Below are 57671 nucleotides of genomic sequence, written 5' to 3'. Positions count from 1 at the left end.
CTGGACGCCCTCGAAGCAGATTTGAAGCCGGGAGAACCGGCGAAGATACTCCAGAAACATCTTGATCAGACCCGGGAACTGTTCGTTTACCTCGTTTACATGGTTACTGAGATCGCGCGTTACGCCGAAACCGACAGCAGGCTCCGCTCCTCCAAACACCTCCCCTCGCAAGAAGACCTGAACGTGAACATCAAGCTCGCGGGCAACGAATTGCTATGGAAAATCATGGAAGATCCCGCCTGGGCCATCGCCCTGGGTTCCGTAAAACCACAACACGTGGAAGGTTCCGCCGAACTGGTGCGTAAACTCTACCTCGAACTGGTGGAATCCGACATTTATAAATTGTACATCCTCCAGGATGGCAGGGAAAAGAAAACGGAAAAGCAGATCATCGAATACATCTTCACCCAACTGATGATGGGCAGCGACGATTTTCTGGGACACGTTGAAGAGCATTTCTCCAACTGGGACGATGATGCCGAAATGGTGCACCAGCTCACCCTTCAATACATTCTAAAACCCGGCAACGGCGCTTTCCAGGAAATGGTGAGCAAAGAAAAACGTGAATTCGCCTTCGGCCTGCTCCGCACCGTGCTGGAGAAAAAAGAGACCAATATGGAACTGATCCGCCCCAGACTCAAAAACTGGGACGCGGAACGGATCGCCGTACTCGACCTGATCCTGCTCCAGATGGGGATTTCAGAATTTCTTTACTTTGAAACCATTCCCCCGAAAGTAACCATCAACGAGTACATCGACCTCGCCAAGGAATACAGCACCCCGCAAAGCGGACAGTTCGTGAACGGATTGCTGGATAATATTCACAAAGACCTTTCCTCAGCGGGCAAGTTGCACAAAGTGAACTTCCGGTAAACCGATATAAAGCAATTAATTACCTTTGCCTCTCAAATAAATTCTATGAAGCGATTTATATTGGCATCCTTACTGCTCGCCGGCTTCCTTGCAGCCTGCAACAACGCGGATACGCAGGGTAAAAACGCGACCCTGCAACCCGACCCGCAACTTGGTCCCGAGCAGGTAGACAGCAGTACCTTCACCACCATTCAGTGGATCGATTCGGTGAAGCAGGTCGGTAAGATCAACGAAGGACAAAAGCTGGTGCTCAGTTTCAGGTTTAAAAACACCGGCGATAAACCCCTTATCATTCAAACCGTCTCTCCCGGTTGTGGCTGTACGGTGGCCGATAAGCCCGAAAGGCCCATCGCTCCCGGCAACGAAGCCGAGATCAAAGGCGAATTCGACAGCAATGGGCGCGTGGGTATGCTGCACAAGACCATCGTAGTAACCGCCAACACCAAAGGCACACAAAGCCATACCCTCGTTTTCGAAGGCGAAGTGGTGGCCATGAAAAAATAACCTCAGGGTTCAATCCAAATCATATAAATAAGTAGCAATGACACAAGCATTTTTTTTCCTGGCGGCCAACCCCGGTGGCGCACAAGGCGGTTCAGGATTTCAGTTCATTTTCCTGGGACTCATGATCGTGGTTTTCTGGTTGTTCATGATCCGCCCGCAGGCTAAAAAAGCGAAAGAACAAAAGAAGTTCATCGAAAACATGGAAAAAGGTTCTAAAGTAGTGACCATCGCAGGCATCCACGGCACCGTTTTCAAAATAAACGAAGATGGTACGATCCAGTTGGAAGTGAGCCCCGGCAGCTACCTGAAGATCGAAAAATCCGCCATCTCCATGGAATGGACAGCGCAACTGAATAAAAAAGCAGAAGCCGCCAAATAACTGAAAGCCGGATTCATTTCCGGCTTTTTCTTTTCATTTTTTCCTGCTCACATGACGTTCAAAGTAGGCATTACCGGTGGCATTGGCTCGGGAAAATCAACCGTGGCACAGGTGTTCTCCACACTGGGTGTACCCGTTTATTATGCGGATGATGCCGCCAAACACATTATGAACGTGAATCCCGAAGTGAAGCAAGCAATTGTAGGCATATTCGGGGAAGATGTTTACGAAGGCGGCACCTTACAACGCAAGGTGCTTTCTTCCAAAGTGTTCAACGACAAAAACAAACTGGCGCAGCTCAACGCTATTGTACATCCCGCCACCATCCGCTTCGGAAACGAATGGCTCGCACGACAAACCTATCCATACGCCATCAAAGAAGCCGCGCTGCTTTTTGAAACAGGCACCGCCGCCCAGCTCAATTTCATTATAGGTGTTTACGCACCAGATGCTTTACGCATCCACCGTGTGATGGAGCGGGATAACGTTTCAAGGGAACTGGTGAAACAACGGATGGAAAAACAAATCCAGGAACAGATCAAAATGCGTTTGTGCGACGCCGTGATCGTCAACAACGACCAGGAAATGGTGATTCCGCAGGTTTTAGCCTTGCACGAACAACTGCTGGAACGCGCCAAAGCAAAAGACCAAACCACCTGATATGGGAAACCTGTACATCAAAGCGCTGCACATCATATTTGTGGTGACCTGGTTCGCCGGGCTGTTCTATATGGTGCGCTTGCTGATCTACCATACAGAAGCGCAGGTACGTCCGGACGCTGAACGGAAAGTATTACAGGAACAGTACCGTATCATGCTCACACGCCTTTGGTACGGCATTACCTGGCCCTCAGCCGTATTGACCCTGGTGTTCGGGCTCTCCACGCTCTTCAGCGGAAACTGGCATCTGATTGTGTTCCGCCCGGAAGGGAGGTGGCTGCTGATTAAACTGGTATTGGTGCTGCTTTTATATGGATACCACTTTTCGCTGCAATATCTCTATAAAACACAGCTTAGGGGTAAATTTCAGTATTCTTCGCAGCAATTGCGCGTTTGGAACGAGGTCGCCACCATCTTCCTCGTGGCTATCGTCATGCTCGTGGTGGTAAAAACGGGACTCAGCCTGGTTTGGGCACTTGGTGGATTGCTAGTATTCGTGATCGTTTTGATGAGCGCGATCAGAATCTATAAAAATATCCGTTCGGGAAAATAAAGTCCTCAGGATTCGAGGAACCGCTCCAGGTCGCCGATAGCGCCAAACAGCACCAATATATCCCCTTCGCGCATCGTGGTGTCCGAGGAAAGAACGCCCAGTACCTTTGGCTTTCGTCCTTTCAAACCAAAGATATTTTTCTCCTCAACATTACGGATAATGGTTACAAGCTGCACTTTGTACTTCTCCGTCCATTCAATTTCGGACACTTTCCTGTCAAAAAAACGGACAGGAATTTCGGCTTCCAGCAATTGGTATTCATCGGATACCTTAAACGAATCGATAGCGCCTTTTACATCCAGTTTGTAAGCCAGTCGTTCAGCGGAATCTTCTTCAGGATAGGTGAACTCGTTGATGTTCATGGCTTCGAGTACCGTCTTTTGCAAAGGAGAAGTAACCCGGCAGATGATGCGCTTTACTTTCAGTTCCTTCAGCAAAGCGGTGGCCATAATGTTTACGCCTTCATTCTCTCCTATCGCCACAATGGCGGCTTCTACATCGGCCAGTGGCAACACCTGCATCGCGCTTCGGTTGGTCGCGTCAAGCGTAATGGTATGCGTGATCCTGTTTTTCAGTTTATCGGCCAGTTCAGGCTTTACATCCGTGCCAATCACTTCATGCCCCAAACCCACCAGCTTCTGCGAAAGAGAGGCGCCAAAATTGCCCAAACCAAATACTACGAATTTCATCATTCAAATTTTAAACCGCATCAGAAACTGATCTCTTCCTGCGGGTACCTGTAATAAAGTTGCTGCTGTTGTTTCACCAGTGCCACGCACAAAGTGAGCGCCCCCACCCTTCCGATGAACATGGTGGCGACAAGTACCACCTTACTGAAATCAGTAAGCGAAGGCGTCAAACCAAGTGTGAGTCCTACTGTTGAAAATGCCGAAAACACTTCGAAAGAAAGTTTAATCAAACCAAAATGCCCGTCGTTTACCGAGAGCAGGAATACCGCCACCCCGATCACGATCAGCGAGAGCATCATGATGGCAAACGCCCTGTTGATGGAGTGTTTGGATATTTCTACCTTTGCATACTCAGTCCTGTCCTTTCCCCGAATGATGCTGGCCATATTCAGCAAGGCCACCGCGGCCGTGGTTGTTTTGATACCGCCACCAGTTGAACCTGGCGACGCACCAATCCACATCAGCAACAGGTAGATCATAATGGTGGGCAACCGCATGACGTTCGTGTCAACTGTATTGAATCCCGCGGTTCTGGCCGTAACGGAGCCGAAAAAACTGCTGATAATCTTGCCTTTCATCGTGGGATGCACGATAAGTCCGGCATTTTGTTCAAAAATGAAAAAACTTATGGTGCCCGCCACCAATAGTATTGTAGTGGTAACCAGTGCCAACCGGGTATTGATGTTCATGAGCCGGGGCGTATACCTTCTATTGTCCCTTCCCAGTATCTTTTGTTTCAGGTTGAATGCTTTGGAGAGTCCGTAATTGTAGATATTGAACACGATGGGAAAGCCCATTCCACCCAAAATGATCAGCCCGGCAATTACAATGTGCAGGAAATAATTGAACCGGAAATGAAAGTTGAAAAGACCGTCGGGCAAGGTGGAGAAACCGGCATTGCAAAAAGCGGAAACGGAATGAAATACGCTGAAGAATACCTTGTGCAATTTTCTTTCAAACAAAACATCTTCGAGGGAGAAATACAATATGAATGCACCCACGGCTTCGAAACAAAGCGTAACCAGGATGATCTGGTTCACGGTCCGGATCACCGTGCCGATCTTATCTCCGCTCATCATGTCCTTCAACGCGAGTTGGCTCTGGAAGGAAGCGCCACCCGACATGGCATATCCCAATAAACCGGCGAAAGTCATGATGCCCAATCCGCCGATCTGTATCAGCAACAACAGGATCACATGGCCGAAAGTGGTGAAATGCGTGGCCGTGTCCACAACGGTAAGGCCGGTAACACAAACCGCGCTGGTGGCCGTGAAAAGCGCGTCGGTAATACTGATGCCCTCCACAGTGGCCCTTGGCAGGGATAACAATCCTGTTCCTACCAGGATGATCAGGAGAAAGCTCAGCACGAAAAGCAATGCGGGGTTGAAACTTTTCTTATAAATAAAACCCAGCAAATGCGAGGCTTCGGTAATCAATAAGAACAGAATCCCGCCGTACAGCACCAGTTTATTGATGAAATAAGTATTGGTCCGTTCTCCGGCCAGGATGATATTGTCCCAGGAAGGTCCGTTGTACAGGTAAAAGAAGAGTACCAGCAACACAAGATGGAACACACGCGCCGACCGTTTTTTCGGCACAAAACATTCCCCGGTAAAACGGAGCGCCATGGCGATTACCAGCAGCAGCAGCAGAAAGCGCAGTACCAGTGAAAGCTGAACCTGGTTGTTGTAGAAAGTATTGAATCCAAGATCGTACACCACTATCGCGCCGCATAAAAAACTGAGCAGCGGGATAAACCAGGTAAGCATGCGCAGCAACAGGTTCCTTACGGCAATGCCTGCAATGGTAAGCTGGTGGAGGAATCTTTTGAATCGTAGAAAATTGCGCGCCCTTCTGAACATACTACAAGTTACGGCTTAATCATAAACCGGGTGGGGAAATGTGATTGTAAGTATGCTGCAAAAAGAATACCCTTACCTGCCGGTATGCCAACAAGTAAGGGTATGGTATGTAAATGGAATCACTTCAGTTTCGAAAGCGCGTCTTTCACGCGGGCCCATGCTCTTTCGATATTCTCCATGCTGTTGGCGAAGGAGAAACGAACGCAGTTAGGTTCACCGAAGGCATCACCCATTACGGAAGACACGTGTGCCGTATTCAGCACATACATACAGAAATCAGCGGAATTCTGTATGGTGGTGGTGCCATCGGACTTTCCATAATAAGAAGATACATCGGGGAAGATGTAGAAGGCGCCCTGTGGCTCGAAGCAGGTCACGCCCGGCACTTCTTTGATCAGTTCCAGCACGCGCTGACGGCGGCGGGTGAATTCTTTGGTCATTTCCATGGAAGGCGCAATATCGCCTGTAAGCGCCGTTACCGCTGCTTTCTGGGTGATGGAACAGGTACCGCTGGTGATTTGGCCCTGCAGTTTTTCCATCGCTTTCGCCACCGTTACGTTGGAAGCGGTGTAACCGAGGCGCCAGCCGGTCATGGCGAAACCTTTACTCAGTCCGTTGATGATCACGATGCGGTCTTTCAGTTCATCGAACTGGGCGATGCTCTCGTGTTGACCTTCGAAGTTGATGTATTCGTAAATTTCATCGGAGATGATGAATACATTAGGATGTTTTTTGAACACTTCCGCGAGGGCGGTCAGTTCACTCTTCGTATATACCGCACCGGAAGGATTGCAGGGAGAAGAGAACATGAAGAGTTTAGTCTTCGGTGTAATGGCGGCTTCCAGTTGCGCGGGAGATATTTTGAATTCCGCGGCGGGGCTGGTGCGCACTTCCACTACTTTTCCGCGGGCGATCTTCACCAGTTCGGAATAAGTTACCCAGTATGGGGTGGGAATGATCACCTCATCACCTTCATCTACCAGTGCAAGAATGGCATTGGCCAGACTTTGTTTGGCACCTGTGGAAGTAACGATTTGTTCAGGTTTATAATCGAGGTTGTTGTCGCGTTTCAGTTTGGTGCAAACCGCTTCTTTCAGGTCGAGAAAACCGGCAACGGGTGTGTAGTGGCTCCAGTTGTCGTTGATGGCTTTAATAGCGGCATCCTTAATGTGCTGGGGCGTATCGAAATCGGGTTCACCAAGACTGAGGTCGATCACGTCGATGCCCTGCGCCCTTAATTCGCGGCCCAGTTTGGCCATTTTAAGGGTTTCCGGTTCTGCGAACCGGTCGAGTAATGAAGATAGTTCCATAATTAGTTGATTCTTGACAAAAGTGAGCAAAGGTAACCGATTTTTTAATGATGCGTTACCTATGTTGGATAAAATTCAAAGAAAATGGTACAGGCGCGGAAGAATTGTAAGCGCCGGAAGTATAGAAGGTGGTATAAGTACCTTTTGCCACAGTGAACCCGGGTTGGGTTTGCAGAATAGCACCGGTATTATCGATAAGTTCCACTTTGAAATCACCCTCTTTCAGAAAATGGCTGAAAGTCGCCAACGACGTAGTATTCGCATTGTTCAGTGGCAGTGATTTCAGTCCGCCAACCACCAGCGTATCGGTAGTGGTTGCACGAACCAGACGCAGCGCCACTTCGTTTTTGCCTGTAGCAAGGTGAAGGAATCGGAAATGCGTGCTGTCGTTTAAAGCGAATAACTGGTCCGTTAACTGCAACACGTTGGGGGATCTTTTTCCGTTTGCCTGCAGCGTATCGTATAACCAGCAACTGAAAAGCCGATTTTCGGAGAGCAAAGTATTGTAGGGCGCCACTACATTCTTTTCTTCAGAACTAATCAAAACATTCCTGATGCCTGAAGCTGTAAAAATATAGGGTTGATCCGTTGTTGCCGTGCTTTCTCCATAGTTCAGCCCCGACCGCACCACTTCTTCCCCGCTCAAGGTAACCAGCGCGCTTCCCGTGGTGTCCGAAGCGTGAACAAATACAAAACCGGCGCTTTTCCCGGGAAGGAGTTCCTCCTTTTCACAGGAAACCAGCGCCAGGCTGAACAAAGCCAACAGCAGCAACATTTGTTTCATACACGCAAGTTACTGCCTGCCAACGTATAAATCATCGTTAAAATACTATATAGACATGATTTTTAACAATATATGGCGCTATGTACTTTTTTTTACCGTAAATACTATCTTTGCCATCTTTGAAAAATAAAAGTAAACACTAATACGTATGCAACTGAAAGGATTGGTAAGGTTTTTTACGATTGCACTGATCGTGATTTCTTTATACCAGCTTTCTTTTACCTGGTTTGTGAACAGCCATGAAAGTAAGATGGAAGAGAAGGCACGAAAAGCCATTTCCTCGCTCCCGACCCCTGAACAAAAATATCCCGGAAACAAAGACCTCCAAGCGCTTTACAAGGATACATTGGATCAGCTCTATGAAGCACGGCTCGCAAGATTGCTCGACAGCACCAAGGACCAGACCCTCACCTATGGTATTGGCGGCGCCATCAGCTACCAGAAAGCCAAGGAAAGTGAACTGAACCTGGGACTTGACCTCCAGGGTGGTATGAACGTTACAATGGAAGTGGAACTGGAAGGATTGATCCGCTCCATGGCCAACAACTCCAAGGACCCCAACTTCCTGAAAGCACTGGAGAACGCGACCAAACGTAAGTCTACCAGCGATGCTGATTACATCACGCTTTTCGCTGATGAATATAAAAAAGCGGCCCCCGGTGCAAGGCTCGCTTCCCTGTTCGCCAACGCCAACAACAAAAACATCAAGATCGGTTCTTCCGATGAGGAAGTGCTGCGCGAAGTAAGGAAAGAAGCTACTGAAGCCGTAAAACGTACTTACCGCGTATTGCAGACACGTATCGATAAATTCGGTGTGGCCCAGCCCAACGTGAACCTGGATGAAGCCAAAGGTATCATCACCGTTGAACTCGCCGGAGTGAACGATGCTGAACGTGTTCGTAAATACCTGCAGTCTTCCGCCAACCTCCAGTTCTGGGAGCTTTACAACATCCAGGAACTCGACAACTCACTTTCAGAAGGCGAAAAAGCACTGGTCGCTTACCTGAAAGGAGGCGCAGCAGCTACTGCTACCTCCGACGATACTACGGCAGCAGCAACTACTTCAACCGACACCACGAAAGCGGCGAGTGAGAACCTCTCCGAAATGCTGGCCGGAAATAAAGGAAAAGATACGGGCGCAGCCGCCGCGAAAGACAGCGCAGCGCTTTCCATGGAACAACAACGTGCCGAGCACCCCCTGCTCTCCATGGTGCAATTCATTCCTCCTTCTGACCAGAACCAGGACGGAAGACCTGAATTCTCCCCAGCCCTGGGTTATGTTGCCGTTGCCGACACTTTCGCATTGCGCGCTTACTTGGACAACCCCGTTTTCCTGAGTAAGTTCCCTCAGAATGTACGTTTCCTCTTTGGCATAGCCGAAAAAGACAAGAATGGTAAAGCACAGAATTTTGTGCCCCTTTACGCTATAAAGACCCTTCCCGGTACGGCTAGTGCCCGCCTGGAAGGTGAGCGCATCATTGATGCGGGACAGGATTTCGACCCCATCACCAACCAGGTGAACGTAAACATGGTAATGGATAAGGCAGGTGCCAAAATATGGGCGCAGATGACCGAAAAGAACGTTGGCCGTGCGATCGCCATCGTACTGGACGACCTCGTTTATTCCGCTCCTAATGTGAACGAACCAATTCCCAACGGAAGTTCCCGTATCTCCGGAAGTTATACCATTGAAGATGCGCAGGATCTCGCGAATATCCTCAAAGCGGGTAAATTGCCTACACCTGCCAAGATCGTGCAGGAGCAGCAAGTAGGACCAACACTTGGTCAGGAAGCGATTGAAGGTGGTTCCCTCGCATTCATCCTCTCTTTCGCTGTAATCTTCATCCTGATGCTGGTGTACTTCAACACCGCCGGATGGGTAGCGAATATCGCCTTGATCCTGAACCTGCTCTTTACCGTTGGTATCCTGAGCGCACTCGGCGCAACATTAACCGCGCCTGGTATCGCCGGTCTGGTACTTACCATTGGTATGGCGGTGGACACTAACGTACTGATCTTTGAACGTATAAAGGAAGAACTGGGCAGAGGGAAGACCTATCAACTGGCCGTTGCCGATGGTTACAGAAGGTCTATGGCTCCGGTGCTGGATGGTCACATCACCACACTCCTTACCGCAATCATCCTCTTCTACTTTGGTTTGGGTCCCGTACTCGGATTCGCGACCACACAAATACTCGGTATCCTGCTCTCCCTGTTCTGCGGTATCCTTGTTTCAAGGCTGATCACAGATGTTTGGACCAAGAAGGACCGTCACTTTAAATATTTCACCAAACTGGCCAGCAACCTACTGAAGAATGCGAACTACAACTTCACCGGTATGCGTAAAGCCGCTTACGTGGTGTTCTTTGTTGTAATCGCATTGGGAATCGCTTCCTTCTTCCACGGATTCGACTACGGTGTTGAGTTCGCCGGAGGACGCAGTTACACTGTGCGCTTCCCGCAGGCCGTGAAAGTGGAGCAGGTTCGTGACGCACTCGAGAAAACACTCACCGAAGCGCCTATTCTGAAAACAGTGGGCGGCGCTAACCAACTGGAGATCACAACAGCTTACATGATCTCCGAAACCGGTGCATCCGTTGATTCCGTGGTTCAAACCAAAGTGTATGAAGGCGTAAAATCCTTCCTGCCTGAAGGAACAACTTATGAGCAATTCTCCACAACCTACAAACAAGGCAGCAAAACAGTGTTGCCCACGATATCCGATGACTTGAAAGCCGGTGCTAAATGGGCCACCTTCTGGTCGCTCGTACTGATCAGCATCTATATCGTGCTTCGTTTCCGTGACTGGAGATTCGCCGCCGGTACCATTGTAGCCTTGCTGCACGACGTACTGGTTGTGGTGATCATCTTCTCTTTCCTGAAAGATGTAGTGCCCTTCCCGCTGGAAGTTGACCAACACTTCATCGCGGCCATCCTTACGGTGATCGGTTTCTCAATGAACGATACCGTGGTGGTGTTCGACAGGATCCGCGAAAACAGCGGCCTGATGAAAGGTGCTTCTTACAGTGCCATCATCAACCGTTCCATCAACGAAACACTGAGCCGTACCATCATCACTTCACTCACCGTGTTCCTCACCATTCTGATCCTGTTCCTGGTAGGTGGTGAAGTAACCAAAGGTTTCGCGTTCGCGATGCTGATCGGTGTGTTCACCGGTGTGTACTCTTCCGTATTCGTTGCCGCCCCTGTCCTGCTTGATCTCGGTAAGAGTAAGAAGCTGGACGCAGCTGCCAACGCCCCCGCGGAAAATGAAGCGGCCAAAGCTTAATCCGATTTAATACAGATAATGAAAAGTCCCGCAAAACGCGGGACTTTTTTTATGCTTTTAAAGAAGACCAATTATTTACGGGAAAATATTTCTGATCAGGAAAAGCTGTAATGCTAAGGTTGCGGCAAAAAAAATGCGCTGCTTAGACAAGCAGCGCCAAGTTAACCCTTGCTAAACCTTACTAGCTAGTTTATAATGACTTTGATTTGTTAATGTTTTGTGATATTGCTCAGTAAAGATAGAAAACATATTAAATATTTAGAAAAAAATATTAGTGGTTAACGGGGCGTTAACCAAATCATTTTCAGGGAGAAGTACCGGTTAACATCTGATTAACCAGGATCAAGTACCATAATCCAATTGAGGTTCGGAAATTTACCGGATTATCAATTTGCGTTCCATGCGGGCATCCTCCCTCAGGTATATTTTACTGGTAACCGGCTCACTGGTTCTGGTGGCGCTGGTGTGCCAGGTGTTCTGGCTGGGAAAATTGTACCTTTTCATTAGTAATGCTGAAAAAGTTCCGGAAGGCTATCCCGGAGAACAGGTCAGTTTCTCAATATGGAGCGCCGCGTTAGTCTTACTTGCGCTGGTGGCCATAGCGGCCTGTTTTTATTGTTTCTCCCGTAGAAGATCGATGGATGTTTTGCAGAAAGATTTCGTCAACAACATTACGCACGAATTCAAAACCCCTTTGGCGGTAATGAAAATCGCAAGTGATGTGCTTACCGACGAGCAGATCCTGAAACAACCGGAAAAGCTTAAAAAATACGGTTCCATCATACAGCAGCAAACGGATCACTTGCAGGGACAGGTAGATAAATTATTAAAAATTTCGCTTACCGATCAACGGTTGATGGCGCCGGAAAAAAAACAAGTAGTGGTTCGGTCCATATTTGAACACGCCGTATCGCTGCTCGAACCACTTATTCATAAGAAGAATGCGGACATCCGTTTCAGTATTGATCCGGCCTGTAGTATAGTGGAGGCGGATGAACAACAACTACAGATGGTGGTGATAGATTTATTGGAAAACGCCCTGAAATATTCCGCCCATCCCCAAATAATATTGTCCACTTTCAGGAAAAAAAACATGAGCGCCATCAGTTGCCGGGACAATGGCCCGGGACTGGACAAAGCCCACCAGGAACGGGTGTTCCAGAAGTTCTACAGGGTGCCCACGGGCAATATCCACAATGTAAAAGGCTTCGGCCTGGGCCTCTATTTCGTAAAGAAAATAGTGGACCGGCACAAAGGAAAAATTGAACTTCGTTCCGAAGATGGTAAAGGCAGTGAATTTATTGTGTATCTTCCACAATAAATTCAAACCTATGCCTTTGAGCGGCGAAAAAAAGATCAAAGTCCTGCTTGCCGAAGATGATACAGCCCTCGGTTTTGTGATCAAAGATAACCTGGAAGAAAGAGGGTATGAAGTGGCCCTGTGCACCGATGGACAAACAGCTATTGAAAGTTTTGACAAGAACCTGCATGATATCGTGTTGCTGGATATCATGATGCCCGCGCGAGATGGGTTCAGTGTGGCATCGAGGATCAGGCAGCAGTCGGACGTGATCCCCATCCTCTTTCTCACTTCCCGATCCATGGAAGAAGACCGCATCAAAGGTTTCGAGACCGGCGCGGATGATTATATTACCAAGCCTTTCAGCATGAAGGAACTGTTGCTGCGTATGGAAGTGTTTCTGCGCCGCAGTAAGAAAATACAGAGTTCCAACGTGGTGGAATACCAGATTGGTTCCCTCCTTTTCAAGTTTAACGAACTCAAAATATACAACGGCGAACAGTCCAGTTCTTTAACACAAAAAGAAGCAGAATTGCTCCGCTTCTTTTGTGAAAATAAAAATGTGATCCTTAAACGGGAAGAAGTATTGCTGAACGTTTGGGGAAAAGATGATTATTTCCTGGGCAGAAGTATGGATGTTTTCGTGACCAAACTCCGGAAACACATCAAACCCGATAACACCCTTCAACTGGAGACCATTCACGGGATAGGTTACCGCTTCAACGTGAGTGGCTAAACGGAGAATGATGTTCCGCAACCACAGGTTTTGCTCGCATTGGGGTTGGTAAACGTGAACCCTCTGGCGTTCAGGCCATCCTGCCAATCCACCTGCATACCGAAAAGGTACATCTGGTGCGATTTGTTCATGATGCACGGGATGCCTTCTATTTCGAAACTTTCATCACCATCCATGGATTGGTCGAAGCCGAGTACATAGGTCATGCCCGAACAACCACCTCCTTTTACACCGATCCTCAATTGCTGTGAAGCGTCAAATCCAGGTTCGTTCATCAGTCTTTTTATTTCTTCCACCGCATTGGCCGTAAGGCTTATGGGTATTGATACCATCGTTTCCATTCTGATATTTGTTTGTACAAATATACAACAAAAATAAAGCGTGCTTACTTTCCCTTATTTTTGAAAAAAGAACGGACATTAACATGACAGTTACATTGCTGTATATCTCAGATCAGGCCATGCTTTGGGCGGTTGCTGTGGCGGCCCTTCTCAGTGGAATACTCGCTTATCTTTTCTGGAAAGAACGCAGAAAAGCGGCACAGCCCCCGGCTCCGCAACAGGAACCTTACCAGGTACTCCCGCTCCGCCTTCAGGCTTATGAAAGATTGATTTTACTGGCGGAACGTATTGCGCTTCCGAACCTGATTCAACGTGTGGGCAGAGCCGATATTTCGGCGGCTGAAATGCAGCAGATACTTGTACATACCATTCGCCAGGAGTACGACCATAACATTACCCAGCAGATTTATGTGAGTCCTGAAGCATGGCATGCGCTCTCCAGTTTTAAAGAGCAGAACATCATGATCATCAACAAAGTGGCGGGCTTTATGCCGCCAGAGGCTTCCGCACAGGAACTCAACCGCCATTTGCTGGAACTGCTGGCGAATACGCCTGGCGCGTCCCTGCACAATGTTGTTGCCGAAGCACTCAGTTTCGAAGCCAAGAAACTGATGTAATCTATTTACCTAAACTGCCTGCCAAATGAAAAATAAGCCACTTGAAACCTCTTCAGGGATCGAGGTAAGAACCATTTATACCCCCAATGATCTGCCTGCCACGGCTGCCCCTTCTCCCGGCGAGTTCCCATACACCAGGGGCATCCAACCCGATATGTACCGTGGGCGCCTCTGGACCATGCGGCAATACGCCGGCTTTTCAACCGCGGAAGAAAGCAACAAACGGTACCACTACCTGCTTTCACAAGGTGTAATGGGCCTGAGCGTGGCGTTCGACCTGCCAACACAAATCGGTTACGACAGCGATCACCCGCTTTCGGAAGGAGAAGTGGGGAAAGTAGGTGTGGCCATCGATTCGCTGGAAGATATGGAGCGGTTGTTTCACAACATTAAATTGGAAGACGTTTCCACTTCCATGACCATCAACGCCACGGGCTTTATCCTGCTGGCCATGTATGTGGCGCTGGCCAAGAAGCAGGGCGCAGATCTTTCCAAACTCACCGGCACGATACAGAACGATATCCTGAAAGAATACGCTGCGAGAGGAACTTACATCTACCCTCCACGCCCGTCCATGCGCATCATCACCGATATTTTTGAATGGTGCAGTAAGGAACTGCCGAAATGGAACACTATTTCCATTTCAGGATATCATATCCGGGAAGCAGGCAGTACGGCAGTACAGGAGATCGCTTTCACCTTAAGTAACGGTAAGGCCTACGTGCAATCGGCGCTTGAAAAAGGACTTGACATCAATGTTTTCGGGAAAAGACTTTCGTTCTTTTTCAACGCGCACAACAATATGCTGGAAGAAGTGGCCAAATTCAGGGCCGCCAGGAAGATCTGGGCCAATATGATGAAATCGTTGGGCGCTACCGACGAAAAGGCCATGATGCTGCGTTTCCATACACAAACCGGCGGAAGTACGCTCACGGCGCAGCAGCCCCTGAACAACATCAGCAGGGTCACCATTCAAACGCTTGCGGCCGTATTGGGCGGAACTCAAAGTTTACATACGAACGGATATGATGAAGCGTTGAGTCTGCCCACCGAAGAAGCGGCGCGCATCGCGCTCCGCACCCAGCAGATCGTTGCGTACGAAAGCGGGGCCGCCGATACCGCCGATCCGCTGGCGGGTAGTTATTATGTGGAAGCCATGACTGCCGCGATTGAACAAAAGGCGCTGGAACTGATGGCCACCATTGATGAAATGGGCGGAAGTGTGAAAGCCATCGAAGATGGGTTCATGCAACAGGAAATAGCTGCCAGCGCTTACGAATACCAGAAAAGAATTGAAAGCGGCGAGCAGGTGATTGTGGGCATGAACAAGTTCCGTGTAGAAGATGAAGCCGCCATCCCCGTGATGAAGATCGATGAAACGATCAGAACCGTTCAATCGGAAAGAATAACCCTGTTAAAGGAGAAAAGAGACAACCAAACAGCTTCTGACTGCCTTGATGCGATACGTTCCGCCGCCACCAACGGCAACAACCTGATGCCGCTCGTTATCGATGCCGTAGAGGCGCATTGCACCCTGGGCGAAATAGCGGGCGTGTTAAGAGAAGTTTTCGGGGAATACCGCTAAATCAGTTTCGTGCGCCAAACAACATACTGCCGATGCGTATCATATTGCTTCCGCAGGAAATGGCCAGCTCATAATCGTTGCTCATCCCCATAGAAAGGTGACGGAACGAGATGTTTGCGGTTTGCACAGGCTTGTATTTTTCGAAAAGTTCTGCCAATATATCAAACTCCGCTTTCACCTGGCTGGCATCTTCCGTAAAAGAGGCCATGCCCATCAAGCCGGAGAGCCGAATGCCCGTCCATATTTCAGGTTGCCCCTGTATTTCCTGTATCAGTTGATCCAGTTCCGCTGCGTCCAGTCCGAACTTGGTTTCTTCCTTCGCGATATGCACCTGTAACAATACCGGGATGGTCTTTTTATTTTTAATCGCCTGTTTGTTCACTTCAGCCAGCAATTTCAAGCTGTCCACACCGTGGATCAGACTTACAAATGGCGCTATGTATTTTACTTTATTGGATTGCAGATGTCCTATAAAATGCCAGTTGATATCTTTAGGTAACTGGCCCTGTTTATCCGTCAGTTCCTGTACATAATTTTCCCCGAAATCGCGGTGGCCTTCATTGTAAAGCGCAAGAATATCGGAAGCGGGTTTCAGCTTGGAAACCGCCACCAGCGTAACATCCTGAGGAAGCGTTTGAAGAAGATGCCTGTATTGAACGAGATTGATGCCCATTAACAATGTTGATTTTAGGTTTTAAGTGGTGCAGTACAGGTTGGCGTTGCAATTTAATCTTACACAACAACATTGTAAAGATAAATCATCCGGGTTTTCAACCCTATCCGTTCATCCCAACATTTACCGTACCACTTAAAACCTTCCTCAACATTACTGGAGAATTCCCCTGGAGATCACGATGCGTTGTACTTCAGAAGTACCTTCATAAATCTGTGTGATCTTGGCATCGCGCATCAGGCGTTCCACATGGTATTCTTTCACATAACCATAGCCACCGTGCACCTGAACGGCTTCCGTGCTTGCCCACATGGCGGTTTCAGATGCGTAAACCTTGGCCATGGAACTGCTGAGCGTGTAGTCCAGACCGTTATCTTTTTCCCAGGCGGCTTTCAGGCACAGCAACCGGGCCGCTTCTACCCTTGTAGCCATATCCGCCAGTTTGAACTGGATGGCCTGGTGCTGCATGATCTCTTTCCCGAAGGCTTTTCTTTCTTTTGAATATTTAAGGGCCAGTTCATAGGAACCGCTTGCAATGCCGAGCGCCTGTGCCGCGATCCCGATCCTTCCTCCCGCCAGTGTTTTCATGGCGAATTTGAAACCGAAACCATCTTCACCGATCCTGTTCTCTTTGGGAACCCGCACATCCTGGAACATGATACTGTGCGTATCACTTCCACGGATGCCCATTTTGTTTTCTTTAGGCCCCACGGTTACTCCGGGCCATGATTTTTCCACGATGAACGCGTTGATGCCCTTTGAACCTTTTGCTACATCGGTTTGTGCCATCACAAGATATATTTCCGCGGAAGATCCGTTGGTGATCCAGTTCTTTGTGCCGTTCAGCAGGTAATGATCGCCTTTGTCTTCTGCGATGGTACGCTGTGAGGTGGCATCACTGCCGGCTTCCGGTTCGCTCAACAGGAAAGCGCCGATCTTCTCCCCTTTCGCCAACGGCACAAGGTATTGCTGCTTCTGTTCTTCACTCCCAAACTTTTCAAGTCCCCAGCACACCAGGCTGTTGTTTACGCTCATACATACGCTCACACTCGCGTCCACTTTACTGATTTCCTCCATAGCGAGTACATAGCTGATGGTATCCATTCCGGCCCCGCCGTATTTCGGATCCACCATCATACCCATAAAACCGAGTTCACCCAGTTTTTTGATCTGTTCTTTGGGAAACTGTTGTTTTTCGTCCCTTTCAATCACTCCGGGCAGGCAATCGTTCTGTGCAAAATCCCTGGCTGCCTGGCGTATCATCAAATGTTCTTCAGACAAATGAAATTGCATACATAGTTGTTTATGCAACAAATATAGGAGAAAAAACTAACGGTCGTTAATATAAAAATGAAAGTGTATATAGGAATAACATCAAATTGATCGGAGAGAGATCAATTTTTCTTTCGGTACTTCAGTCTCGGATTTCTACTTGTATGAAAAATAGAGAAAATAAACACACTTCGTGTCTGTTTACTGATCTTATATACAATTACAAAAGGAAATTTATTAACGCTCGCTTCCCTGTAAGGCTTCTTTACAGCACTGTAATGTTCCGGATGTTGTGCAATTTGAAGTAATCTTTCTTCCAATGCTTCCTCAAATTCATGTCCAAGTCCTGCTTGCTGTTTTTCATACCATATGAATGCTTCTGTATATTCCATCTGTGAAGCGGGATGAAATACAAGTGCATACTTCATTACTTGGATGATTTTACCGACTTACGGGCTTTACGTTTCACTTCTTCCCAGCTAACACCTTTAACCTCATTGTTTTCCAATTCAGCCATGCGCCGATCCATTTCAGCAACAAACGCCGAATCCTCTAAAGGGCTCGAATGATGCGTTTCCTGTTGTTTCACAAAAGTTTTTACTACGGTTAATACCGCTTTCTGCTGTTCCGCACTCAGCCTGGGTAAATATTGCGTTATCTGTTGCTGAACTGGATTTGCAAGTCCCATTTTCAAACTATTTGTTTCAAATTTACTCTTTTAAACTTCAGGCACCAAACACCACATTTGTTATCAGGAATGAATAACAACTGACCAAGTTAACTAAGGATAAAAACAAAAGCTGCTCCTAAATTCAGAAGCAGCTTTAATAAAATTTTTAAACTCCAATAATTATGCTGCCTGTCCCACCATCTTCAGGTAGGAAATATGCGAAGCCAGCGCCTGTCTTACCCTGGCATATTCAATATACACCACACCATATTCGGCACAAGCCTGCTTAATAATTTTATTGATCGCAGGATAATGTACGTGGGAAATCTTCGGGAAAAGATGGTGCTCTACCTGGAAATTCAAGCCGCCTACCAGCCAGCAAACAACCTTGTTCTGGGTAGCGAAATTCGCGGTGGTGCGCAATTGGTGAACCGCCCACTCGTCTTCCAGTTTACCGGTTACTTCATCAGGCATGGGGAACGCGGTATGTTCAACAGTATGCGCCAGTTGGAACACTACACTCAGTACCAGACCAGCCACTACCGTAAACACGAGGAAGCCGATGAGCCAGTGTTGAAAACCGACAACATATATTGGTAAACCGATGAACAGGAAAAGGTTCAGCGCTTTGAATCCCCAGAAGAAAAGATGATCTTTCAACGCCATCTTTTTAAGGGGCATATCGCCGATCTTTTTGGTGAAATACTTTTTATAATCGGAAACAAAAATCCAGAAAATATAGAGCAGGCAATAAAGGAACCAGAAATAGATGTGCTGGAATTTATGCAGTTTATACTTCTTTTGCGAAACGCTCATGCGCATGAAAGGCTTGATATCGATATCATCATCCATACCATCGATATTGGTGTAGGCATGGTGAATGATATTGTGTTTTACGTTCCACATGAAGCTGCTTCCGCCCAACACATTAAGGGAGAAAGCGGCGATATTGTTCATCCATTTGTGCTGACTGAAACTGCCATGTGCGCCGTCGTGCATTACATTGAAGCCGATCGCGGATACCACGCCGCCCAACACAACGCATTCCAGCAGCGCTACCCAAACCGGAGATTCAAAAAAGACCAGGTGAACATACACTGCCACCAAAGAAAGTAAAAGAATGATTGCCTTGGAAAAAAGCCTGAAGTCACCTGTGGGAGAGATTTTTTTCTGATCGAAATACTCCTGAACCCTCTTTTTAAGTTCGGAGTGAAAGGACATTGGAACTGATGCGAATTTCGGTGTTGCCATGAGATAAATACTATAAACCGGCAAATATAATGCAGGTTACTGATAAATTGATGAAGCGGAAAGGTAAATTAAAAAGGGGGTAATCAGGTGGTTTGTTGAACGAACGCATCAAATGATTGAACACCAATCATTTTTTCTGTAGTAAATCCCTCGGCGTGGGCCACTCCCACCATTTTGCCGAGCATTTTATCTCTTCCCGCCACAAACTCCAGGAAACCCGGGTTTGAAATATAGGTTTGTGGTTCATCCGCTTTGTAGGTTTCGGAGAAGAATTGGGATGAATAGGCTTTGATCGCCTCCAGTTTCCTTGCCGCCACCGGGGTGATATCGTACACAAAATCCGGTTCGTGGTAAGTATCCTGGATAGTATGGAAAACATACTTTGGCCGCCAGTGTTCCTGTGGCTTTCCATCTGCGCCCGTTGTTTCAATTTTCCGCAATCCACTTAGGAAAGCGGCGGTGGCAATCAGTTTTCCGGCACGTCCATGATCGGGATGCCGGTCGGAAAGTGGGTTGGTGAGTACAATTTCGGGCCTGTATTTACGGATCACCTCGATGATCTTCCGCTGGTGCGCTTCATCGTCCCGGAAAAAACCATCGGCCATGCCCAGGTTCTCTCGTACGTCCACTTCCATGATGGCCGCCGCTTTTTGGGCTTCTTCGAGGCGCAGTTCGGGCGTTCCCCGTGTGCCCAGTTCTCCGCGTGTCAGGTCCACGATACCTGTTTTTTTCCCTTTCAGTTTTTCCATCATCAACGTACCCGCGCAACACAGTTCCACATCATCGGGGTGCACGGCTATAGCCAGTATATCAAGTTTCATTATGAACGGTTTATGCTTTTTTGCGGCACAAAGGTAGGCATTTCCTCTTTTTGCTTTTTGCCCCAATTGGCTTACTTTCGCCTGTCATTTTAAACGAAATCAATAACTATGGCATACGACGTAATTGTTCTTGGGAGTGGCCCCGGCGGCTATGTAGCGGCTATCAGGGCATCTCAGCTTGGTTTTAAAACCGCCATCGTGGAAAAGGAAAGTCTGGGTGGGGTTTGTTTGAACTGGGGCTGTATTCCTACCAAAGCTTTGTTAAAAAGCGCGCAGGTATTTGAATACATTAAGCATGCGAAAGATTTTGGTCTGGAAGCGAACGGTAGCGCAGATTTTGGTGCCGTGGTGAAGAGAAGCCGCGGTGTGGCCGATAAAATGAGCAAGGGCGTTCAGTTCCTGATGCGTAAGAATAAGATTGATGTACACATGGGCTATGGTAAAATCAAGGCCAAAGGCCAGCTCGAAGTTACCGGGACCGATGGTAAGGTACAGGTGCTGGAAGCCAAACATATTATTGTGGCCACCGGCGGAAGAAGCCGTGAACTGCCTTCCATGAAACAGGATGGCAAAAAAGTGATCGGATACCGTGAGGCGATGGTGCTGCCTGAAATGCCCAAATCCATGATCGTGGTGGGCAGTGGCGCGATCGGCGTGGAATTCGCCTACTTCTACAACAGCATGGGCACCAAAGTGACCATCGTGGAATTTATGCCGAAAGTAGTTCCGGTAGAAGACGACGATATCTCAAAAGAACTCGAAAAGAGCTATAAGAAAATTGGCATCGACATCATGACCAGCAGCGAAGTACTCAGTGTAGATACTTCAGGTGCCGGCGTGAAAGCCAAAGTAAAAACACCAACCGGAGAAGTGACGCTGGAAGCCGATATTCTGCTGAGCGCAGCAGGTGTGGTGGCCAATATTGAGAACATCGGCCTGGAAACTGTTGGTGTGAAAACCGATAAAGGCAAGATCGTGGTGGATAAATTCTACCAGACCAATGTGCCCGGCATCTACGCCATCGGCGACTGTGTTCCCGGTCAGGCGCTCGCGCACGTGGCTTCCAAAGAAGCCATCATTTGTGTAGAGGCACTCGGTTACAACGAGAAAAAATACCACCACAAACCAGAAGCCCTCGATTACGGCAATGTGCCCGGTTGTACCTATTGCACACCAGAGATCGCTTCCGTGGGCTTCACCGAAAAAGCGGCGAAAGAAGCCGGCTACGAAATCAAAGTGGGCAAGTTCCCCCTGAGCGCTTCCGGAAAAGCTTCCGCTGCCGGACATACAGAAGGTTTCGTAAAAGTGATCTTCGACGCGAAATATGGAGAATGGCTCGGTACACATATGATCGGTTACAACGTAACTGAGATCATCGCTCAAACCGTGACCGCGCGCAAACTGGAAACTACTTACCAGGAAGTGCTGAACAGTATTCACCCCCACCCCACTATTTCTGAAAGCGTGAAAGACGCGATCGAAGTGGCGTACGGTGAAGCGATCCACTTGTAAGCGTATCTGTTTAATACAAAAGAAATCAATAAGAAGCGGCCGTATCAGATGGATACGGCCGCTCTTTTTCCTGACACCCTGGAAAAATATATACAGCTTAATGCTGCATGTGCTTATAGTCCCGGAGAAACTGCCATAGCAGATACCTGGGTTCCGAAACTGCTCATCATAGTAGCTCTACCCGTAGTGAGGTTTATGGAATAGATGCCCGTAGCAGTACCACTGGTCAATACCGCATAAGCCATCCCGGTTCTTCCCCCGATATCAAATCCGTTGCTCCCGTTGAACATCCCGCCAAGTGTACCAATTTCAACCAATGTACCATTATTGGGAGGATCCTGTTTAAACAATTTGCCAGCTGCCGCATCCACCACGAAGAGCGTTGTGGTAGTTGCCCCCGCAAAATTATTCGTATACGCGGCCGCTGTAACGGCCGGCGTTCCCGGGTTGAGCATGCCATCCACCATTGCTACGGTGCCATCATTAGGGTTAAGGCGTAAGTTCTGTCCCATATTGCTCACTAACCTTATGCGGTCAACCGTAGGGTTGAAGTCGAAGCCAAATTCGGTTCCCATCAAGGCAGTCGCAAATACATTACCCACCTGCGTGAAAGCAGCGTTGGAAGTATTTACGGTATATATTCTGCCGGTGGAACCAAGCGCATACAGCTGACTGTTGGCCGGACGAAAATCCAGTCCAACAATTTTGTCTCCGGTTGCAATGCCGGTCGCTGGTTTGGACACCATATACGAAGGCATCATCGGGTTAAAGATGATCAGTCCGTTCGATGCATCAGTGGCATAAGCTACAGGTGCGCTCTGAATGGCCAGTCCTATTACGGCTTGTGCGATTTTTGTAACCATAGTCGCCTTTCCCGTGTTCACATCAATGAAATAAAGGCCGGTGCCACTGTTGGTGGTGAGCGCTGCGATACTTACTTTATTATCCGGGCTGATATCGAATGCCGCCACCCCGGAAAAATTGACTTTCAACGCACCAACTTCTTCGAGCTTACCATCGTTGGGCGGATTCTGCTTGTATAATTTTTGTGTCGTTGCATCAATATCGAACAATACCGTGGAAGTAGCACCTGCCTTACTATTCGTGTAGGCTGCACCTGTAATGGCCGCGTTCATAACGCCATTGATATTGCCATCGGTAGCCACCACAGTTCCTGTTTCAGGATTCATACGGAGGTTCTGGCCCTTATCTGTAATCACCCGCAGGCGATCAACTGTGGGGTTAAAATCGATGGAAACTTTTGTACTGTTTAAAGCGGGTGTAAACGGTTCCGCCCCCACCTGCTTCGCCATTCCATTATCAGGATTGATCACGAAGAGTTTGCTCATATTGCTGATCCCGTAAAGCTGACCTGTAGCCGGCCTGAAGTCGATGCTTACAATATTCTCCCCCGAAGCTATACCGGAAATGGGCGTTGTGGCCAGTGGCATTGATGGATTTTCTCCGTTATATTTGATCAGCGCATTAGAAGTGGTGAGCAAGTAAAAATCAACCGCTTCTATTGACTGTCCCATGTCATCTTTTTTATCTTTTTTGCAGGATGAAAGGCTGAGCAGCAAACCGGTTAAAGCCAGCATGCCTGCTTTTGAAAGTGTTAAGCTTGGTTTCATATCATTAATTTCCGCTATGAACGAAAAAAAGGATACCCTGGATTTGATTTTGAAGAACAAATTGCAGGAAGGGCACAACAAAGAAATTTGTGAGGAAGTACTTACTTACATAGGCGATGATAAAAAGAAAGTGGATGCACTGGTTAATATAGTGGGGAGCAGCGATAAAAAACTATCACAGCGGGCTTCCTGGGTATTGGGCTATGTGGGTGAAAGGAGCCACTATCACCTTGTTCCACACCTCGGTAAATTGCTGGAGTGGATGGTGGAACCTAACCGACATCCCGCCATCCGGAGAAATATCACACGTGCATTACAATATGTTCACCTGCCGGAAGACTTCCTCGGTGCGGTAATGGATACCTGCTTCCGTTTCCTGGAAGATCCGAAAGAAGCCGCTGCCGTAAAAGCTTTTTCTATTTCAATCCTGGAAAACCTCTGGTATGAATATCCTGAGATCGGGGATGAACTCAGGATAATACTGACAACATTAATGGAGGATGCCCTTCCTTCATTTAAAGTAAGGGCCAGGAGATTACTCTCCCTGCTTGGGTGAAGCGTTCCCGCCACCTCTTTGTCCGCCACCGGATCGTTGTCCCTTATGCTGTTCTTTGTTGTGCTGGTGCCTGGGCGGCTGCCTGCGGTTAAAATTGTTGCCCCCGCCCTTTCTGTTGCCGCCAAAATTTCGTCCGCCACCGCTGCCGCGACCTGCACCTGGATTGTATTCAGGAACCGGACCCAGTTCTTCCGGAACAGGTAACTTACTTACTTCCCTTTCCATCAATTGTTCCACCTGGTGGAACCTGCGCTGATCGCGTGGGGTAATGAAAGTGATGGCGGTTCCCGTGGTAGCTGCACGGGCGGTACGACCAATACGGTGAATATAATCTTCGGGATCAGGCGGCACGTCGTAGTTCACCACCAACCCTATTCCCTCCACATCGATACCACGGGAAAGCACATCGGTACCGATCAGTATCGGTAGCCTGCGGCTTTTAAATTGTTGTAGGATCGCCTCCCTTTCCGCCTGCTCCAGGTCGGAGTGGAAAGCTTCAATACCAAAGCCTTTGCGCTTTAAAGTGGTATGCAGCTTTTTCACCGTTTCCTTTGTGGAGGCGAAGATGATGATGCTTTGGTGCGGTGTATCTTTCAGGAGGGAACTAATGAGCGGTGTTTTCTGTTCATCGAAAACCATGTAAGCCTGTTGCAGAATACCTTCTGCGGGTTTGGAAACCGAGATGTTGATCTGTTCGGGTTCGTGCAGAATCTTATTGGCCAGCGTCCTGATCTTTGGTGGCATGGTGGCCGAGAACAACAGCGTCTGCCTTTTCTGCGGCAGGAACTGAATGATGCGGACGATATCGTCATAGAAACCCATGTCCAGCATCCTGTCGGCCTCATCCAGGATAAGGTGTTCCAGGTGGTGAAAATTGATGGCGCCGGAAGCAAGATGGCCGATCAACCTGCCTGGTGTGGCGATAATAATATCCGCGCCTTCCAGGATGGCTTTCTTCTGTTGGGTCCACAATGCGCCATCGCCACCGCCATAAATGGCCATGGAACTTACGCCGGTAAAATAACCGATGCCCTCCACCTGCTGGTCGATCTGCTGCGCAAGTTCCCTTGTGGGGGCGAGGATCAGGGTGTTCAGTTTACGGTCTTCTTTCTGCATCAGTTTGTGGATCACCGGCAGCAGATAGGCAGCGGTTTTCCCTGTTCCTGTTTGTGCGCAGGCCACGAGGTCCTTATCTTGTAAAATTATGGGGATCGCTTGTTGTTGGATGGGGGTGGGCGTATTAAAATTCATCGCTTCCAAACCTTCCATCAACTGTTCATCTAAATTAAAATCTGCAAAAGTCACCTTTCTGTTCTGTTTTATTTTTCGAAAAAGCAAAATGCCTTTCTTCTTACTGCATTCAATATACTGACGTGTAAATATAAGGGATTGTTGAGGTATGAAGGTATTTTGTATGGCGACCTTGATATTCAATTCAAAAAACACCTTCTGAAAATCTCTATAAAAAATTGAAAATCAATTCACAAAATCCATCAATTGATCTTTTATGAAAGAAGCCCGGCTAACTAAATCAGCCGGGCTTCATCATTTTATGCGGAAGGAGATTAATACAACATTCTCACTTTGATGGTTTCTTTCACTTCTTTCAGCAGTTGAAATGCCTGGGCGGAAAGTTTCTTATCCACATCCAGCACCACGTAACCAATCTCATCATTCGTTTTGAGGTATTGACTCAGAATGTTGATCTTATGGTTGGAAAGCTGGGTGTTGATTTCAGAAAGTACTCCGGGTACGTTGTTGTGAATGTGCAGAATCCGGTGCGTACCTTCCTGTGGTGGTAAACTGAGTGATGGTACGGTATGCGAGCCTGTGGTGCCGCCCATTTCCAGGTACTGGAACAACTTATTGCTCACATCTTCGCCAATGTTTTGCTGGGCTTCTTCTGTTGAACCTCCTATGTGCGGGGTGAGGATCACGTTGGAAAGGTTCTGCAGCGGTGTGGTGAATGTATCGCCATTCTTTTCCGGTTCCCAGGGATACACATCAATACCGGCACCGCCTACGGTACCGTCTTCCAGGGCTTTCGCGAGCGCATCCAGGTCTACCACTTCCCCACGGGCATAGTTCAGCAAAATGGCTCCTTTCTTAAAATGTTTTAATACTGATTTATTAATAAGATTCTTTGTTTGTGCGGTTTCAGGAACATGCAACGTAATTACATCGGCCTGAGACACCACATCTTTCAGCGTCTTTTTAGCAACTGCGTTACCAAGAGGTAACTTTGTTACCACATCGTAAAAGATCACTTTCATGCCGAAAGCTTCCGCCAGCACGCTCACCTGCGAACCGATATTTCCGTAGCCGATGATGCCCAGTGTTTTGCCCCTCAGCTCATAACTTCCTTTGGCATCCTTCATCCAGGTGCCTTCATGCGCGGCTTTATTCTTATCAACAATTTTACGGATCAGCATTACGGAGGCGCCCATTACCAGTTCGGCCACGGAACGGGTGTTGGAGTAAGGGGCATTGAATACGGCCACCCCGTGTTTGCGGGCGCTTTTCAGGTCGACCTGGTTCACACCGATGCAGAAACAGCCGATGGCCTGTAATTTGGTGGCGGCTTTTAATACGTTTTCGGTGATCTGTGTTTTGGAACGGATACCCAGCAAATGAACATCTTTCACCGCTTTAATGAGTTCTTCTTCCGAAAGCGCTCCCCCGAGTTTCTTCACATTGCTGTAGCCGGATTCCTTGAAATGATTAACGGCTTTATCGCTGATGTTCTCGAGGAAAAGAATATTGATCTTCTCCTTGGGGTAGCTCGTTGTTTTCTTTTCTGCCATGTTGAGTGCTATGTTTGTTTTGAGGTGGGCTAAGTTACAGGATAAAAAAGAAAAAACTGTCCTTACCTTTGTCCCAGTTTGTATCACTCCGAAAAGAATATCCGTTGAAATTCACTTTCGTTATTTTCAGCTTGAGCATCTTATTAGCAACAGGTTGTTTCCAGACAGAACCCGGGCGGGTGGCCGAAGTAACGGCAGACAGCACAACGAGCCGTCTTTCCCCGGCAGAACATGCGAGGTACGCCAACGCCGCCAGGCATTTTTACGATTCGGCGCTTGCGCCCATCGGTTTCAATGGTGCGATGCTGGTCGCTAAAAATGGCGAGATCGTGTTCGAACAGTATTCGGGTACCCGTCACCTCAAAGGAACAGATACCATTGATGCGAATACCTCATTCCATCTGGCTTCCGTTTCAAAGACTTTTACCGCCATGGCGATCCTGAAACTGTGGGAGGAAAAGAAACTCTCCCTGAGCGATTCCCTGGGCAAATATTTCCCGGCCTTCCCCTATCCCGGTATTGATATCCGGATGCTACTGAACCACCGCAGCGGCCTGGCCAACTATACGCATTATCTCGACCATTACAAATGGGACAAGAAAATCAGGGCCACCAATAAGGATGTGCTTCAATCGCTTTATACCTACAGGCCCCCGCTGCAGTTCGCCACCGGCAGACACTTCAGCTACTGCAATACGAACTATGCGCTGCTGGCGCTGATTATAGAACAGGTGAGCGGAAAATGGTACGGTGAATACCTTGCGGAAACATTTTTCCGCCCTTTGAAAATGGACAACAGTTTCGTTTTCCAATGGTCCGATTCCGCACGTGTAACCCCTTCCTACGAATACAATACCCGCCTCTACCCTTTCGATTTCCTGGACCTGGTTTATGGCGACAAAAACATTTACAGTACACCCCGTGATCTTCTCAAATGGGACCAGGCGCTGTATGCAGGAAAATTGTTTTCAGCGGCAACCATGGATTCCGCCTTTACGCCTTACAGCCTTGAAAAACCCGGCGTGCGTAACTACGGACTGGGTTGGCGCATGCAGGTGCCGGCTTCAGGGCCAAAAGTAATCTACCACAATGGATGGTGGCACGGCAACAATACCGTGTTCACCAGGCTGATCGCCGATACCGCTACGATAATTGTGTTGGGCAACAAGCGCAATGGCGCGATTTACAGGGTCAAGCCACTGTTCAGGTACTTCCCGCATTATGGGGGAAGCCAGGAAGAACTGGAAGAATAACCACCCGTTTGCCTTAATTGAACGAACTTCAGGGCATGAAACTGCTTACAGTTGAAGCGACAAGAGCATGGGACGAATGGACCATTCAACAGGAACCCATATCCTCCACCGACCTGATGGAACGGGCCGCAAAAGCGTGTACCCATTGGATCACGGAAAAATTCAATACGTCTTCCCCATTCGTTATATTGGCGGGAACCGGTAATAATGGGGGTGACGGACTTGCGATCGCAAGGTTATTATCGGAGAAAAACTACACCGTTTCAGTTTACGTGATCGCAACAGATAAAGCCCAAAAAAGCGCGGATTTTACGGTGAACCTGGAACGACTTGAACACGCGGGCGTTCCTGTAATCACCATTCAAGATGAAAAAACTATTCCTGCCATTCCGGGTGACGCAATTGTTATTGATGCGCTTTTCGGCAGCGGCCTGAACCGCGCGCTGGAAGGCATATATGCCGCGACGGTGCGCCATATCAACATTTCTAAAGCAGTAGTGGTATCCATCGATATACCCTCGGGCATGTTCATGGACCGGTACGATGAAGATGCTCCTTGCGTTAAAGCTGATTTCACCCTGAGTTTCCAGCTCACCAAATTGCCGTTCCTGCTCCCGGAGTATGGTGCGCTTTCCGGGGAAGTACATGTTTTGGATATTGGTCTCAGCCCCGATTTTCCGGGATTGGAAGAAGCCCGGTTTGAAACGATTGAATCCTCGCTGATCACTTCTATCCTTCCGCACCGCACCTCATTTGCACACAAGGGTACTTATGGCCATGCTTTGTTGGTGGCCGGAAAACCCGGCATGATGGGCGCGGCGGTATTGGCAGCAGCTTCCTGCACCCGGAGTGGAGCGGGTAAACTTACCGTAATGACCACCTGGGAGGAGCGCCACATCTTACAAACCGCGGTGCCGGAAGCAATGGTCATTGAACTTTCCCAGGAAAATATCTCCGGCTGGATATCAGATAAAAATATCCAGTCCATTGGTATCGGACCGGGCTGGGGTACCGCTTCGGATCAGGTGGCATATCTTGAAAAAATATTTAAGCACTTTTCACAACCTATTGTAATTGATGCAGATGCATTGAATATTCTTTCGCAAAACAAATACCTTTGGTACCATATTCCGGCAGGATCATTGCTTACGCCACATCCGGGCGAGTTTGCACGCCTCACCGGAAAACCCTCCGACGGGTTCTCCTCCCTTGAACAGGCGCTTCACCTGGCGGCATTGCACAATATATATGTGGTATTGAAAGGAAGGTTCACCTTTATCGCGACGCCTGAAGGAAGAGGATACTTCAATACGACAGGGAATCCCGGAATGGCCACCGGCGGCAGTGGTGATGTATTAGCAGGATTGCTCACCGGTTTGCTGGCACAGAAACTTTCGCCGCTTCACGCCTGCCTGGCAGGCGTTTGGCTGCACGGAAAGGCGGGCGATGTCGCGGCCACGAACAACCACCCCATCAGTATGAAGGCCGGAGATATTATCAAGTCACTTCCGGCTGCCTTTTCAACAGTTTCTATCGGTTATTAACATTCGCAGGTATTTCTTTTTTTTATCAAACGAAAAAAGAATATTTTGAATGACTAAAAAAAATCGGACCTACGCTTATGGACAAACTCATCTACCTGGTGCCGGTTATGGGCGCCATTGGACTGCTCTACACGCTTGCCAAATTTAATTGGGTATCTAAACAGGATGCCGGAAACGACCGCATGAAGGAAATCAGCACGTACATCGCCGAAGGAGCGATGGCCTTCCTGAAAGCGGAGTACAAAATTCTCTCTTATTTCGTAATTGTGGTGGCGCTCCTGCTTGGTTTTATGGCCAGCAGGAACGAACATTCGCACTGGACCATCGCTGTGGCCTTTGTCATCGGCGCGATATTCAGTGCCCTGGCCGGTTTCATCGGCATGCGCATTGCCACAAAGAGTAATGTGCGCACGGCGCAGGCCGCAAGAACCAGTCTCAGCAAAGCGCTGGCTGTGTCTTTCACGGGCGGCTCCGTAATGGGATTGGGCGTAGCCGGGCTCGCCGTATTGGGATTAGGAGGCTTATTCATCATCCTGGTACAAATGTTCGCGCCAGGCCTGGCCGCCAATGATCAACTGGTCGCAAAGGCCATCGAAGTGCTCACGGGCTTTTCGCTGGGTGCCGAATCCATCGCGCTCTTCGCCCGCGTGGGTGGTGGCATCTACACGAAGGCCGCCGATGTTGGCGCCGACCTCGTGGGGAAAGTGGAAGCCGGCATTCCAGAAGACGATCCCCGCAACCCCGCTACCATCGCCGATAACGTAGGCGATAACGTGGGGGACGTGGCCGGAATGGGCGCCGACCTGTTCGGCTCTTATGTGGCAACGGTACTGGCGACCATGGTGCTGGGACAGGAAGCTATTGCAACCGATGCTTTTAACGGATATTCGCCAATACTTCTTCCAATGGTGATCGCCGGTGTCGGAATTCTCTTCTCTATCGTAGGAACATTCTTTGTCAGGATTTCAGATAAATCGGGCATCAGTACCGATGCAGTTCAACGAGCATTGAATATGGGGAACTGGGGCTCTATCGTACTTACAGCAATTGCCTCCGTTGTGCTCGTTTACCTAATACTTCCGGAAACGGCTTTCTACCTGAGCCGCGATTATGTTTGGGTAAATGGAACCAGAACGGATGAAGTTGTTGCCGGGGCTTCTGCCATCACGCAAAACGGGGTGATCGGAGCTATTTTGGTTGGCCTTGTAGTAGGTACGCTTATGAGCATCATCACCGAGTATTACACCGCCATGGGCAAACGTCCGGTGATGTCCATTATCAGGCAATCAGCCACGGGGCACGCCACCAATGTAATCGGTGGATTGGCGGTTGGAATGGAATCCACGTTCCTCCCCATCTTAGTGCTTGCAGGTGGTATTTATGGTTCTTACGCATTCGCCGGGCTTTACGGTGTTGCCATTGCCGCCGCGGGTATGATGGCCACCACCGCCATGCAGCTCGCCATTGACGCATTTGGTCCTATCGCCGACAATGCCGGGGGAATCGCGGAAATGAGTGAACTGCCCAAAGAAGTACGGGAAAAAACCGACGTACTGGACGCCGTGGGCAATACCACCGCCGCTACCGGTAAAGGGTTTGCGATTGCTTCCGCCGCGCTTACCGCACTGGCATTGTTCGCCGCTTTTGTTGGTGTGGCGGGCATCAGCGGTATAGATATTTATAAGGCGGATGTGCTGGCCTGCCTGTTTGTTGGCGGCATGATTCCTTTCATCTTTTCTTCCCTCGCCATCCGTGCGGTAGGCGAAGCGGCCATGAGTATGGTGGAAGAAGTGAGAAGGCAATTCAAAAACATTCCCGGTATCATGGAAGGAACCGCCAAACCCGAATACGATAAATGCGTGGCCATCTCTACCCAGGCTTCCATCCAGAAGATGATGATGCCGGGTGCCATCGCTATTCTTTCTCCCATCATTATCGGTTTCCTCATGGGCCCCGAAGCGCTGGGTGGTTTCCTCGCAGGCGCCACCGTGAGCGGCGTACTGATGGGGATGTTCCAGAACAATGCAGGCGGAGCATGGGACAATGCCAAGAAGAGCTTCGAGAAAGGCGTGAACATCAATGGGGAACTTTTCTACAAAAAGTCTGAACCGCATAAAGCCTCCGTTACAGGCGATACGGTGGGTGATCCCTTCAAAGATACTTCAGGGCCATCGATGAATATTTTGATCAAATTGATGTCGATCGTATCTTTGGTGCTCGCTCCCACACTGGCAAGCCTGCACGGCACCAGGGAAACAGCGAAAACAAACGAACAAAAGGTGACCCCGGTGGTAAAAACGGCTACCGTTCACCATGAGGGACACGTTAAAAATACCATCCCCTTCGGGGAATAAAAGAGGTACTAATCAAAACCTTAAACATGAAGTCCCGGTATGTCTATACTGGGGCTTTTTATTTTTATAAACCTTTAAAAGAACCTTATGCGCTTTCTACCTTTGTTTGCTTTGCTGGCTATCTCCGGCTTCCATTGTAAGAACAACGCTTCTGAAAAAAAAGAAGAAACTTTCCGGCCCTCAGAGGAACAGCCCGCCCCGGCTATTTCCCCCGACCGCACCGATGTGCGTAAGGAACCTGCCGCGCAATACGTAGAAGACCTTCCCGGCGGCTTTCAATACAAGGCTGAATTGTATGAAACCCCAAAAACATTCTCCTATGTCCTGAAATTGAAATACCAGGAATTTACCGCAGAGGATACCGTAAGATTGCCCGATTTTGGCATTATGCCCGAACCCGTTCTCCAGAAAGGAGAAGGAAAAAACGTTATTCTGCTGGGCTTCAAGGATAAAAAGGGAGCATTCCGCGAATACAAAACCATTACCGCCACGGACGATAAGCTATCCGTAAAAACAAGCAAATACTACACGGTGACCAAGTACACCACTACCGTTCAATAACACCACGCTTACGCCCGTTCGTAAATGTTAAATTTTATGAACGGGCGTTCGTATTTTTTGTTATTACGAAACTAATCGTAAATTGGACGCAGAAAAGTAAAAGTATGTCGCAGACAAAGACCATTAAGCCCACGGAGAGCGAACTGGAGATACTGCAGGTGCTGTGGGAAAAGAAGACCGCCACCGTAAGGGAGGTACACGAGGAACTGCTGAAAACCAAGGAAGCAGGTTATACCACTACCCTGAAACTGATGCAGATTATGCACGAAAAAGGACTCGTGCTGCGCGATGATTCCATTAAAACTCATATTTACCAGCCGGCGGTTACCAGGGAAAGAACACAAAAGCACCTGTTGGGCAAAATGATCGATAATCTTTTCGGCGGTTCTCCCACGCAACTTGTTATACAAGCGCTGGGCAACCACCAAACCACCAAAGAGGAGCTGGAGGAACTGGAGCGTTTGATTGATCAGTTGAAACGTCAATAAACCGTTTGTATGCAAACACTGGTACAGTCTGCTTTCTTACAATCCCTGGGATGGGCCATCGTTCAAAGCACCTGGCAAATTACTATCCTGTGGCTGGTTTATAAATTGATCGCGCAACTTTTTTTGCGCAGTCACCATGGCGCGCGCATCATGCTGGCCATGTTCTCCCTGCTGGCGGGGCTGTGCGCGTTTATAGTAACCGCTGTTGTTCATTACAATGAACCCGAAGCTACCGGGTTTAGCGGTCATTTGTTCACGGGAACGCTGGCCCAATGGATGGATTCGATACTCCCTTATCTTTCTTCCATCTATCTGCTGTTGCTGGTGGCTGGTTCCGTGAAATTCATGCGTGCTTTCGGCTATGTGCGCACACTTCAACAGGAAAAACACGCTAAAATGCCCTTTGAATGGCGGCTTTTCACCCGTGAGAGCGCCGCAATCCTGGGCATAAAAAAACACATACACATCTGGCTGTCTGAGTTGGCCGACAGTCCCGTTACGGTTGGGTTCTTTAAACCCATGATCCTGATTCCGGTTTCCATGGTGAACCAGCTTTCCGCCGAACAAATGGAAGCCGTGATTCTTCATGAACTCGCGCACATCAAAAGGAACGATTACTTATTGAATATACTGCTGGCGGTGATGGAAGGTGTTCTTTTCTTCCACCCCTTCGTTCACCTGCTGGGAAAAGAAATTCGTAAAGACCGTGAGTTTCTTTGCGACGACCTGGTACTTCAATTCCGCTATAAGCCCGCAATGTATGCAGCGGCTCTTTTACAGGCAGAAAAAAACAGACTGGTCCTGAAGCAGAACCGTTTGCAGCTCGCAGCCATTGGTGAGAAGGACGCACTGATGGAAAGGGTGCAACGCATTACCGGAATGCCGGTGCACAGAAAAAAAATATCGTTCCAACCCTTCGTGGCGGCTTTATTACTGCTGCTCCTGGGTGTACTCCCATTAAGGGTTCCGGTTACACCAAAAGAAAACGATACAACAACAGGTGACCGCAACTTTGGCGATTATCCCATGGCGGTAGCCTCACTTTTCCAGGAAAGAACACCTTCGGTAATTGTATCGGATGCGGTAACAGAAGAAAGAACAGAACTGGCTGAAACCACTATTACGAGCGAATCAGATGGCGCGGATGCAGCTATTTTCTCCCCTGAAACATTTACCTGGCACGAAGACGAACCGAAGGATCAGTTCATTGCGGTGGCCGATAAAGAATACACCATTGTTGTAGACGGTGAAAAATATACAGGCAAAGTTACCGCTAACGCCACAGCGGCCGTAACAGCAGAGGCGAAACCATTTACCATTACACTTACCAAAGATTCCACGGCGTTGCTGCTGTACAACCTTGTTCAGGGTGAGTACATGAAAGCGCTTGACCTGGGTAAATTATCGAGCTTCCTCGACAAACTGGACTGGGAAAAGATCGCCCACGAGCAGGCCAAAGGAATGGAATCGATCCACCTGATGCAGGAGGAGATTGCTAAAGCGATGAAAGATGTGCAGTGGGAGCAATTGAAAGCCAGCGCCGCCCAGATAGCCCTTGAAGTGGAAGCCGCTCAACTGAGCGCCAAGACCTTAGATTCTTTGCGTATCATCGCAAAGAAGAAGGCAAAGCCCATTATCAGGCTCTAATCTTTGCGCAGCACTTCAACCCTGTCTTTATCCTTACCTAAAGCGCCAGCGCCCGCGATTTCCTTCATGCCTGAGAATACGCCTTTCCATATCAGGTTGAACATTGATTTGTCGGTGTCGCGCCGATACCTTACCACCACATGTTTTTCACGTTTCCTGTTGTCTGATTTAAGTACAAAAGCATTGGCGACAAGGCTGAGCAATCCTCTTTTTTTGTACCCTCCGTCCTGCTCCTGCTTCAGCATACTGGCCTTCAGACCTGAATATTTAAAATGCAGGTCCGTGGTGGAGAAATGATCGTTTCCCCTGATGGCAAACTTCAGGGTTTCAACGTTTCCGGAATCGATGCGCACTTCGCCCAGGTGAATGGTTGCCTTGTTCAGCACCTTCATGTCGAGGGGAGCAAAATCAGCTTTTACGGTAAAATCACCGTCTGGGGAAGCGGGGTACAACATGAAAGTGGTTTTAACTGCCGTGGTTCCCATAAAACGGGTATCCGCATCCACCATTACCGGTTCTGCGCCTGAACCTACACTCCTGATGGGTTTCACCACCGCATAGGTACCGGTGAATTTTACTTCCCCCGTTTCTTCCGTCTTATCCGATCTTTCCCGGTAAACAATATCGGAACCGGTGAGCACACATACATCCACATCTATCGGTAGCCCGGAATGTTGTAGCAACTGGTGCGGATATTTCCCCAACCTGGTTTTGCCGTCGAATTTTTTGGTGCGGTCCTTATAAACGCCAATGAACGCGTTCCGTAAATACAGTGAATCGGCTACGATCACACCTTTCCGGAGCAACTGATCGTACTGGAAATTTACCAGTTTTATCGTGGGGACTGATACATTAAAACGTTCCAGTTGAGTGGAAATCCGCTTACTGTATTCTTGCTCGGTATACAGGGGCTGCAACTTAAAATTGCGGATGGTGGTATGGGTGTTCCCGGCAATCACCATGCGCAGTGTGTCGAATTTCAGTTTATAGTTTTCATTTTTGAGCGGCGCCTCAAATTGCCAGGATTGCACCACCAGGGATTTTGTAAAGAGGAACCTGCTGCTGTCAAGTGCCGAGGAATCATTCAGCAGAAAGTCCTCCGCAAAAATGTTCAGGTTCTTTAAAAATGTGGTATCCCGTTGTTTTTCAGAATTGATGTACCGGAGATTCAGGGAAGAGAAGAGCACCGTATCCACGGCTATTTTGCGCACATCTTTTTTGATGCGGTCATAAAGTCCTTCTGCATCGAAAGCTGTGGTATCCTTTTTTTGCCTTTTGCTCCTGTTTACCAAAGAATCGGTATGAATCACTTCCACCAGTACCTCGTGCAGTTGAATGGATTGCAGCATGATGGATTTATCGGCAATGAAATCGGCCGGAGTGATGTTGTTGATGGTCAGTTTGTCGGCGCTGAAGGAAAAAAGGTCCGGGGCCGCTGATCCGTTGTTCACCTGGTCCTGGTACACCGCCTGATCAGGAACAAGTTTCAGTTCGTATAAATGAACCTGTAATTTTTCAGGTACCACTTTAATGGAACCGATCTCCAGGTTGTACAACCCGCCGCTACCCTGCTCCACCAGTCGCTCCAATTCTTTTTGCATCTTCCTGGCGGCCACATTCGAGGAGGCTACCCATCGGAAAACGAACCACCCGGTGATAACGGCCAGACCGATAAAAAGTCCTATCCAGATCCATTTACGCGAAAGCATAGGCATGATGGGGTTTACCAAACGTTTCTCGGGCACCAGTCACCGTACCTGTTACCGATCAGGAATCCCAGCATGAATTCGTGGGTCCCCCTGCTTACGGTGCTTAAAAGCGTATTGGTATGGTCGTACGCGTACCCGATATTGAACGTATTAGAAATATTCACGCCAACCATGGCCTGCCATCCATTTCCGGTGCGGAATCCACCGCCCGCCCAGAGCAAGTCGCGGTATTGAAGTTTAATATTAAGGTCCGCCTGAACCGATGCAGGCTGAACATATTTGGCCATAATGGAGGGAAGCGCCGAAACATCATCACTTAAAAAGAACCGGTAGCCAGTGGTAAAGAACAGGTGCGGAACCAGTTTCCCTTCTTCTGTTGTAACCGTATTATCAGCCTCCGAAAAGCGGAGGGCTTGCGGGATCACCTGCTGGGCCGACAAACCAGCGAAAAAATTAGCCCCGTAAAGCCAGACGCCCGCTGAAAGATCCGGCCGAACGTTGTTCAGCGCCCCGTTCCCATACACGGCAGGATCCACCACCGTATTCACGAAATCAAGTTTGCTCCTGTTTAAAGAAGTGTTTGAAACGCCAGCGCCAAAGCCAGCGGAGAGCGCCAGCGCAGGGGTGAGCCCCAGGTGATAAGCGTAAGTAGCCTGGGCCGAGAACCGGTTGAGCGGGCCTGTTCTGTCGTTCACCACCTGCAGACCGATGCCATGATGGGGTTCCGGAACAGTATAGGATTCCCAGTAAGCTTTTCCCCTTGGATTTTCTCCCGGAACAGCAAATGAGGTTGCGTTTGTTCTGTAGTCTTTTTTCCCCAAAGGGCCCTGTATGGTCAGGTAAGTGGTAACGGGCGTCCCATCTATACCGGCCCATTGGTGACGGTGGCTGAGTTTGACATCGGTGTAGTTTTCAATGCCACTGAGTGCCGGATTCAGCACATAATTATTAAAGATGTATTGCGTATAATGTGGGCGTTGCTGAGCGGCTACCTCCTGAAATACAAAAGATAAACAGAAAAGGCCTGCCAGGAAACAGGCACTGAAAACGTAACGCCGCAGCTTCATATAGCAATGGTTGAACCTGTAATATATCGAATATCCCGCATGCTTTACGATCCGGCGAGAAAATCCCTGGCTGAAGGACCTGTACAGAAAATGAGGTCAAGCACCGATAAGTTGGGTTGAAACCCGTGCCGCTCTCCGAACACCTGGGGGTACACGGGTGCATCTCCCGAAAGATAGTTTTTGGGCAGCCATTGGTCTGTTACATCTTCCCGGTTTTCTTCCTGAATAACGTCCGTGGCATCTTGTATCACCCTCCAATCCGGTTTCCATTTCAGGCTTTCAAGGCTCCATTTCCAACAGGCTTCATCCCACTCCCAGAGGTATTCAAAACGCAGTTCAAATAAAATTTCAAGTGTGTGCTTATAATACTCGAACCAGGGTGATCTGTTGTATGCGGAAACAATAGAACGCCAATGTTGTACCTGCCATTTTTGCTGATTGTCGATTTTTACTTCACGCATTGGAATACGCTGGTTCCTCCCGTGAACGAGTGGAACGGACAATTCGATGATGCCATTACCCCCTGATAGGAGGGTCCTGTTCCGAAAACTCATTTTTTTATAAGGATGATATACGTCAAATTCAATATTTGTTACCCGAAACAAAGTTTTATAATAGTTAATACACCCAAAATATTGAAATTCAGTTATTAAAGTCATTATATTATATAGAATTTAATTCGAGGTTAACTTATGTTGAAAAAAGTATTTACAAACCTGATTTTTCCGATTTTTTGATTTAGTAAAAAATAAATTAAAGATCATAATTAATTGATTATTAATTATTTAATTGATAATAGCAATACTAATAAAATTAGATGTTTATAAACAGATAATGCTGTCATTCTGCCACCCTGTAAAGCTAATACTTTTAGTAAAGGTTTTCTTAATTTTTTCTGTGCTCGTTCTACATGGAACAGTTTTTCTACTACATTTATTTCTGCTACAAAATCCATCAGATATCAATAAGATCGAAATATAAAATGGGTACTTCAATTAAAATTACAGGTGTAATAATGGCAGCTTCGATATTTGCTGCCTGCGGGAAGCCAAAGGACCTTCAGTATGTTTCCACCACCAATTGGGGAATAGAACAGATGGGATCAAAGCAAACCACCATTAACGCGGAGGTGCGTTATTTTAACCCGAACAGCTTTGCGCTTCAACTCAAAAAAGCGGACTGTGATGTATTTGTGGAGGATAAATTCCTGGGACATTTCGTACTGGACACACTGCTACGGATGCCCGCAAAAGACACGTTTATGATCCCCGTTAGTCTGCAAACGGAGACAGGTAAATTGCTCGGTGCCGGACTGGCCCTGTTGAAAAAAGAGGTTAAAGTTCGCGTGAACGGAAATGTAAAAGTGGGGCGCTCCGGTATTTTTATGAATGTTCCCCTTCAATACGAAGGCATTCAACGGATCGAATTTTAATAAAAACCCCGCAGTTCGGGGAGCAGTTTTTCGACCACATCACGGATACTCGGGAAAGTGTTTTCCATGTATTTGTCCAGGTCGGTCAGGGCTACCCACTCCGTTTGCAAGATATCCTCCTCGGTCTGGGGCGTGAGTTTATCCTGGTTTTTGGTGCGCATCAGGAACCAGTGAGAAGGTTTGAGGATATGATGCCCGCTCTCATTATAAGTATGATAAGTGGTTAAAAGCGGTTTGATAAGTGCTACTTCTTCCAGACCTGTTTCCTCCATCACTTCCCTTACGGCGCATTCTGAAGGTGTTTCTCCGGTTTCCATTTTTCCTTTGGGAAGGTCCCATTTTCCTCTTCTGAAGATCAGCAGCAGTTCATTCCTTTCGTTCAGTACGGCACCGCCGGCAGCTTCCACGATCATGAATTTTTTCCAGAAAGCCTTTTGCAGGGCAAGCGGGTCTTCGTGGAGAAATATCCCCGCATGCACTTTGGGTTGTTCCATTTCGTGCAGCATGGATTTTACCGCGGGGAGCGAAAATTCATCGATAAAAACAGCATCATCGTGGTGGAGGAAAGGTTCAAGTTCAGGCGTAATCTTATCGGTCAGGAACAGGGGCTTATCGTTGAAAAAAATTTTAAGAAGCATGCGGTGCAGTATTTAGAAAGCGAATTATCGGCTACCTTCGCGCCATGGTAAACGAAAAAGCAGTAGCCGAAAAACTTTTACAAAGTAACGCTATCCGGTTGAATGTTCAGGAACCTTTTACCTGGGCGTCAGGATGGAAAAGTCCCATTTATTGCGACAACAGAAAAGTGCTTTCTTTCCCTTTCATCCGTGATTTTGTGAAGTCGGAGATGAGCAATGTCCTCTTTGAAAAATTCCCTGAAGCCGATGTGCTTGCGGGCGTGGCCACCGCCGGAATCGCCTGGGGTGCCCTGGCTGCCGATCAGTTGAAACTGCCTTATATGTATGTTCGTCCCAAGCCCAAAGAGCACGGGTTAGGCAACCAAATTGAAGGCGCTTACGAAGCCGGGCAGAAAGTGGTGGTGATTGAAGACCTGATTTCCACGGGAAAAAGCAGTTTACAGGTAGTGGATGTACTCCGTGCGGCAGGACTGGAAGTGGTGGGCATGGTATCCATTTTCAATTACGGATTCCCCGTGGCGGCCGAAGCTTTCGAAAAAGCGGGTGTGCCCTGGATTTCTTTAACGAATTATTCCAGTCTGATCAGTTTGGCGATAGAGAAAGGAATTGTAACTTCCGACCAGGAAAATCTGCTCCTGCAATGGCGGGAAAATCCTTCCACCTGGGGCAGGTAAACATTAAAATAATACGTATGAAAAAATCCGTTCAATTGTTGCTGGCCACTTTATTCCTGGCCGTTTCCGGAGCCTTCGCGCAAACGCCTAAAGTGAAGACTGAAAAAATCCCGACGCCTACCGTTCAATGTGAAATGTGCAAGAACAAGATTGAGAACTACCTGAAAAGGGTGGATGGCGTGCAAACTGTGAAAGTAGATTACAAAAAGAAAGAGACCACCGTAAAATACATTACCGACCGCACCAATATTGAGGCGATTAAAACACATATCGCGAATGTGGGTTATGATGCCGGTGATGTAACAGCGGAGCCTGAGGCGTATAAGAAGTTGCCTTCCTGCTGTAAGAAAAAGGAATAAGCTTTCGATGTGAGAATATTGGGAAAGGATGCTGAATTTGTTTCAGTGTCCTTTTTTGTTTTATTTCACGCGATTATTCTTCCAGTTTGAACAGGCTGTCCACGAATTCTCCTTTATCGAACACCAGCAAATCTTCAATCTTTTCACCCACACCGATGAACTTCACCGGAATTTTGAACTGGTTGGCGATGGCCAATACAACACCGCCCTTGGCAGTGCCATCCAGTTTGGTGATGGAAAGTGCGGTAACCTCGGTTGCGGCTGTAAAATGTTTGGCCTGTTCCAGCGCGTTCTGCCCTGTGGAGCCATCCAGTACCAGCATCACTTCGTGGGGGGCATCCGGAATCACTTTCTGCACCACGCGTTTTATTTTGGAGAGTTCCTCCATCAGGTGGGCTTTGTTGTGCAGGCGACCAGCCGTATCGATCAGGATAACGTCGGCTCCTTTGGCCACACCGCTGTTCACGGTATCGAAGGCCACGGAAGCGGGATCGCTGCCCATTTCCTTTTTCACGATAGGTACCCCCGCCCTTTCGCTCCAGATGGTGAGTTGATCTACCGCCGCAGCCCGGAAAGTATCGGCTGCTCCAAGCAATACGGAGTAACCGGCAGACTTAAAGTTATGCGCAAGTTTCCCGATGGTAGTTGTCTTTCCAACACCATTAACGCCCACTACCAATATCACGTACGGGCGTTTCCCTTCGGGAAGTTTGTAGCCTGCGTAACTGTTTTCGGGCGCATCCACCAGTATACCCTGGATCTCTTCGCGGAGGATGCGGTTGAGTTCCCCGGTGTTAAGGTATTTATCTTTGGCGACCCTTTCTTCAATCCTTTTGATGATCTGTACGGTGGTATCAATCCCCACATCGGCGCCAACCAGGGCTTCTTCCACGCTATCGAGCACTTCGTCATCCACGGTACTTTTCCCGGCGATGGCCTTGGTGATTTTGGAAAAGAAACTTTCTTTGGTTTTCTGCAATCCCTGGTCCAGGCTTTCCTTTTCTTTCTTACCGAACAGTTTACCGAAAAATCCCATAGTACAATTTTGATGAGGGCAAAGGTATAACAGAAAAAGCCGTTCCCGTATGAAAGAACAGCTTTTTGTGTATGTAATTACAGACCCGAATTATTTTTCGGACATGTAGTCTTTAACTTTCTCCTTGTGAACGATCGCTTCTTTGAAAGTGTAAGCGCCGGTTTTGGGGCTACGCACGGCCCTGATCACTTTGGTCCAGTTCTTCGCCTCTGCGGATGCTTTGGCATCTTTGATTTTCGCGTTCTTTGAAGCTGCTTTTGCCATGACTCAGATATTAATTAGTTAACAGTAAAAAGACCTTACTTGATCTCTTTGTGAACAGTTACTTTTTTCATGATGGGGTTGAATTTTTTCAACTCCATGCGCTCAGGGGTGTTCTTCTTGTTCTTGGTGGTGATGTAGCGACTTGTTCCAGCAAGACCAGAGTTTTTATGCTCGGTACATTCCAGGATCACCTGCACCCTGTTCCCTTTTTTTGCCATTTCTTATCTTTTGAAGGAGGTTAATTAAATAGAAACGCCTTTGGCTCTCAGTTCTTTCACTACGGTGTACAAACCGTTTTTGTTGATGGTACGGATAGCTTCAGAAGAAACTTTCAGCGTGATCCATTTGTCTTCCTCAGCCAAAAAGAATCTTTTTGTCTGCAGATTCGGTAAAAAACGACGCTTGGTTTTAATATTTGAATGCGATACGTGGTGACCACTGATCGGCTTTTTACCTGTTACCTGACATACTCTTGCCATGACTTATCGAAATTTAGGACGGCAAAGGTCGGAAAATCCCCCGAAACACCAAAATTAATTTAATCTTTTTAAGCGCCAGGCGGGAATACTTATACACAACTGTGTATTTCTTTGATTTGGAAGCTATCAGAAAGCGAAATTAAAGGAGTTTGTACACATTTACCCGGGCACTTCAGCATTATTTACCGATACGAGCAGATCCAGACGCGTAAGTAACTGCCCGTCCAGCTCCAGGTATTCCACGCCTTCCTTGGTGTACAGGTTGGTAATAAGTCCTTTGGCGGTATGCAGCGCACCGGCTTCATCCTTATACTGAATGTGAGCGGGCACTTTACGGGTAGACATCCCCTCAAGGATATCGTAATAGTTGCAATTGATGGGTTGATATGAATCCATGCCCTGAATTTAAGCAAAATTTCAACGCAGCGCGCGGAGCAGGGTACTCATTTTATGTACTTCTTCCGGGCTGGCCTCCGGCCACTGAAACTCATTATTTCCCGCATGGCTCATGCTTACCGGGCTGGCCTCCGGCCACTGAAACTCATTATTTCCCGCATGGCTCATGCTTACCCGGCTGGCCCTGTAGCGCATGGCGCTCTGTTGCTGGAAAGCGGCGGAACTGTGAAACTCCCTGGCCTCCGTGAACAGGGCCAATTCTTCCAGGTTGGCGGAGCGGATACCCGCTCCGGGCATAATGATAATATGTTTGCCAAAATACAATTGCAATTCTTTCAAAAGTCCGGCACCTTCCGGGGCTGTGGAAGCCTGGCCCGAACTCAGCACCCGTTCCACCCCCAGTTCTATCAACGCTTTGATGGCTTCAAAAGGATCGGCGCAAACATCTATGGCACGGTGGAAAGTGAGTTCCATCTCACCGGAAATGGCTTTCACGGCTTTCATCCGGGCGATGTCCACCTTTCCATCCGGCGTAAGCATACCCGTTACCATTCCTTTGCATCCCAGTCTTCTTACCTCATCCACATCCTGGAGCAGTACGTTGAACTCTTCTTCCGAATACAGAAAATCACCTCCCCGCGGACGAATGATAGGATACACCGGGATGCTGCACAATTGAAGGGCACGACGGATCACGCCAACCGATGGGGTCACCCCTCCTTCTGCCGGTCCGGCGCAAAGTTCTATGCGGTGCGCGCCGTTGTGTTGCGCCACCAGGCACGATTCAATGGAATAACAACAGACCTCCAGCTTGCGCATACTTTTTATTTGAACCAGCTTTTTGCCGCTATGATGGTTTCCGTTTGTTGACTCTTCACGGAGAAAGTGAACCCGGGATGAATGGCGAAAGCGCCGTAAGTCCCCTGATTGCTGAGTGCCAGGAAGCCGACCTGCAGTTTCTTCGCTTTTACGGGATCACGCTTCACGATGCGTTCCACCGCTTTTTTACAGGATTCTTCCGGGGAGTTGCCCTGCCGCATCAGTTCTACCACCAGGTGCGAGCCGCAGGTACGGATCACTTCTTCCCCTAACCCACTGGAAGTAGCTGCACCGATCTCATTGTCTACATATAAGCCTGCACCGATTATCGGAGAATCACCCACCCTGCCGTGCATTTTCCAGGCCGCCCCTGAAGTGGTGCAGGCTCCAGCCATCCTGCCGTCGGCATCCAGCGCGAGCATCCCAATCGTATCGTGGTTGTAGGGCCCGCCAGGTAAGTGTTTCGGATCTTCTTCCTTTTTCCTGTTCTCGATATTGATGACCGGTTCGTACTGCGATGTTTTCAGCCATTCTTTCCAGGCTTTTTCGGAAGCGGGCGTAAGCAGGTTTGTTTTCTCGAAACCCTGCGCCAGCGCGAATTGCAAGGCACCCTCTCCCACCAGCATTACATGGGGTGTTTTTTCCATCACCCTTCTTGCCACAGAAATGGGGTGAAGTATATTTTCCAGGCAGGCCACTGAACCACAGTTCAACTGGTGGTCCATAATGCAGGCATCCAGCGTTACTTTGCCATCACGGTCGGGGAATCCGCCCAGGCCAACGGTTTGGTTCGTTGGATCGGCCTCCGGAACGTGTACACCCTGCTCTACCGCATCCAGCGCAGCGCCTCCGGCACCCAATGTTTTCCAGGCAGCGGCATTCGCTTCCTTCCCGAAATCCCAGGTGGAAATTACAACAGCCTTTCCTTTAGCGGGTTTTCTTTCCCGCGATCCCGCACTGGCATTCAAAAAGGGAATCGTGCCCAGACTTCCTGCCGAAAATAGTTTCAGAAAAAATCTCCTGTTTTGCATTGGTGCAATTTCTGAACTTCCCGTATGTTCCCCAAATCAGTTTTTCATACATTTACATTTCGGAGTGCACCAAGTGCTTTACCGGAAAAGTCCGTTCGTCCACTTTAACCAAACACATACAATGAAAAAACTCTTGCTGTTGCTGCTCCTTTCCTGGTGGCAGCAATCCCTGCTATTGGCGCAAACGATTGACTCCGCCTGGTTCCGGAACAATTACACTAAAGTAGAACAGTACATTCCCATGCGTGATGGCGTGAAATTGTTCACTTCCATCTATATCCCTAAAAACGATACAGAGAAGCATCCGATTCTGATGACGCGCACCCCCTATTCCTGTGCGCCTTACGGAGCGGATCAGTTCAAAGCTTTTTACAATAACCACTACCGTGAATACCTGCGGGAAGGTTACATTATGGTTACCCAGGATGTGCGCGGCAGGTGGATGAGTGAAGGAGAATTCGTGGATGTACGTCCATTCAACCACAACAAAAAAAGCAAGGCCGATATTGATGAGTCCAGTGATACCTACGATACCGTGGATTGGCTGGTAAAAAATCTTTCTTCCTCCAATGGCAACGTAGGTATTTTCGGCATCTCCTACCCCGGTTTCTATTCCAGTATGGCCGCGGCTTCAGGTCACCCGGCGGTAAAAGCGGTGAGCCCGCAGGCACCGGTTACCGACTGGTTCATGGGCGACGATTTTCACCACAACGGTGCTTTCTTCCCCATGGATGGGTTCAGCTTTTATTCCAGCTTCGGCAAACCACGTCCAAAGCCTACAACAGTGGGCGCTCCGGGATTTGAGTTCCCTACTAAAGACAATTATAATTTCTACCTGAATACAGGCGCTTTGCCCAACCTCGCCAAACTGATGGGCGACAGCATCAAATTCTGGAAAGACATGTACGCCCACCCAAACTATGATGCCTGGTGGCAGGCCCGCGACGCGAGAAGGGCGATGAAAAACATTCAACCCGCCATGCTGGTGGTAGGCGGACTGTTTGACGCCGAAGACTGCTTTGGCGCATGGGAACTGTACAAAGCCATTGAAAAGCAAAACCCGTCGGCCAGCAACAAACTCGTGATGGGCCCCTGGTACCACGGTCAATGGGCCCGTGGCAATGGCAGTTCCCTTGGCAATGTTCGCTTCCACAGCAAAACTTCCGAATGGTATGCTGAAAACATCGAAATACCTTTCTTCAATTACCACCTGAAAGGAAAAGGCAACAATCCTAATCTTGCGGAAGCCACCATTTTTTACACCGGCTCCAATGAATGGAAGCAAGAAAAAGCATGGCCCCCTGCCGCGATGCAGGAAACCCCCATATACCTTACGGCGGGAGGAAAACTTTCTTTCACCAAACCATCTGCCACATCAGGCGAATCGGCTTACACCAGTGATCCTAACAAACCCGTTCCCTACACGGAGGACGTGCATTTTCGCCGTACCAGGGAATACATGACCGACGACCAGCGTTTCGCCGCACGTCGCCCGGATGTACTCGTGTTCCAGACCGAACCACTTACTGAAGACCTAACACTGGGCGGCCCGGTAACCGCCGACCTGAAAGTGAAGATATCTACCACCGATGCCGATTTTGTAGTGAAACTGATCGACGTGTTCCCTGATAATTTTGAATACCCCGCGGACTGGCCCACAGAAGCCGGCGCCAAAACGGATTACATCATGAACGGCTACCAGATGCTGGTACGGGGTGAAATCATGCGGGGGCGTTACCGCAACAGTTTTGAAAAACCCATGGCATTCACGCCGGGAAAAACGGAGACCGTAAAGTTCCACCTACCGGACGTGGCGCACACTTTTAAAAAAGGACACCGACTTATGATCCAGGTCCAAAGTTCGTGGTTCCCGCTTGCCGACAGGAACCCGCAGCAATTCGTGAACATCTACCAGGCCTCGGATAAAGATTTCGTGCCTTCGCTGATCACCATCGAACACAACGCCAATTCGGCTTCCAACATCGTGCTTCCGATCATTAAATAAACAAACACACGCTTACGATACCCCCTGTTAATTTTCAAAAAAGAAACAAAAAAACAAGAGATGAAAAAGACGTTAATGTCGTTTGCGCTGTTCGCAGCTTCGCTCACCACAGTTGCCCAGGATGGGGGCATCCACATTATTCCGGAACCGGTAAAAGTTACATCCGGGAAAGGACAATTTATTTTGGGTAAAAAGCCCGTTATCGCTTACGCGGATGAAAAACTGAAGAACAGTGCCGCATTCCTGACCGATTACCTCGAAAAGAATTACGGGGTGAGCGCGGATGCCCAAAAAGGAGGCGCGGGAAAAAAAATCCTGCTTTCCCTTGATCCCACCTTGCAGCAGGATGGTGAATACAGGTTTGTATCGGATGCCAAATCAGTTACGATTAAAGGGAAAGATCCGGCAGGGGTATTCTACGGTATCCAGACTTTTATCCAACTGCTGCCGGTTGAAAAAGGCGCGGCGCTGGTCATACCCGCTGCGCAGGTGGAAGACTACCCGCGTTTCGCTTACAGGGGCATGCACCTCGATGTGGGCCGCCACTTTTTCTCCGTGGATTTTGTGAAAAAGTACATCGACTACATCGCGCTCCACAAAATGAACTATTTCCACTGGCACCTCACCGAAGATCAGGGCTGGCGCATCGAAATCAAAAAATATCCGAAACTTACCGAAGTGGGTGGTTTCCGCAATGGTACTATCATCGGTCGTTATCCCGGAACAGGAAACGACAACCAGCGTTACGGCGGCTATTATACCCAGGATGAAATCCGTGAGGTGGTACGTTACGCCGCTGCGCGTCACATCACCATTATCCCGGAGATTGAACTGCCTGGTCATGCGCTGGCCGCACTCACTTCCTACCCTGAACTGGGTTGTACCGGAGGACCGTACGCCGTTGCGCAGACCTGGGGCGTATTCGACGATGTTTTCTGCGCGGGCAAAGAAAGCACTTTCACTTTCCTCCAAAACGTTTTGGATGAAGTAATCACACTTTTTCCTTCCACCTATATCCATATCGGCGGAGATGAGTGTCCGAAAAAAAGATGGGAAACCTGCCCTGATTGCCAGAAACGCATCAAAGATGAAAACCTGAAGGATGAGCATGAATTGCAGAGTTATTTCATCCGCCGCATCGAAAAACACCTCAACTCAAAGGGTCGTCAGATCATAGGCTGGGATGAGATACTGGAAGGCGGACTCGCGCCCAATGCCACCGTAATGAGCTGGAGAGGAGAAAAAGGCGGAATAGAAGCGGCGAAGCAAAAACACAAGGTGATCATGACGCCGAACAGTCATTGCTATATCGACCACAGCCAGTCGAAAAAAGAAGACTCCGTTACCATCGGCGGTTACCTTCCGCTTGAAAAAGTATACGGCTACGACCCTTTACCAGCTGCACTTACAGCGGAAGAAGCGCAGTATGTACTGGGTGCCCAGGGCAATGTATGGACCGAATACATGCGTTATCCATCCAAAGTGGAGTACATGATATTCCCAAGAATGAGCGCTTTGGCCGAAGCCCTTTGGTCGCCGAAGGCAGCGAAAAGCTGGGAAAAATTCAACCAGAAACTACCTGCCATGTACAAACGCTACGATCTTTGGCAGAGTGATTACAGCAAAGCGTATAAGAATGGAGAACAATGGGTGAAGTAAGCCCGTAATTTGCACATAAAAAAATGGGTGTATCAAATCCGATACACCCATTTTTATTTTATGTTTTAGAGGAAATCTTTTAGCGACCTAAGATGTGTTCGTTTATCATTGAACACCGTCAGTTTCGCTGAAGGTAGTATTTCCTTTCTACTTATGGATTCAGGTCCTGAATAATGCTTTCGATCCTTCCTTTCAACTCAACCTTCACATTTTCATAGGCGGCTTTGTTTTCAAGTGGCGCCTGAACACTGAAATAGAACTTGATCTTCGGCTCGGTACCCGAGGGGCGTGCTGAAATCTTGCTGCCGTCTTCCAGTATAAACTGCAATACATTTGATTTAGGCAGTTCAATCTGCCATTCTTCCCCTGTAAGCAGGTTTTTGCCCTTCTGCAATTCGTAGTCCAGCAACTGCGCCACTTTCGCGCCATTGAGTGTTGCCGGGGGATTGCTTCTGAAACGTTCCATCATTTCCGCGATCTCCTTTTGGCCGTTCATGCCTTTTTTGGTGATGGAGATCAGGGATTCCAGGAAGAAGCCGTGCTGCACGTACAATTCCACCAGTTTATCAAACAGGGAGCGGTTGTTGTTTTTTTCGTAAGCGGCCATTTCACAGAGCAGGGCCACCGCACTGATGGCATCTTTATCGCGGATCTGGTCGCCGATCATGAGACCGTAACTCTCTTCGCCACCCACCACATAATTTTCTTTTCCTTCCTTTTCACGGATCAGTTCGGCAATCCATTTAAAGCCCGTGAGTACATTATAGCAGGATATCTGGCTGGCGGCCGCGATTTTATCGATCATATCCGTTGTAACGATGGTTTTGATCACCATATCGTTCGGCTTCGCAAGCCCTTTCTTTTTCCTGGCCTCGATCATGTAATTGAATGCGAGTACGGCCGTTTGGTTACCGTTCACCAGCATCCATTCCCCTGCACTGTCTTTAATCGCGATGCCCACGCGGTCCGCATCCGGATCAGTACCCAGTAAAATATCGGCATCCAGTTCCTGGGCCTTCTTCAGGCCGATGCTCATGGCCTCGCTTTCTTCCGGGTTGGGATATACTACCGTAGGGAAATTTCCATCGGGTGTAGCCTGTTCATCCACGATATGCACATTCTTAAACCCGAATGCTTCCAAGACCTGTGGCACCAGTTTGATGCCCGTGCCATGAATGGGCGTATATACGATTTTAAGGTCGCTTTGTTTTTCAATCACATCGGGATAAACACTCAGTCCTTTCACCATCTTAATGTATTCCGCATCAATTTCCGGACCGATGATCGTGATCAGTTCTTCATTGCCTGTCCATTTCACTTCATCCAGGCCGGCGATCTTTTCGACTTCCCGGATCACATTCTTATCATGCGGTGGCACCAGTTGCCCCCCATCTTTCCAATATGCCTTGTATCCATTGTATTCGCGGGGATTATGGGAGGCGGTACACACCACCCCGCCATTGCAACCGAGGTGCCTGATGGCGAACGAAAGCTCAGGCGTGGGACGCAGCGCTTCAAACAGGAAAACCTTTATGCCATTCGCGGCAAAAACAGCGGCGGTGGTCTCCGCGAAGAAGCGGCTGTTGTTGCGGCTATCATGGGCGATCGCTACTTTTATTTCGCCTTTCACTTCCTGCTTCAGGTAATTGGCGAAGCCCTGCGTGGCCATGCCCACAGTATATTTATTGATGCGGTTGGTTCCTACGCCCATAATGCCCCTTAAACCACCGGTACCAAATTCAAGGCTGCGGTAAAAAGCATCGGTCAGTTCCCCTTCATTGCTTTCCTGGAGCAGGCGGAGCTGCTGTTTGGTATCTTCATCTATGCCAGGCTGCGTGAGCCATTCATTTACTTTCTCCTGGATGCTGGTATCAAGTGCCATAGTATATAAAGTTTTCTGAATTGTTTTGAGGCGGAAAGATAGAATAAATCTGTTGTGATTTTAATTTTGGAAATCCGTTTTTTCACGGTTTTAAGCGCAGAAAAACACTGTAGACTTCATCCCCAGCCAGTTTTTCCACACAAAGCAAAGTACATACCACGACAAAAAAATATGGGTAAGCAGGAACTTACCCATATTGTGCCTCAGGATCAGCAGGAAATCAGTTGGAGCCGAAAGCAAACAATCCGTTCGGAAAATTACTTTGCGCTCATGTAAAACTTCAGTTTTCCTCCCTTCAGTATATCGCTGTGCCGGATGGCGGTCGTTTTCAACGGTACGCCGTTCCATTCCACTTTAGAAACATATACATTCTTTACCCCCTGGTTCACCGTTTCCACCGTGAAGGTATTGCCATTCTCCAGGGTGATGGTCGCATCCTTCACCAACGGGCTGCCCAGCTGGTATTCATCGGCGCCTGGCGCCACGGGGTAAAAACCAAGCGCGGAGAACAGGTACCAGGCGCTCATCTGACCACAATCATCGTTCCCTCCCAGCCCTTCGGGCAGCGGACGGTACATGGAATCGAGGATCATGCGAACGGTCTTTTGTGTCTTCTTCGGTTGCCCGGTATGGTTGTAGAGGTACACCACATGGTGCGAGGGCTCGTTGCCATGTACATAGTTCCCGATAATGCCGTCTCGGGAAATGTCTTCGGTATTTTCAAAATATTTGTCGGGCAGCTCCATGGTAAACAGTGAATCCAGGTGACGGGCGAAATTTTTCTTCCCACCCATCCAGGCAATCATGGTATCGGGCGCATGGGGCACGTACAGGCTGTAGTTCCAGGCGTTACCTTCAATAAAGCCCTGCCCGTGCGTATCCAGCGGATCGAATTTATCGCGGAAGGAGCCATCGCTGAGGCGCGGGCGCATGAAGCCGGTTTGTTTATCGTACACATTTTTCCAGGAACCGGCGCGTTGTATGAATTCATTATAAATATCGGTCTTGCCGAGTTTTTTGGCCAGTTGTGCAATGCACCAGTCGTCGTAAGCGTATTCCAGCGTTTTGGAAACGGAGGAGCCATTCTTATCTTCCGGTACATAACCCAGTTGCATGTACCAGCCCAGGCCATCATAATTTTTCCAGCGGGCGGAATTGACACAGGCTTCCAGCGCTTTTTCCGCGTCGATGCCGGTTGCACCCTTCAGAATAGCATCTGCGATCACTGAAACACTATGGTAACCGATCATGCACCAGTTTTCATTGGCATGGTGCGACCATACAGGCAGTGCTTTGTGTACACTCTGGTCGTAATGCGCGAGCATCGACTTTACCATGTCCGCATTCTTAGAAGGCTGGATGAGGTTGAAGAACGGATGCAAAGCCCTGTAAGTATCCCAAAGCGAGAAAGTGGTGTAATTGGTGAAACCCTTCGCCTGGTGAATATTCATATCAAGGCCACGGTAAGATCCATCCACATCCATATAGGTGGTTGGCCCCAGGAAAGTATGGTACAAAGAAGTATAGAAATTCACCTTATCGCTTTCGCGGATGGTATTAATGCTGATCTTTGAAAGCTCCTTATTCCACAAAGCCTGTCCTTCAGCCTTTACCTGGTTGAAATTCCAATGCGGCACCTCGGCTTTCATATTCGCCAGTGCACCTTGTGTACTTACTGGTGAAATGGCCAGTTTCATTTGAATGGCCTCTCCGGCTTTCACATCGAAATCGAAGTACGTACGGATGTTCTTCCCCGCGATCTCGGGGAAATTATGGTTCAGGTCGAATTTGCGCCAGAAGCCGCCATAAACATTGCGGTGATCGCTGGAATACCCGTAAGATTTGATCGGTTTGGAGAAACTGATCGCGAAATACATGTACCTGGTACGTGCCCACCCATTGGTTTGGCGGTACCCTGTGATGAGGGTATCATTTTCAACCCGGACAAAGGTCCACACGTTCTTTTCGTCATAATTGTAGATGCCCGCCATCAGGTCGAGGATAATGTGCGCATCTCCCCCGTTATTGAAAGTATACTTGTGGAAACCGACCCGGTTGGTGGCCGTGAGTTCCGCCTGAATGTTGTGATCGTCAAGTTTTACGCTGTAATAAGCAGGTTCCGCCTTTTCATTCGCATGGGAATAGGCGGACCGGTACCCGCTTGCGGGATTGGTGGCCACGCCCGGGTTCAACTGAAGTTTTCCCTGCGTGGGCATTACCAGGAAATCTCCCAGGTCGGAATGCCCGGTTCCTGAAAAATGGGTATGGCTGAACCCGACAATCGTGGGATCATTGTATTGATAGCCCGCGCAATATTTATATACATCGGGATGGTACCGCCCGTTTACGGCATACGGAATCGTATCGGTATCTGGGCTCAACTGCACCATGCCGAAGGGAACGGTGGCGCCGGGAAAAGTATGTCCCATCTTCATCGTTCCGATGATGGGATTCACATACTGAACGGGGTTTTGCGCCAATACCTGGCGGGAAAAAACGGGCAGTACCGCGGCCAGGAAAAGCAGGGATTTTCTCGTAACAGGTTTCATTCCGGGATGTTTATAGTTGGTTGAACCGCAAATATCAAGGGTTGGAACCGGGCTCCCAAGCAGATTTAGTATGTATTAACAATTAAAAAAACGGAACTTTGCCCTTCAGGCAACCCTTCTCACCTTCGGCACGTATAACCTTCACCACATTAAAACCGAAGGGGCTTGGCAATAGCGGAAGAAACGATCGTATCCATACTCGAAGGCTGCTTACGCAACCACCGGCAGAGTCAGCAAAGCCTGTACGAATGGCTGAAGCATGATGCCATGCGCACCTGTTACCGGTATGCGCGGAACAACTATGAGGCGGAAGAAATGGTGACGGAAGGGTTCGTGAAACTGTTCAAGAATATTTCCCAGTTCCGTATCGACAAAAACGGCAATATCGCCGGTCATTTCCACGCCTGGTTCAGGAAGGTCATGGTACACAATTGTATAGACTGGCTAAGGAAAACGCACCACGACCTGTTGCAACAGGCCCACGACCCGGAAACAGTAGAGATGGCCAGCAAGGAAGCTTCCGCGGAAGATATGCTCAGTCACCAGGAGATCATAGCCTGCATCAGAAGTCTCTCACCGGTTTACCGCAGCGTATTTAATTTATATGTAATTGAGGGATACAACCATGAAGAAATCGGGCAAATGCTGGGCATCGCGCCGGGCACATCCAAATCGAACCTGTTCAAGGCAAAAGAAAACCTTCGGAAAATGATTCTTCAACAAAGGAAAAAGATTCAATATGCCTGATCAGTACGACGATATGGCTTACCTGGGCAAAATGGCCGCCGACGGTTATGAACCGGGCATGGAAGCGCCCGCATGGGAGAAAGTGCTGGGTCGGCTGGAGGAAGAAATGCCGGTGCGGAAACGAAAACTTTGGGTTTTCTGGTGGGTGTTGCCGGTATTGTTGCTGCCGGTGGTATTGAAGGAGGGGAAGGTTTTTCGGGGGCAAGATGGGGTTGCGAATAAGGAAAGCAGGGGTTTCACGCAAGAGAAGGTAGAAGGTTTCGTGAAAGAGAAGGAGGAATTTATTGCACGCAACGAAAGGCTGCTTCCTGCTTCGTCCCTCGCAGTTTCGCAGACGCAACGGGAGAAAAAGAATTACAATAGCGTGCAAGAGCTTGATCCCCCTGTTTCAACTCAGCAACAACAGGACCGCATACCTGCAGCAGATAAGAAAAATGCTGAATCAGGTTTCCAACCTTCAGTAACACCAGTGCAGCACACTATTCAATATCAAAACACGCCACAAAACAACAACTTCTCCGCCAACACTGAAGAAGCCCAAACGTTGCGCCGTAGCGTTGCGAAGTATGAAGCAATTGCGAACAACCCAAATACAACACTGGCTGCAACAAATCAGCAATTCACGCAAGTAAGCATCCCGCCACGCTTCACACAAAAAGTTTTCGAACAAAAAAAATATGAGATAGCAGGCAACCCTTCAGACAGCAACACCGTATCTCTTATCAGGAAGCAAACGGCAATGCCTAACCGATGGGAAGTAACGCTCGTAACGGGAGCTGATCTCAGTTCAGATGGCCTTACGCGCAAAGACAATGCAGGCTGGAACCTAGGCATCATGGCGGGATACAACATCAGCACGCATTGGACCATACGCACCGGGCTGATCCGTACAAAAAAGAACTATACCGTGAATGGCGACCAGTACGATTTTAAATACGCTTCCGCTTATCCCAACCACAAACTTACCACGGTAAGCGGTGATTGCGCAATGTGGGAAATCCCGCTGAACGTGCGGTGGATGGCCCGTCCTGAAAGTAAAATAAGTCCCTTCCTTTCAGGAGGGCTCTCTACCTACCTGATGACGAAGGAAAGGTATACATACAGTTTTACCAATGCTTATGATACCTTACTCCGGAACAGGAATTACAACGAAACTAAAACTTATCCGCTGGGAGTGGTGCACCTTTCAGCGGGTCTGCATACCCGGATCAACAATAAATTAAGCGTCAGCATTGAGCCCTTTGCCAAAATACCATTGCAGGGCCTAGGCTCCGGCAACCTCCGGCTCATGAGTTTGGGCGGATACGGTATGGTGCACTGGCGGTTCTGACAAAACAGCAAACATTTTATGAAACATCCAATTTTAAAAGCGGCCACGGGGCTGCTGGGCCTCTTATTGCTTGTAGTTTCCTGTTCCAAAAGCAGCGATGAGTCGCCAACGGATTCCTGTACAGGCGTTACCATCAATGTTTCGGCTACTGTAACCAATACAACGGGGGCAGGGCTTTCAAACGGCAGCCTGGCGGTGTCAGCCACCGGAGGAGCGGGCTTTACCTTCAGCCTCAACGGGGGTGCCTTCGGCAACGCCACCACCTTCTCCAACCTTGCGGCAGGCAGTTACACGGTTACCGCTAAAAGCAGCGCCGGTTGCACTGGCACAGGCAACTTCACCATTACCACAGGCGATGCCTGTGCAGGAAAGACCATAGTGGTATCCGGGGTTACAACAGCTTCGGACAAGTGCAGCAATACCGGCACCGTTACCATCACCGCAACGGGAAGCAGTGGGTTCACGTATAGTCTAAACAACGGCACTTACCAATCCGGCGCACAATTCAGCAATGTAGCCGCCGGATCGCATACCATCCTCGCGAAAGATGCCGATGGCTGCGTGAAAAGCGCTACCGTTACGGTCACCACCGCCACCGCCGGAACCAACTTTACCGCGGTGAAGAACCTGATCCAGACCAACTGTATCAGTTGCCACAACAACTCAAACCAAAACGGCGGTGTATCCTTTGCCGACGATTGCGGGATCGTAAGCCGGAAGGACAGGATCAAAGCCCGGGCCGTGGATGGTAACCCGTCGTTTATGCCACAGGGTGGACAACTTTCTCAGGCAGACAAAGATAAAATCACCGCCTGGATCAACGCCGGAGGAAAATACACCGATTAAGCAACGGAAATGCGCAAACGAAGTAAAATAATCCTCAGTATGCTGCTCCTGGTTGGGCTCCTGGCAGCCAGTGCTTACTATTATGTATTCATCTTCAGCCGGAACAACCACCGACAGGTGCAAAACGAGCAGGCGATTACCATTGGCGCCGAAATGCTGGCCAGCCAGTTCAGCGCCGATGAAGCCCCGGCCAATGCCCGTTACCTCGATAAGGCACTCACCGTGGAAGGCATCTTGCTGGAAGCAGGTGTAAACAATGAAGGCAAAACCACCCTTCTCCTGCAAGGTGATACGTCCTCCATAACCCATGTCTTCTGCACACTTATTTCAGAAACACCTGCGCCACCGCGTCTTTCCGAAGTTACTGTGAAAGGTATCTGCACAGGATTACTTTCCGATGTGATCGTGGTAGATGCCCTTCTCATCAAAACTACAACAGATACCACCTCAAAATAGCAAAATGAAAAAGACGTGCCTGTTATGGGTGTTTTTCCTCTGCTCGCTTACGTGTTTCGCGCAACTCCCGAATGTTGTAAGCACACGCACCGGGCAGGTGAAATTCTTCTCCTCCACTCCTGCTGAAGACATTGAGGCGGTGAACAACGAAGTGAACAGTAAATTATCAACAAGCAATGGACAAATCGTATTCTCCTTACTCATAAAAGGATTTCGTTTTAGAAACGCACTGATGCAGGAACATTTTAACGAGAACTATCTGGAGAGCGATCAATTCCCGAAAGCTGATTTTAAAGGCAATATTTTCAATTTCAACCAGCTTGACCTTTCCAAAAACGGCACGCACAAAGTTGCTGTGTCCGGCACCATCACCATTCATGGCGTTAGTCAGCCGCTCACCGCGGAAGGCAGTATTGAAGTAAAGGAAGGTCTGATAACCGCCAGCAGTACGTTCGATCTTACACTGAAAGACTTTAACATCAAAGGCATGGCCATCGGTAACCAGGTGGCGAAAAAAGTAAAGGTTTCCCTGCTTTGCAGGTACCAGTAAAACATCCGTATTTATGCAGAAAAAGGTTTTTATCGCAGGTGTTCTTTCCCTGTTTATTGGCACAACAGTGAATAGCCAGGACCTGTCTGAATTAATGGAAGCGGAAAGTGATAGTCTTACCAAAACCTCCACCAGGTATGCATCCGCGACGTTCAAGACTTCCAGGATTATCAACGGACATTCCGTGGAGAATACGGCTTCGGGCATATTTGATTTCAAAATAAGTCACCGTTTCGGCATGGTAAACGAAGGGCTGTACACACTTTTCGGACTGGACGGGGCCTCTTTCAGAATGGGTGGCGATTTCGGGATCACGAATAACCTCACCATCGGGGTAGGAAGAAGCACCTATGAAAAACAATATGACGGCCTTGTGAAGCTGCGGCTTCTACGCCAGTCGGAAGGAGCGAAAAATATGCCGGTAACGGCCACTTATGTTGGCACGATGGCCATTCAAACGCTGAAGGACCTTCGCACCACCAACAAACTCCGTTTTAGCGACCGGCTCTATTATTCCCATCAATTGCTGGTGGCGAGGAAATTCAGTGAAAATACTTCCCTTCAAATCATGCCCACGGTAGTATTGTATAACCGCGTACCGCTGGTATCCGATCCCACTGCATTTTATTCCCTGGGCATTGGCGGGCGGCAGAAACTATCGAAAAGAATCAGTGTGAATGGCGAATATTATTACCAGTTCAACAAACTGGCAGGTACTTACAACTCGCTTGCGCTGGGCTTTGATATTGAGACCGGCGGGCACGTGTTCCAACTGCATTTCACCAATTCAACGGGTATGACGGAACGCAGTTTTATTACAGGTACCACAGGCTCCTGGGGAAAGGGAGACATCCATTTTGGTTTTAACATCGCCCGCGTATTCAGGCTCGGCGGTAAAAAAGATCAGCGTTCTATCACAAAGGGTTGAGCGCTTTTTTCGCCACCATCGGAAAGACTGAGTTCATAGCAGCCGGTTTGAAGGCGCGTTACATCAATATTGGAAACATTAGAAGAAAGTATAGTGCGCATGACCGTGTTGCCGAATAAATCCGTGATCTCCAGGTTCAGTCGTTTACCCGACGACGCTACCACTACCTTTATGGTATTGCGCACGGGATTGGGGAAAAACTGGAACTCGAAATCGTTCATCCTGCAAATAAAATACAGTAAACCGATATTCAAAAGTGTCCACTAAAGGCAATCAAAAACCTGCAAAAAACCGCA

Annotated in this window: 57 protein-coding genes (1 of these 57 cut by a window edge); 29 read left to right on the top strand and 28 right to left on the bottom strand. The window is 48.5% G+C overall.

The genetic code is table 11. The features are described 5' to 3' along the window. The 5 genes in view from nusB to M4J38_RS06865 are tightly spaced (at most 51 nt apart) and all read left to right on the top strand, a layout consistent with a single transcriptional unit that may run on beyond the window. A protein-coding gene (nusB, locus tag M4J38_RS06885) for a transcription antitermination factor NusB (protein ID WP_251758806.1) crosses the window boundary here: on the top strand, positions 1–873 show its 3' portion. It extends 51 nt beyond the left edge of the window; the window shows 873 of its 924 coding nt (coding positions 52–924); the start codon falls outside the window, past its left edge; it ends in the stop codon at positions 871–873. A 45-nt stretch (positions 874–918) separates the two neighbouring features. Beyond that, on the top strand, positions 919–1377 hold the full coding sequence (locus M4J38_RS06880; protein WP_251758805.1) for a DUF1573 domain-containing protein: 459 nt from the start codon (positions 919–921) through the stop codon (positions 1375–1377). A 37-nt stretch (positions 1378–1414) separates the two neighbouring features. After that, on the top strand, positions 1415–1756 hold the full coding sequence (yajC, locus tag M4J38_RS06875; RefSeq protein WP_251758804.1) for a preprotein translocase subunit YajC: 342 nt from the start codon (positions 1415–1417) through the stop codon (positions 1754–1756). Positions 1757–1807: 51 nt separating this feature from the next. Next, a complete protein-coding gene (coaE, locus tag M4J38_RS06870; RefSeq protein ID WP_251758803.1) occupies positions 1808–2416 on the top strand; it encodes a dephospho-CoA kinase in 609 nt (202 codons plus the stop codon). Between the two features lies 1 nt (position 2417). Then, positions 2418–2969, top strand: coding sequence for a CopD family protein (locus tag M4J38_RS06865; protein ID WP_251758802.1), 552 nt, complete (start codon positions 2418–2420; stop codon positions 2967–2969). 5 nt (positions 2970–2974) lie between these two features. On the opposite strand, the gene M4J38_RS06860 is transcribed toward M4J38_RS06865, so the two are convergent. The 4 genes from M4J38_RS06860 to M4J38_RS06845 all read right to left on the bottom strand — a co-directional run bounded on the left by M4J38_RS06860 (position 2975) and on the right by M4J38_RS06845 (position 7614). Further along, positions 2975–3658: a TrkA family potassium uptake protein gene (locus M4J38_RS06860; RefSeq protein ID WP_251758801.1), complete on the bottom strand. Its 684-nt coding sequence runs from the start codon at positions 3656–3658 to the stop codon at positions 2975–2977. Positions 3659–3678: 20 nt separating this feature from the next. Beyond that, positions 3679–5520, bottom strand: coding sequence for a TrkH family potassium uptake protein (locus tag M4J38_RS06855; protein WP_251758800.1), 1842 nt, complete (start codon positions 5518–5520; stop codon positions 3679–3681). Positions 5521–5639: 119 nt separating this feature from the next. Then, on the bottom strand, positions 5640–6830 hold the full coding sequence (locus M4J38_RS06850; protein ID WP_251758799.1) for a pyridoxal phosphate-dependent aminotransferase: 1191 nt from the start codon (positions 6828–6830) through the stop codon (positions 5640–5642). 55 nt (positions 6831–6885) lie between these two features. Beyond that, positions 6886–7614: a hypothetical protein gene (locus tag M4J38_RS06845; protein ID WP_251758798.1), complete on the bottom strand. Its 729-nt coding sequence runs from the start codon at positions 7612–7614 to the stop codon at positions 6886–6888. Between the two features lie 148 nt (positions 7615–7762). Here M4J38_RS06845 and secDF point away from each other — a divergent pair, with 148 nt between their 5' ends. The 3 genes from secDF to M4J38_RS06830 all read left to right on the top strand — a co-directional run bounded on the left by secDF (position 7763) and on the right by M4J38_RS06830 (position 12939). Then, entirely contained in the window at positions 7763–10903 is a 3141-nt protein-coding gene (gene secDF / locus M4J38_RS06840; RefSeq protein ID WP_251758797.1) for a protein translocase subunit SecDF, read from the top strand. Between the two features lie 400 nt (positions 10904–11303). Next, complete coding sequence (locus tag M4J38_RS06835) at positions 11304–12224, top strand: sensor histidine kinase KdpD (protein WP_251758796.1); 921 nt, start codon at positions 11304–11306, stop codon at positions 12222–12224. 16 nt (positions 12225–12240) lie between these two features. Then, a complete protein-coding gene (locus tag M4J38_RS06830) occupies positions 12241–12939 on the top strand; it encodes a response regulator transcription factor (protein WP_251758795.1) in 699 nt (232 codons plus the stop codon). Here M4J38_RS06830 and M4J38_RS06825 read toward each other — a convergent pair. Next, entirely contained in the window at positions 12936–13280 is a 345-nt protein-coding gene (locus M4J38_RS06825; RefSeq protein WP_251758794.1) for an iron-sulfur cluster assembly accessory protein, read from the bottom strand. The two genes, M4J38_RS06830 and M4J38_RS06825, sit on opposite strands and share 4 nt — an antisense overlap. A gap of 83 nt (positions 13281–13363) precedes the next feature. Here M4J38_RS06825 and M4J38_RS06820 point away from each other — a divergent pair, with 83 nt between their 5' ends. Beyond that, positions 13364–13897 carry a hypothetical protein gene (locus M4J38_RS06820; RefSeq protein ID WP_251758793.1) on the top strand — a complete coding sequence of 178 codons (534 nt, stop codon included), beginning with the start codon at positions 13364–13366 and terminating at the stop codon, positions 13895–13897. Positions 13898–13922: 25 nt separating this feature from the next. Next, on the top strand, positions 13923–15482 hold the full coding sequence (locus tag M4J38_RS06815) for a methylmalonyl-CoA mutase (protein ID WP_251758792.1): 1560 nt from the start codon (positions 13923–13925) through the stop codon (positions 15480–15482). Between the two features lies 1 nt (position 15483). Here M4J38_RS06815 and M4J38_RS06810 read toward each other — a convergent pair whose 3' ends face one another. The 6 genes from M4J38_RS06810 to bshB1 all read right to left on the bottom strand — a co-directional run bounded on the left by M4J38_RS06810 (position 15484) and on the right by bshB1 (position 20169). Continuing rightward, the gene (locus M4J38_RS06810) at positions 15484–16155 is read right to left on the bottom strand and encodes a YggS family pyridoxal phosphate-dependent enzyme (RefSeq protein WP_251758791.1); all 672 of its coding nucleotides are present in this window, start codon (positions 16153–16155) and stop codon (positions 15484–15486) included. Positions 16156–16308: 153 nt separating this feature from the next. Next, complete coding sequence (locus tag M4J38_RS06805; RefSeq protein ID WP_251758790.1) at positions 16309–17448, bottom strand: acyl-CoA dehydrogenase; 1140 nt, start codon at positions 17446–17448, stop codon at positions 16309–16311. A 101-nt stretch (positions 17449–17549) separates the two neighbouring features. Then, complete coding sequence (locus M4J38_RS06800; RefSeq protein WP_251758789.1) at positions 17550–17855, bottom strand: type II toxin-antitoxin system RelE/ParE family toxin; 306 nt, start codon at positions 17853–17855, stop codon at positions 17550–17552. After that, entirely contained in the window at positions 17855–18115 is a 261-nt protein-coding gene (locus M4J38_RS06795; RefSeq protein WP_251758788.1) for an addiction module protein, read from the bottom strand. Before M4J38_RS06795 ends, M4J38_RS06800 begins: the two co-directional genes overlap by 1 nt. A 162-nt stretch (positions 18116–18277) precedes the next feature. Next, on the bottom strand, positions 18278–19318 hold the full coding sequence (locus M4J38_RS06790) for an acyl-CoA desaturase (protein ID WP_251758787.1): 1041 nt from the start codon (positions 19316–19318) through the stop codon (positions 18278–18280). A gap of 113 nt (positions 19319–19431) precedes the next feature. After that, positions 19432–20169 carry a bacillithiol biosynthesis deacetylase BshB1 gene (bshB1, locus tag M4J38_RS06785; protein WP_251758786.1) on the bottom strand — a complete coding sequence of 246 codons (738 nt, stop codon included), beginning with the start codon at positions 20167–20169 and terminating at the stop codon, positions 19432–19434. A 108-nt stretch (positions 20170–20277) separates the two neighbouring features. Here bshB1 and lpdA point away from each other — a divergent pair, with 108 nt between their 5' ends. Continuing rightward, positions 20278–21681: a dihydrolipoyl dehydrogenase gene (gene lpdA, locus M4J38_RS06780; RefSeq protein WP_251758785.1), complete on the top strand. Its 1404-nt coding sequence runs from the start codon at positions 20278–20280 to the stop codon at positions 21679–21681. 113 nt (positions 21682–21794) lie between these two features. Here the strand turns inward: lpdA and M4J38_RS06775 are convergent, their stop codons facing one another. Continuing rightward, positions 21795–23312 (bottom strand): DUF4394 domain-containing protein, encoded by a 1518-nt coding sequence (locus M4J38_RS06775; RefSeq protein ID WP_251758784.1) that lies wholly within the window; start codon positions 23310–23312, stop codon positions 21795–21797. Positions 23313–23328: 16 nt separating this feature from the next. On the opposite strand from M4J38_RS06775, the gene M4J38_RS06770 reads away from it, so the two are divergent. Next, positions 23329–23868, top strand: coding sequence for a hypothetical protein (locus M4J38_RS06770; protein ID WP_251758783.1), 540 nt, complete (start codon positions 23329–23331; stop codon positions 23866–23868). Here M4J38_RS06770 and M4J38_RS06765 read toward each other — a convergent pair. Together M4J38_RS06765 and serA are read right to left on the bottom strand one after the other, a co-directional pair. Continuing rightward, complete coding sequence (locus tag M4J38_RS06765; RefSeq protein ID WP_251758782.1) at positions 23848–25173, bottom strand: DEAD/DEAH box helicase; 1326 nt, start codon at positions 25171–25173, stop codon at positions 23848–23850. The two genes, M4J38_RS06770 and M4J38_RS06765, sit on opposite strands and share 21 nt — an antisense overlap. 260 nt (positions 25174–25433) lie before the next feature. Continuing rightward, positions 25434–26672, bottom strand: coding sequence for a phosphoglycerate dehydrogenase (serA, locus tag M4J38_RS06760; RefSeq protein ID WP_251758781.1), 1239 nt, complete (start codon positions 26670–26672; stop codon positions 25434–25436). 131 nt (positions 26673–26803) lie between these two features. On the opposite strand from serA, the gene M4J38_RS06755 reads away from it, so the two are divergent. From M4J38_RS06755 to M4J38_RS06730, 6 genes are all read left to right on the top strand, one after another. Beyond that, entirely contained in the window at positions 26804–27925 is a 1122-nt protein-coding gene (locus M4J38_RS06755) for a serine hydrolase (RefSeq protein ID WP_251758780.1), read from the top strand. A gap of 35 nt (positions 27926–27960) precedes the next feature. Next, a complete protein-coding gene (locus M4J38_RS06750) occupies positions 27961–29469 on the top strand; it encodes an NAD(P)H-hydrate dehydratase (protein ID WP_251758779.1) in 1509 nt (502 codons plus the stop codon). Positions 29470–29546: 77 nt separating this feature from the next. Then, positions 29547–31823 (top strand): sodium-translocating pyrophosphatase, encoded by a 2277-nt coding sequence (locus M4J38_RS06745; RefSeq protein ID WP_251758778.1) that lies wholly within the window; start codon positions 29547–29549, stop codon positions 31821–31823. 87 nt (positions 31824–31910) lie between these two features. Further along, a complete protein-coding gene (locus M4J38_RS06740; protein ID WP_251758777.1) occupies positions 31911–32384 on the top strand; it encodes a hypothetical protein in 474 nt (157 codons plus the stop codon). A gap of 104 nt (positions 32385–32488) precedes the next feature. Continuing rightward, positions 32489–32872, top strand: a complete 384-nt coding sequence (locus M4J38_RS06735; protein WP_251758776.1) for a BlaI/MecI/CopY family transcriptional regulator — start codon at positions 32489–32491, stop codon at positions 32870–32872. Between the two features lie 9 nt (positions 32873–32881). Then, positions 32882–34519 carry a M56 family metallopeptidase gene (locus M4J38_RS06730; protein ID WP_251758775.1) on the top strand — a complete coding sequence of 546 codons (1638 nt, stop codon included), beginning with the start codon at positions 32882–32884 and terminating at the stop codon, positions 34517–34519. On the opposite strand, the gene M4J38_RS06725 is transcribed toward M4J38_RS06730, so the two are convergent. Genes M4J38_RS06725 through M4J38_RS06715 form a run of 3 tightly spaced genes read right to left on the bottom strand, consistent with a single transcriptional unit; the run spans position 34516 to position 37954 of the window. Further along, entirely contained in the window at positions 34516–36234 is a 1719-nt protein-coding gene (locus tag M4J38_RS06725) for a hypothetical protein (protein WP_251758774.1), read from the bottom strand. The genes M4J38_RS06730 and M4J38_RS06725 overlap by 4 nt on opposite strands. Positions 36235–36242: 8 nt before the next feature. Next, positions 36243–37295 carry a type IX secretion system membrane protein PorP/SprF gene (locus M4J38_RS06720; protein WP_251758773.1) on the bottom strand — a complete coding sequence of 351 codons (1053 nt, stop codon included), beginning with the start codon at positions 37293–37295 and terminating at the stop codon, positions 36243–36245. Positions 37296–37339: 44 nt separating this feature from the next. Next, the gene (locus M4J38_RS06715) at positions 37340–37954 is read right to left on the bottom strand and encodes a WbqC family protein (RefSeq protein ID WP_251758772.1); all 615 of its coding nucleotides are present in this window, start codon (positions 37952–37954) and stop codon (positions 37340–37342) included. Between the two features lie 356 nt (positions 37955–38310). Between M4J38_RS06715 and M4J38_RS06710 the strand changes: the two genes are divergently transcribed. Further along, the gene (locus M4J38_RS06710; RefSeq protein ID WP_251758771.1) at positions 38311–38727 is read left to right on the top strand and encodes an LEA type 2 family protein; all 417 of its coding nucleotides are present in this window, start codon (positions 38311–38313) and stop codon (positions 38725–38727) included. On the opposite strand, the gene M4J38_RS19810 is transcribed toward M4J38_RS06710, so the two are convergent. Beyond that, positions 38724–39365, bottom strand: coding sequence for an NUDIX domain-containing protein (locus M4J38_RS19810; RefSeq protein WP_308217816.1), 642 nt, complete (start codon positions 39363–39365; stop codon positions 38724–38726). The two genes, M4J38_RS06710 and M4J38_RS19810, sit on opposite strands and share 4 nt — an antisense overlap. Positions 39366–39409: 44 nt before the next feature. On the opposite strand from M4J38_RS19810, the gene pyrE reads away from it, so the two are divergent. Together pyrE and M4J38_RS06695 are read left to right on the top strand one after the other, a co-directional pair. Beyond that, positions 39410–40039, top strand: a complete 630-nt coding sequence (gene pyrE, locus M4J38_RS06700; protein ID WP_251758770.1) for an orotate phosphoribosyltransferase — start codon at positions 39410–39412, stop codon at positions 40037–40039. A gap of 17 nt (positions 40040–40056) precedes the next feature. Beyond that, the gene (locus M4J38_RS06695) at positions 40057–40398 is read left to right on the top strand and encodes a heavy-metal-associated domain-containing protein (RefSeq protein ID WP_251758769.1); all 342 of its coding nucleotides are present in this window, start codon (positions 40057–40059) and stop codon (positions 40396–40398) included. A 73-nt stretch (positions 40399–40471) separates the two neighbouring features. Here M4J38_RS06695 and ftsY read toward each other — a convergent pair whose 3' ends face one another. From ftsY to M4J38_RS06660, 7 genes are all read right to left on the bottom strand, one after another. Next, positions 40472–41434 carry a signal recognition particle-docking protein FtsY gene (gene ftsY, locus M4J38_RS06690; protein WP_251758768.1) on the bottom strand — a complete coding sequence of 321 codons (963 nt, stop codon included), beginning with the start codon at positions 41432–41434 and terminating at the stop codon, positions 40472–40474. A 90-nt stretch (positions 41435–41524) separates the two neighbouring features. Further along, positions 41525–41698 carry a DUF4295 family protein gene (locus tag M4J38_RS06685; RefSeq protein ID WP_251758767.1) on the bottom strand — a complete coding sequence of 58 codons (174 nt, stop codon included), beginning with the start codon at positions 41696–41698 and terminating at the stop codon, positions 41525–41527. A 35-nt stretch (positions 41699–41733) separates the two neighbouring features. After that, on the bottom strand, positions 41734–41916 hold the full coding sequence (rpmG, locus tag M4J38_RS06680) for a 50S ribosomal protein L33 (RefSeq protein WP_251758766.1): 183 nt from the start codon (positions 41914–41916) through the stop codon (positions 41734–41736). Positions 41917–41940: 24 nt separating this feature from the next. After that, a complete protein-coding gene (gene rpmB / locus M4J38_RS06675; RefSeq protein WP_251758765.1) occupies positions 41941–42177 on the bottom strand; it encodes a 50S ribosomal protein L28 in 237 nt (78 codons plus the stop codon). A 159-nt stretch (positions 42178–42336) separates the two neighbouring features. Beyond that, positions 42337–42573, bottom strand: a complete 237-nt coding sequence (locus M4J38_RS06670; RefSeq protein ID WP_251758764.1) for a hypothetical protein — start codon at positions 42571–42573, stop codon at positions 42337–42339. 21 nt (positions 42574–42594) lie between these two features. Continuing rightward, on the bottom strand, positions 42595–43392 hold the full coding sequence (locus M4J38_RS06665; protein WP_251758763.1) for a copper homeostasis protein CutC: 798 nt from the start codon (positions 43390–43392) through the stop codon (positions 42595–42597). A gap of 5 nt (positions 43393–43397) precedes the next feature. Next, entirely contained in the window at positions 43398–44423 is a 1026-nt protein-coding gene (locus M4J38_RS06660; RefSeq protein ID WP_251758762.1) for a N(4)-(beta-N-acetylglucosaminyl)-L-asparaginase, read from the bottom strand. A gap of 121 nt (positions 44424–44544) precedes the next feature. On the opposite strand from M4J38_RS06660, the gene M4J38_RS06655 reads away from it, so the two are divergent. After that, a complete protein-coding gene (locus M4J38_RS06655; RefSeq protein WP_251758761.1) occupies positions 44545–46428 on the top strand; it encodes a CocE/NonD family hydrolase in 1884 nt (627 codons plus the stop codon). Positions 46429–46488: 60 nt separating this feature from the next. After that, complete coding sequence (locus M4J38_RS06650; protein WP_251758760.1) at positions 46489–48087, top strand: beta-N-acetylhexosaminidase; 1599 nt, start codon at positions 46489–46491, stop codon at positions 48085–48087. A 151-nt stretch (positions 48088–48238) separates the two neighbouring features. On the opposite strand, the gene M4J38_RS06645 is transcribed toward M4J38_RS06650, so the two are convergent. After that, the gene (locus M4J38_RS06645) at positions 48239–49969 is read right to left on the bottom strand and encodes a phospho-sugar mutase (RefSeq protein ID WP_251758759.1); all 1731 of its coding nucleotides are present in this window, start codon (positions 49967–49969) and stop codon (positions 48239–48241) included. Positions 49970–50226: 257 nt separating this feature from the next. Continuing rightward, positions 50227–52518, bottom strand: coding sequence for a GH92 family glycosyl hydrolase (locus M4J38_RS06640; protein WP_251758758.1), 2292 nt, complete (start codon positions 52516–52518; stop codon positions 50227–50229). 165 nt (positions 52519–52683) lie between these two features. Here M4J38_RS06640 and M4J38_RS06635 point away from each other — a divergent pair, with 165 nt between their 5' ends. The 6 genes from M4J38_RS06635 to M4J38_RS06610 are packed head-to-tail and all read left to right on the top strand — an operon-like array spanning position 52684 to position 57375. Next, complete coding sequence (locus M4J38_RS06635; RefSeq protein WP_251758757.1) at positions 52684–53265, top strand: RNA polymerase sigma factor; 582 nt, start codon at positions 52684–52686, stop codon at positions 53263–53265. Further along, the gene (locus tag M4J38_RS06630; protein ID WP_251758756.1) at positions 53258–54595 is read left to right on the top strand and encodes an outer membrane beta-barrel protein; all 1338 of its coding nucleotides are present in this window, start codon (positions 53258–53260) and stop codon (positions 54593–54595) included. The genes M4J38_RS06635 and M4J38_RS06630 overlap by 8 nt, the downstream gene beginning before the upstream one ends. Before the next feature lie 18 nt (positions 54596–54613). Beyond that, positions 54614–55441 (top strand): c-type cytochrome, encoded by an 828-nt coding sequence (locus tag M4J38_RS06625; protein ID WP_251758755.1) that lies wholly within the window; start codon positions 54614–54616, stop codon positions 55439–55441. 9 nt (positions 55442–55450) lie between these two features. Next, on the top strand, positions 55451–55897 hold the full coding sequence (locus tag M4J38_RS06620; protein WP_251758754.1) for an OB-fold putative lipoprotein: 447 nt from the start codon (positions 55451–55453) through the stop codon (positions 55895–55897). Positions 55898–55901: 4 nt separating this feature from the next. Then, the gene (locus M4J38_RS06615; protein WP_251758753.1) at positions 55902–56447 is read left to right on the top strand and encodes a YceI family protein; all 546 of its coding nucleotides are present in this window, start codon (positions 55902–55904) and stop codon (positions 56445–56447) included. Positions 56448–56460: 13 nt separating this feature from the next. Beyond that, a complete protein-coding gene (locus M4J38_RS06610; RefSeq protein ID WP_251758752.1) occupies positions 56461–57375 on the top strand; it encodes a DUF5777 family beta-barrel protein in 915 nt (304 codons plus the stop codon). Here the strand turns inward: M4J38_RS06610 and M4J38_RS06605 are convergent. Beyond that, entirely contained in the window at positions 57351–57596 is a 246-nt protein-coding gene (locus tag M4J38_RS06605; protein ID WP_251758751.1) for a T9SS type A sorting domain-containing protein, read from the bottom strand. The two genes, M4J38_RS06610 and M4J38_RS06605, sit on opposite strands and share 25 nt — an antisense overlap. Between the last annotated feature and the right edge of the window lie 75 nt (positions 57597–57671).

This window comes from Parasegetibacter sp. NRK P23 (assembly GCF_023721715.1).
GTDB lineage: Bacteria > Bacteroidota > Bacteroidia > Chitinophagales > Chitinophagaceae > Parasegetibacter.
Note: the sequence above shows the minus strand (reverse complement) of the source record. Positions and strands in the feature narration are given on the sequence as shown.

Bases quoted from the DNA above. Each gene is read 5' to 3' on its own strand.
- M4J38_RS06640 (WP_251758758.1), bottom strand. From the start codon at position 52,518: ATGAAACCTGTTACGAGAAAATCCCTGCTTTTCCTGGCCGCGGTACTG.
- M4J38_RS06620 (WP_251758754.1), top strand. From the start codon at position 55,451: ATGCGCAAACGAAGTAAAATAATCCTCAGTATGCTGCTCCTGGTTGGG.
- coaE (WP_251758803.1), top strand. From the start codon at position 1,808: ATGACGTTCAAAGTAGGCATTACCGGTGGCATTGGCTCGGGAAAATCA.
- M4J38_RS06820 (WP_251758793.1), top strand. From the start codon at position 13,364: ATGACAGTTACATTGCTGTATATCTCAGATCAGGCCATGCTTTGGGCG.
- M4J38_RS06745 (WP_251758778.1), top strand. From the start codon at position 29,547: ATGGACAAACTCATCTACCTGGTGCCGGTTATGGGCGCCATTGGACTG.
- M4J38_RS06795 (WP_251758788.1), bottom strand. From the start codon at position 18,115: ATGGGACTTGCAAATCCAGTTCAGCAACAGATAACGCAATATTTACCC.
- M4J38_RS06610 (WP_251758752.1), top strand. From the start codon at position 56,461: ATGCAGAAAAAGGTTTTTATCGCAGGTGTTCTTTCCCTGTTTATTGGC.
- M4J38_RS06865 (WP_251758802.1), top strand. From the start codon at position 2,418: ATGGGAAACCTGTACATCAAAGCGCTGCACATCATATTTGTGGTGACC.
- M4J38_RS06845 (WP_251758798.1), bottom strand. From the start codon at position 7,614: ATGAAACAAATGTTGCTGCTGTTGGCTTTGTTCAGCCTGGCGCTGGTT.
- M4J38_RS06730 (WP_251758775.1), top strand. From the start codon at position 32,882: ATGCAAACACTGGTACAGTCTGCTTTCTTACAATCCCTGGGATGGGCC.
- M4J38_RS06815 (WP_251758792.1), top strand. From the start codon at position 13,923: ATGAAAAATAAGCCACTTGAAACCTCTTCAGGGATCGAGGTAAGAACC.
- lpdA (WP_251758785.1), top strand. From the start codon at position 20,278: ATGGCATACGACGTAATTGTTCTTGGGAGTGGCCCCGGCGGCTATGTA.
- M4J38_RS06715 (WP_251758772.1), bottom strand. From the start codon at position 37,954: ATGACTTTAATAACTGAATTTCAATATTTTGGGTGTATTAACTATTAT.
- M4J38_RS06615 (WP_251758753.1), top strand. From the start codon at position 55,902: ATGAAAAAGACGTGCCTGTTATGGGTGTTTTTCCTCTGCTCGCTTACG.
- M4J38_RS06805 (WP_251758790.1), bottom strand. From the start codon at position 17,448: ATGCAATTTCATTTGTCTGAAGAACATTTGATGATACGCCAGGCAGCC.
- M4J38_RS06825 (WP_251758794.1), bottom strand. From the start codon at position 13,280: ATGGAAACGATGGTATCAATACCCATAAGCCTTACGGCCAATGCGGTG.
- M4J38_RS06670 (WP_251758764.1), bottom strand. From the start codon at position 42,573: ATGGATTCATATCAACCCATCAATTGCAACTATTACGATATCCTTGAG.
- M4J38_RS06860 (WP_251758801.1), bottom strand. From the start codon at position 3,658: ATGAAATTCGTAGTATTTGGTTTGGGCAATTTTGGCGCCTCTCTTTCG.
- M4J38_RS06660 (WP_251758762.1), bottom strand. From the start codon at position 44,423: ATGCAAAACAGGAGATTTTTTCTGAAACTATTTTCGGCAGGAAGTCTG.
- bshB1 (WP_251758786.1), bottom strand. From the start codon at position 20,169: ATGAAACTTGATATACTGGCTATAGCCGTGCACCCCGATGATGTGGAA.
- M4J38_RS06835 (WP_251758796.1), top strand. From the start codon at position 11,304: ATGCGGGCATCCTCCCTCAGGTATATTTTACTGGTAACCGGCTCACTG.
- pyrE (WP_251758770.1), top strand. From the start codon at position 39,410: ATGGTAAACGAAAAAGCAGTAGCCGAAAAACTTTTACAAAGTAACGCT.
- M4J38_RS06810 (WP_251758791.1), bottom strand. From the start codon at position 16,155: ATGGGCATCAATCTCGTTCAATACAGGCATCTTCTTCAAACGCTTCCT.
- M4J38_RS06605 (WP_251758751.1), bottom strand. From the start codon at position 57,596: ATGAACGATTTCGAGTTCCAGTTTTTCCCCAATCCCGTGCGCAATACC.
- M4J38_RS06685 (WP_251758767.1), bottom strand. From the start codon at position 41,698: ATGGCAAAAGCAGCTTCAAAGAACGCGAAAATCAAAGATGCCAAAGCA.
- M4J38_RS06775 (WP_251758784.1), bottom strand. From the start codon at position 23,312: ATGAAACCAAGCTTAACACTTTCAAAAGCAGGCATGCTGGCTTTAACC.
- M4J38_RS06655 (WP_251758761.1), top strand. From the start codon at position 44,545: ATGAAAAAACTCTTGCTGTTGCTGCTCCTTTCCTGGTGGCAGCAATCC.
- M4J38_RS06770 (WP_251758783.1), top strand. From the start codon at position 23,329: ATGAACGAAAAAAAGGATACCCTGGATTTGATTTTGAAGAACAAATTG.
- M4J38_RS06750 (WP_251758779.1), top strand. From the start codon at position 27,961: ATGAAACTGCTTACAGTTGAAGCGACAAGAGCATGGGACGAATGGACC.
- M4J38_RS06625 (WP_251758755.1), top strand. From the start codon at position 54,614: ATGAAACATCCAATTTTAAAAGCGGCCACGGGGCTGCTGGGCCTCTTA.
- M4J38_RS06695 (WP_251758769.1), top strand. From the start codon at position 40,057: ATGAAAAAATCCGTTCAATTGTTGCTGGCCACTTTATTCCTGGCCGTT.
- rpmB (WP_251758765.1), bottom strand. From the start codon at position 42,177: ATGGCAAGAGTATGTCAGGTAACAGGTAAAAAGCCGATCAGTGGTCAC.
- serA (WP_251758781.1), bottom strand. From the start codon at position 26,672: ATGGCAGAAAAGAAAACAACGAGCTACCCCAAGGAGAAGATCAATATT.
- M4J38_RS06790 (WP_251758787.1), bottom strand. From the start codon at position 19,318: ATGTCCTTTCACTCCGAACTTAAAAAGAGGGTTCAGGAGTATTTCGAT.
- M4J38_RS06800 (WP_251758789.1), bottom strand. From the start codon at position 17,855: ATGAAGTATGCACTTGTATTTCATCCCGCTTCACAGATGGAATATACA.
- M4J38_RS06720 (WP_251758773.1), bottom strand. From the start codon at position 37,295: ATGAAGCTGCGGCGTTACGTTTTCAGTGCCTGTTTCCTGGCAGGCCTT.
- M4J38_RS06850 (WP_251758799.1), bottom strand. From the start codon at position 6,830: ATGGAACTATCTTCATTACTCGACCGGTTCGCAGAACCGGAAACCCTT.
- M4J38_RS06880 (WP_251758805.1), top strand. From the start codon at position 919: ATGAAGCGATTTATATTGGCATCCTTACTGCTCGCCGGCTTCCTTGCA.
- M4J38_RS06710 (WP_251758771.1), top strand. From the start codon at position 38,311: ATGGCAGCTTCGATATTTGCTGCCTGCGGGAAGCCAAAGGACCTTCAG.
- M4J38_RS06725 (WP_251758774.1), bottom strand. From the start codon at position 36,234: ATGCCTATGCTTTCGCGTAAATGGATCTGGATAGGACTTTTTATCGGT.
- M4J38_RS06645 (WP_251758759.1), bottom strand. From the start codon at position 49,969: ATGGCACTTGATACCAGCATCCAGGAGAAAGTAAATGAATGGCTCACG.
- M4J38_RS06665 (WP_251758763.1), bottom strand. From the start codon at position 43,392: ATGCGCAAGCTGGAGGTCTGTTGTTATTCCATTGAATCGTGCCTGGTG.
- secDF (WP_251758797.1), top strand. From the start codon at position 7,763: ATGCAACTGAAAGGATTGGTAAGGTTTTTTACGATTGCACTGATCGTG.
- rpmG (WP_251758766.1), bottom strand. From the start codon at position 41,916: ATGGCAAAAAAAGGGAACAGGGTGCAGGTGATCCTGGAATGTACCGAG.
- yajC (WP_251758804.1), top strand. From the start codon at position 1,415: ATGACACAAGCATTTTTTTTCCTGGCGGCCAACCCCGGTGGCGCACAA.
- M4J38_RS19810 (WP_308217816.1), bottom strand. From the start codon at position 39,365: ATGCTTCTTAAAATTTTTTTCAACGATAAGCCCCTGTTCCTGACCGAT.
- M4J38_RS06855 (WP_251758800.1), bottom strand. From the start codon at position 5,520: ATGTTCAGAAGGGCGCGCAATTTTCTACGATTCAAAAGATTCCTCCAC.
- ftsY (WP_251758768.1), bottom strand. From the start codon at position 41,434: ATGGGATTTTTCGGTAAACTGTTCGGTAAGAAAGAAAAGGAAAGCCTG.
- M4J38_RS06630 (WP_251758756.1), top strand. From the start codon at position 53,258: ATGCCTGATCAGTACGACGATATGGCTTACCTGGGCAAAATGGCCGCC.
- M4J38_RS06740 (WP_251758777.1), top strand. From the start codon at position 31,911: ATGCGCTTTCTACCTTTGTTTGCTTTGCTGGCTATCTCCGGCTTCCAT.
- M4J38_RS06735 (WP_251758776.1), top strand. From the start codon at position 32,489: ATGTCGCAGACAAAGACCATTAAGCCCACGGAGAGCGAACTGGAGATA.
- M4J38_RS06650 (WP_251758760.1), top strand. From the start codon at position 46,489: ATGAAAAAGACGTTAATGTCGTTTGCGCTGTTCGCAGCTTCGCTCACC.